The organism is Actinoallomurus iriomotensis, from assembly GCF_030269445.1.
Classification (GTDB): Bacteria; Actinomycetota; Actinomycetes; order Streptosporangiales; family Streptosporangiaceae; genus Actinoallomurus; species Actinoallomurus iriomotensis.
This window is the reverse complement of the sequence record NZ_BSTJ01000010.1, coordinates 173015-230685: the sequence shown is the minus strand read 5'-3', so window position 1 is coordinate 230685 and position 57671 is coordinate 173015. Positions and strand designations below refer to the sequence as shown.

Below are 57671 nucleotides of genomic sequence, written 5' to 3'. Positions count from 1 at the left end.
GCCTCGTCGATCACCGGGGCGAGCGCGGCGGCGACGGCCGCGTAGTTGCGCTCCGCCTCCTGGTGCACCCAGGCGATCGAGGAGCCGGGCAGGATGTCGTGGAACTGCTGTAGCAGCACGGTGCGCCACGCGTCGTCGAGCGTCTGGTACGGGTAGTCCGCGAGCCCGCGCCAGGCCGCGGTCGCGCTCCAGAGCTCCGCCTCGCGCAGGAGGTGTTCGCTGCGCCGGTTGCCCTGCTTGGTGTTCGCCTGGGAGGTGTAGGTGCCCCGGTGCAGTTCGAGGTACATCTCCCCCGACCAGGTGGCCGGCGCCGGGTGAGTGGTCCGCGCGAGCTCGAAGAAGCGCTCCGGCGTGCCGACCTCGACCCGCGGCGACCCCTCCAGCGAGCGCGTACGGGCGGCGGCCTCCATCATCTCCCGGGTCGGTCCCCCTCCCCCGTCGCCGAATCCGAACGGCGTGAGCGAGACGTTGGAGACGCCCTTCTCGGCGTACTGCCGCTGGGCGCGGGCCAGGTCGGCGCCGGAGAGGTCGGAGTTGTAGGTGTCGGCCGGCGGGAAGTGCGTGAAGATGCGGCTGCCGTCGATGCCCTCCCACCAGAAGGTGTGGTGCGGCATCCGGTTGCTCTCGTTCCACGAGATCTTCTGGGTGAGGAACGCGCGGGCGCCCGCCGCGCGCGCGATCTGCGGCAGCGCCGCCGTGTAGCCGAACGAGTCGGGCAGCCACACGTCGCCGGGCTCGTAGCCGAACTCGCGCAGGAAGAAGCCCTTCCCGTGCACGAACTGACGCGCGAGCGCCTCACCGCCGGGCATGTTCGTGTCGGACTCGACCCACATTCCTCCGACCGGCACGAAGCGCCCGTCGGCGACGCGACGGCGGATGCGTTCGAACAGCTCCGGGTAGTGCTCCTTCATCCACGCGTACTGCTGCGCGCTGGAGCAGGCGAACACGAAGTCCGGGTACTCGTCCATGAGTGCCAGCACGTTCGAGAAGGTGCGGGCGCACTTGCGGATCGTCTCGCGCGTCGGCCACAGCCAGGCCGAGTCGATGTGCGCGTGCCCCACCGCGATCACCTGGTGCGCGCTCGCGTAGGCGGGCGAGGCGAGCACGCCCGCCAGGGCCTCCCGGCCCGCCGCGGCGGTCTCGGCCACCCGGTCGGGGTCCACGACGTCGCACATCCGCTCGAGCGCGCGCAGGATCTCGGCGCGGCGCGGCAGGGACGCCTCCAGCTGCTCCATGAGCCCAACGAGGGTCCAGCAGTCCTGCAGCAGGCCGTACACGGTCAGGTCGCGTTCGACGAGGTCGACGCGGCGGAGCGTGTAGATGGGCTCGGCGCCGGCGGTCGCCTTGTCGCCGAGCGGGGTGGGCAGGTAGAAGTAGTGCCCGCCCACGTCGGGATTCGAGGCGGCCTCGATGTAGAGGTCGACCGGGCCGGGCCCGACGGGCACGGCGTTGTTCAGCGGCTCGAGGCCCTTCACGATCGTGCCGTCGGGCCGGTAGATCAGGCCCTCGGCCTGAAAGCCGGGCTGCCGCGCCGAGAAGCCCAGGTCGACGACCAGCTCCAGGGCGACGTCCGCGCCGCCCCACCCCTCGGGGATCTCACCGGTCACGTGGAACCACGTCGTGCCCCACGGCCGGCTCCAGGCCATGCCGGGCTTGAACGCGGTGAAGTCCTGTGCCACCGCCTCCGCGAAGGGCACCGGCTCGTCGGGCACCTCCCACGCCGTCACGTCGAGCGCGACGTGCCGGCGCTCCACGGCCGGCGCGACACGCTCGCGCACGAAGCGCTCGACGCGCATCTCGATCTGGGGGGTGGTGTCGTGCATGAAGGCTCCTGACCGTGGCAGGGGGAAGGAACGAAAAGGGAACGGCCGTGGATGAAGGCGCGCGCTAGCCGACCAGCGACTCACCGCGCCAGGCTGCGCAGCGCTCCGCCCAGCGTTCGAGCTCCTCGCGCATCCGGCGGAACCGGTCGGGGTGGGTGCGCGACAGCTCGTGCCGCTCGCCCGGGTCGTCGACGAGGTCGTACAGGCCCTCGGGCACGGCGACGTCCACCTGCATGCTCTCGCAGGCGTCCAGTACGACCTTCCAGCGTCCGAGCCGGGCGGCGAGCTGCCCCTCGTACTCCCAGAACAGCCAGCGGTCGGGACCGGCCTCGCCGCTCCTCAGCAGCGGCAGCAGCGACCTGCCGTCGATCGTCTCGTCGGCGGGCGCGACACCGTCCACGGCCTCGAGCACGGTGGGCACGACGTCGGACATGCAGCCGACCACCTCACCGGGCGCGCCGGCGGGGATCGCCGCGGGCCACGAGATGACGGCGGGCACCCGGATGCCGCCCTCGAACAGCGAGCCCTTGTGACCGCGCAGGCCGCCGGCCGAGCCGCCGTCGTAGGAGATCTCCTCACCGTCGAGCCAGTTGCGCTCCTCGATCGACGGGCCGTTGTCGGAGGACATGAACACGATCGTGTTCTCGCGCAGGCCGAGCCGGTCGAGGGTGTCGAGGATGGTCGCGACGCCGTCGTCCATCGCCTTCACCATCGCAGCCATCATGCGCCGCCCGGCCGGCAGGTGCGCGAACTGCGCCATGTACTCCTCGGGCGCGTGCATCGGGTAGTGCGGCGCGTTGAACGGCACATAGCAGAAGAACGGCCGTTCGGCGTTCCGCTCGATGAACTCGGCGGCCCGGCGCGCGATGACCGTGGTGAGGTACTCGCCGTTCAGCCAGACCTCGTCCTCGTCCTCCCACAGGTCGTGGATCGGGTTGTGATCGCCCCAGTAGTAGATGTGGGAGTAGTAGTCAACGCAGCCGGCGCGGAACCCGAAGTGCTCGTCGAAGCCGCGGTGCAGCGGGCCGTACGCCGGGTCGGCGCCCAGATGCCACTTGCCGAAGATCCCGGTGGCGTAGCCGCGCTCCCCCAGGGCGCTCGCGAGCGTCGGCTGGGGCGGGAGCCCGGGGGTGCGCCTCGTCCCGCCGAGGATCGCCTCCACACCCGCGTGCGCGGGGTGCCGGCCGGTGAGGAGCGACGCCCGGGAGGGCGAGCAGACGGGCGAGTTGGAGTACCACTGCGGCAGGCGGACGCCGGAGGCCGCGAGCCCGTCCAGCGCCGGGGTGTCGAAGTCGTCGGCGCCGAAGCAGCCGAGGTCGCCCCAGCCCAGGTCGTCGGCGTAGATGACGACGACGTTCGGGCGATCGGTGGTCTGGCTCATTCTTTGACGCTCCCAGCGGCCATTCCGGCGACGAGCCGTTTCTGGACAATGGAGAAGAGGACGATGGTGGGAATGGTGGCCACCGTCGCGGCGGCCATGATCACGCCCCAGTCGCTGGTGTACTCCCCGAAGAAGGACGACAGCCCCACCTGCACGGTCTTCAGGTCCTCGCTCGTGTTCAGCACGCTCGCGAAGAAGTACTCCTCCCACGTCGCGATGAAGGTCGTGACGATCACCGTGACGATGCCGGGCAGCGCGATCGGGAAGACGACCCGGAAGATGACGCCGACGTTCGAGCAGCCGTCGATGCGCGCCGCCTCGTCGAGCGCGAGAGGGATGGTGTCGAAGTAGCCCATCAACAGGTAGATCGCGAGCGGCAGGGTCATCGCGGTGTACACGATGATCAGGCCGACGTACGAGTTGAGCAGGCCCAGCTCCCCGAACGAGAGGTAGATCGGCGTGATCAGCACGACGAAGGGCAGCAGCTGCGTCGCGAGGACGACCATCAGGACGGTCCGGCGCAGCCGGAAGACGAACCGCGACAGCGCGTAGGCCGCGAGGCTGGCCAGCACCACGGTGCAGCACGTGCTGACGGCCGACACCAGCAGGCTGTTCCCGATGTACCGCGCGAAGTCGGAGTTGCCGAACAGCCGGCCGTACGCGCCGAATCCCAGCCCGTCGAAGTAGCGGCTCCAGGGCAGCCGGGCGGCGAGCGCCGTCGTCGGCCGCAGCGAGGTGAAGACCATCCAGAGGACCGGGAAGACGATCACGAGCAGGATCGCGAACGTCGGCACGATCACGAGCAGGTCGCGCGCCCGCCGGCGGTTCGGGTCGCGTCTCGCCACGACCTTCTTCGGCGCGTCGCGGACGGCCGGCTTCGACGTCACGTCGGCGGTCATGCGGAGCGTCCTTCCCGGTCACCCGTCACACGCAGGTAGATCAGCGCGAACACCGCCATCGTCGCCGTCATGACGATGCCGATCGCGGCGCCCTGCCCGAGGTCGTTGGCCACGAACGCGGCCGAGTACAGCTGGGTGGCGAGCACCTGCGTGTAAGTGCCCGGCCCGCCCCCGGTCGAGAGCCAGACGTAGACGAAGTTGTTGAACGTCTGGATCACCGTCATGAGCACGACGACGACGATGACGGGCCGCAGGTTGGGCAGCGTGATGTGGAGGAAGGACTGCCAGCGCCCCGCGGAGTCGATCGCGGCCGCCTCGTACTGCTCCTTCGGGATGGACTGCAGGCCCGCCATCATCACGATCACGACGAAGGGCAGCTCGCGCCACACGATGATGGCGATCACCGACCACCACGCGGTGCTCGTCTGGGCCAGGAAGGGCACGCCCTTCGACACGATGTGCGTGCTGACGAGGAACTGGTTGAGGACGCCGGTGTTGGCGTCGAAGATCGACTTCCAGCACGCGACCGCGACGACCGGCGGGAGCATCCACGGCACGAGGACGAGGGTGCGGCCGACGCCCCGCAGGCGCCAGCGCGCGAGCACCTGGCTCTGCAGGAGGAGCGCGAGCCCCAGGCCGAGCACGAGCCGGATGGCCACCGTCAGCGCGGTCAGCCAGAAGGCGGTGTTGAGGGTGGCGCTGCCGATCTGCGGGTCGCTGAAGATCGCCTTGAAGTTGTCGAACCCCACCCACGTGGCGTCACCGGGCGTGTCGTACGGGCTCAGTTTCTGGAACGCCAGCACCACGTTGTACACGCTGGGGAAGACGAACAGGACTCCGATGACGATGAGAGCCGGTGTCGTCAGCGCGTACGGCTGGCGTCGTGCGGAGCGGGAGGCCATCGGCGCCGCTCAGCCCTTCAGGCCCTTGGTCAGCCCGGAGATTATCGCCGCGGCCGCGTCCGAGCTGGATGACTGGCCCGAGTAGACGGCGGAGAACCGCTGGTTGACGAGTTGCTCGATCGAGGCGACCGTCATGTCGGACCCGATGTAGCGCGCGAACGAGCGGGCGTGCGGCAGCTGCTTGACGAAGCCCTGCTGCGACTCCGGCACCGTCAGCTGGGTGAGGGTGCTCTTGGAGGCCGGGTACTGGGAGTAGGTCTTGAACGTCGTGGCGCTCATCAGGTACTTGATCACCTGCCACGCCTCGTCCGGGTGCTTGCTGTTGCGGTTGATGCCGAGCGCGCGACCGCCGAGGTGCGTCGCGCCGTCGGTCAGGCCGGAGGGCATCGGCGCGGTCGTCAGCGTCGTGCCGGCCGCCTTCGCCTGCTTGAGCAGGGGCGCGAAGGTCGCCGGCGGCTCGTAGCTCATCGCGCAGGATCCGGTCGCGAGGCCGTTGACGATGGAGGGGTCGCTGTAGTCCTGCACCGCCTGGTTCGCCTTCGGCGAGGCCCCGGAGGAGAACAGGTCGGCGAAGTACTGGATCGCGTTCGCGAGCTGGGGCTGGGCGATGCCGGGCTGCCACGCGCCCGAGGGGTTCTTCTGCACGAGCGTGCCGCCGTGCGCCCAGATGTAGTAGTTGATCGCGTTCCACTGTGAGCTGGTCGCCGAGCCGGAGGCCGCGAAGCAGAAGCCGCTGGTCTTGCCGGAGCTGGAGGAGCTGATCTGCTTCGCGTCGGCCGCGAGTTGCTCCCAGGTGGTGGGCGGGCTCTTGACGCCCGCGGCGGAGAGCGCCTTGGGGTTGTAGACGAGCGCCATGGTGTCGGCCGTCCAGGGCATGGCCCAGGTCTTGCCGTCGAAGGTGACCATGTCCTTCGCGAGGAGGTTGTCCGTCCCCCCGGGCACCGGGTCCTTCTTCATGAGGTCGTCCAGCGACAGCAGGATCTTCGGCTTGGCGAGGAACGCGACGTCGGCGTAGCCGATCTGGTCGATGTCCGGCCCGGATCCGGAATTGGCCTCACGCGCGAACTGCTGCACGTTGTTGGGGCTCAGGGTCTGCATCTCGACGTGGATCTTCGGGTGACTCTTGTTCCACGCGTCGATCGCGGTGGTGAGGCCGGCGACCTCTCCCTTGGGGTCGAACTGCCGGAAGACCAGGTTCACCGAGCCGGATCCGGAACCGGAGCCCGAGCATGCCGCGAGTGGAAGAACGAGACTCGTCACCGCGGCGGCCACGACCGACTTCGTGAACTTCATGCTGCATCTCCTTAAGAGGCACCGCCCCGCAGCGGGGTCCCAGGACGCTAACACAATCAATTTGATTTACAACAGACTCTTTCGTGACCTACGATCTGGGCCTCGGCGTTGATCTACGATCTGTTCCGTCAAGCGCGGAAGCGCGTGAGACGGCCCCAATCGCCGAAGCCGGGAGGGATCACGATGGAGCGGCGGGGATCGAATCTTCCGCGCGTCGGCGACTACAACCAGCTGCTCGTTCTCGACCTGGTACGGCGCAGCTCGAACATCAGCCGGGTGGAGCTGTCGGAGCACACCGGCCTGTCGGTGCAGACCGTCTCCAACATCTGCCGCCGCCTCGTCAGCGCGGGGCTGATCGAGGCCGCCGGCCGGGTGGAGGCCGACACGGGCGCCCGCCGGACGATGTTCAGAGTGGTCCCGCAGGGTCAGTACTCCCTGGGGCTGCACATCGATCCGGCCCGGATGACGCTGGTGCTCCTCAACCTCGCCGGCCAGGTCGAGGACCGGGCCTCGATCGTGACCCCGACCACCGACGGCCCGGAAGACGTGCTCAAGGCGATCGTCGACGCCGTCGCCGACCTCGTGGGCCGCCGGGCGATCCCCCCGCTCCGGGTGTCCGGCCTCGGCGTCTCCGCCCCCGGGCCCATCAGGGCCGAGTCCGGCTCTCTCGTCGGGCCGCCGAACCTGCGCGGCTGGGGCGTCGTACGCCTCCGCGACGAGCTGGAGAGCCGCGTCGGCCTGCCGGTCGTGCTGGAGAAGGACACCATCGCCGCCGCGACGGGCGAGCTCTGGGCGGGCGGCGGCACGCTGTCGAACTTCGCCTTCATCTACCTCGGCACCGGAATCGGCGCCGGGGTCGTCCTCGACGGCGAGGTGATGCGCGGCGCGTCCGACAACCTCGGCGAGATCGGGCACCTCAGCGGCGACCCCGACGGGCCCCGGTGCCCGTGCGGCGGGCGCGGGTGCATCGCGATCACCTCCGCCCCCGTGCACCTCGTCTCCGCGGCCGCCGGGGCCGGCACGATCCCGTCCGTGGACCTCGACGATCCCCTGGCCGTCGAGACCGCGTTAAGGCATCTGTGCGCCCTCGCCGACAAAGGCGACGAGTCCGCGCTCGTCATCGTTGAGAAGTCGGCGCGCGCCATCGCACGCGTCGCCGGCAACCTCGCCAACGTCCTGGACCTCGACGCCGTCGTGCTGGGCGGACCGAGCTGGTCCGCGCTGTCGCGCATCTACCTGCGGGTCGTGCCGCCGATCACCGCCTCGCTGCTCACCGTGAGCGACGTGCACACGGTGGAGGTACGCGGCACGACTCTCGGCGAGGACGGGGGCGCCATCGGCGCGGCGTCACTCGTCATGTCGTCGATGGCCTCGGCGCGGTCGGACCACCTGCTCGTCCCCCACTGACCGGGCTCGGGCGTCGGCCCTGAGATGATGCAGGTCACGCACGTCAGGTCACGCACGCAAGCACGCAAGCACGCAAGGAGGTGGTTCGCGGATGTCCGGATGCTGTCCCCCGTCACGCTCCGAGGGTTCGGAGGTCCCGTACGACCCGCCGGGCCGCGGACACGCCTCCGGCGACCTGATCGTGCTGCCGGGCGGCACGTTCCTGATGGGCACCGAGGACAAGGACGGATTCCCCGACGACGACGAGGGGCCCGTCCGCGAGGTCGCCGTCGCCTCCTTCGCCATCGATCCGCACTGCGTGACGAACGCGCGGTTCGCGGAGTTCGTGGACGCGACGGGCTACCGGACGGACGCCGAGAAGTTCGGCTGGACCTACGTCTTCGCCAAGTTCCTGCCCGGTGAGCTGCGCAAGAGGTCTCCACGACCGCCGCAGACGCCGTGGTGGTGCGGGGTCTCCGGGGCGTACTGGCGGGTGCCGGAAGGGCCCGGCAGCACGGTCGAGGACCGCTGGGACCACCCGGTCGTGCACGTGTCGTGGCGTGACGCGAACGCCTACTGCGCCTGGGCCGGCCGGCGGCTGCCGACGGAGGCCGAGTGGGAGTACGCCGCGCGTGGCGGCCTGGAGCAGGCCCGTTACCCGTGGGGCGACGAGCTCACGCCCGGCGGCGAGCACCGGTGCAACATCTGGCAGGGCCGGTTCCCGGTGCGCGACACGGCGGAGGACGGTTACGCCGGCACCGCTCCGGTGGACGCCTTCCCGCCCAACGGCTTCGGGCTCTTCAACGTTTCGGGCAACGTGTGGGAATGGTGCGCCGGGCGGTTCCGCGGGACCGACGCCGAGCGTCCGATGCGCGGCGGTTCGTACCTGTGCCACGATTCCTACTGCAACCGCTACCGGGTGGCCGCGCGCACGGGCAACAGCCCCGACAGCTCCAGCGGCAACCTGGGCTTCCGCTGCGCCGCCGACGTCTGAGCCGGGCTGCTGGTACGGTTGACGGACGATTTCGGGAAATAGGGAGAGCCGCACATGGCAGGTGACGACGACATCTCCGGGTGATACCCGGACCTGACCGGCCGCAGGCAGGCGCGCGATGCCGCCGTGGCCGCTCTGTCGTCGTCCCTTGACCCCTGCGGGACGCCTTGACGCGCCCGCGTTATTTCCCGAGGACCCTTCCATGTCCGACGCGTACATCGTCTGCTCCAACCTGTCCTTCTCCTGGCCGGACGACACACCGGTCTTCCAGGACCTGTCCTTCACGGTCGGCGCCGGCCGTACCGGCCTGGTCGCGCCGAACGGCGCCGGCAAGAGCACGCTGCTCAAGCTCATCGCGGGTGAGCTTCGGCCCGGCGGCGGGACCGTCTCCGTCGACGGAGTGCTCGGCCACCTTCCGCAGAGCCTCCCGCTCACCGGCGACCTGACGGTGGCCGAGGTGCTGGGAATCGCCCCGATCATCCGGGCGATCGACGCCGTCGAGGCCGGCGACGCCAGCGAGGAGAACTTCACCGCGATCGGCGACGACTGGGACATCGAGGAGCGCACCACGGCCCAGCTGGACCGGCTCGGCCTCGGCGACGTCGCCCTCACCCGGCGTCTCGACACCCTCAGCGGTGGTCAGGTCGTCTCCCTGGGCCTGGCCGGACAGCTGCTGAAGCGCCCCGACGTCCTGCTGCTGGACGAGCCGACCAACAACCTCGACCTCGACGCGCGCCACCGGCTCTACGGCGTGCTCGACGACTTCGGCGGCTGCCTGCTGCTGGTCAGCCACGATCGGGCCCTGCTCGACCGCATGGACCGCATCGCCGAGCTCGACCAGGGCGAGATCCGCTCCTACGGCGGGAACTTCACCGCCTACGAGGAGGCCGTACGCACCGGGCAGGAGGCCGCCGAGAGGGCCGTCCGGCACGCCGAGCAGCAGGTCAAGCGGGAGAAGCGGGAGATGCAGCAGGCCCGTGAGCGGGCCGAGCGGCGGGCCGGCAACGCCGCGCGCAACCTCGACAACGCGGGGCTGCCGAAGCTCTTCGCCGGGAACATGAAACGGCGCGCCCAGGAGTCCGCGGGCCGGGCGAGCCAGGCGCACTCCGCGCGGGTCGGCGACGCCAAGGCACGGCTCGAGGAGGCCGGCCGGGCCCTGCGCGACGAGCAGAAGATCGCCCTTGAGCTGCCCGGCACCAACGTCCCGGCCGGACGCACGGTCTTCCGCGGCGAACACATCCAGGTCCGCCACGGCGACCGGGCCGTGTTCGCCGGGGACGGCGCCGGCCTGACCGTCCAGGGGCCCGAACGGATCGCGCTGACCGGGCCCAACGGCTCCGGCAAGTCCACGCTGCTCCGCGTGGTGAACGGCGACGTCGAGCCGGAGGGCGCCGCGATCCGGCGCTTCGACGGCCGGATCGCGTACCTGTCCCAGCGGCTGGACCTGCTCGACCTCGACCGCACCGTGGCGCAGAACCTGGCCGCCTTCGCGCCCGCGATGCCCGAGGCGCAGCGGATGAACCTGCTCGCCCGCTTCCTGTTCCGCGGGTCCCGCATCCACCTTCCGGTCGGCGTGCTGTCGGGCGGCGAGCGGCTGCGGGCCACCCTTGCCTGCGTCCTGTACGCCGAACCGGCGCCGCAGCTCCTGCTCCTGGACGAACCGACCAACAACCTCGACCTGGTGAGCGTCGGCCAGCTGGAGAGCGCGCTCAACGCCTACGAGGGCGCGTTCGTGGTGGTCAGCCACGACGAGCGGTTCCTCGCCGAGATCCGGGTCGGCCGCTGGCTCCGGCTCTCCGAGGGCCGGCTCGTGGAGACCGGCGCGCCCGACGGCACGTCGGCGGCGACGCGTGCCTGAGCCGGCGCTGCTCGCCCACGATCTGGTCCGCACGTTCGGTACGCGACGGGTGCTCGACGGCGTCTCCCTCACCGCCGCCCCCGGGCAGCGGATCGGGCTGATCGGCGAGAACGGCGCGGGAAAGTCGACCCTGCTGCGGCTGCTCGCCGGGACCGACGAACCCGACGCGGGCACCGTCGTACGGCCTCCGGACCTCGGCTTCCTGCGGCAGGAGATGCCGTTCGAGCGCGCGTCGACGATCGCCGACGTGCTCGACGACGCCCTGCGCGGAGCCCGCGCGGACCTCGCCGAGCTGGACCGGCTCACCCGGACGCTCGCGGAGACGCCGCAGGACTCCCCCGGTCACGCCGGGCTTCTCGTCGAGTACGGCGAACGGCTGGAGCACGCCCAGGAACATGAGGCGTGGGACGCCGACCGGCGCGCCGAGATCGTGCTCGGCGCGCTCGGCCTGGGCGGGCTGAGCCACGACCGCACGCTCGGGTCCCTGTCCGGCGGGCAGCGCGGCCGGCTCGCGCTGGCCGCGCTCCTGGTACGACGGCCCGCGGCGCTGCTGCTCGACGAGCCGACCAACCATCTCGACGACGCCGCGGCGGCTTTCCTGGAGGAGCAGCTGCGGGGCCTGCCCGGCGTCGTCGTGGTGGCGAGCCACGACCGGGCGTTCCTCGACGCCGTCTGCACCGACCTGATCGACCTCGATCCCGCGGTGTCCGGCCCGATCCGCTACGGCGGCGGCTACACCGCCTACCAGGCGGAGAAGCGCGCCGAGCGGGAGCGCTGGCACAGACGTTTCGCCGAGGAACAGGAGGAGCTCGCCGGCCTGCGCCGCGCGGTCACCGTGACCGCGCACCGGGTCGCGCCGGACCGCGAGAAGCGCGACCACGAGAAGATGGGATACGGGCACTCCGGCGGGCGGGTGCAGAAACAGATCTCGCGGCGGGTGCGCGACGCCGCCCGCCGGCTCGACCAGCTGGAACGCGACCAGGTCGGGGAGCCGCCGGAGCCGCTGCGGTTCCGTGCCGCGACGCTCGCCTCCGCGTCGGCCGACGGCACGCTCCTGTCGCTGCGCGGCGTCCGCGTTCCCGGCCGGCTCACTCTGGACCGCCTCGACCTCGCGGCCGGCGAACGGCTCCTGGTCACCGGAACGAACGGAGCGGGCAAGTCGACGCTGCTCCTGCTGCTGGCCGGCCGGCTGGAGACCCTCGGCGAGGTGCGGCGGCGCCGCGAGCTGAGGGTCGGCCTGCTGACCCAGGACACCGTGTTCGACCGGCCGGACCGTACCGCGCGTGAGACCTACGAACAGGCGCTCGGCGCCGAACGCGCCGACGCCGTGCCGCTGCGGTCCCTCGGACTGCTCGGCGTCGCGGACCTCGACCGGCGGGTCGGCGAGCTGTCCGTCGGGCAGCGTCGCCGGCTCGCCCTGGCGTTGCTCGTGGCGGACCCGCCGGAGCTGCTGCTGCTCGACGAGCCCACCAATCACCTGTCGCCGCGGCTGGCCGACGAGCTGGAGGAGGCGCTGGGCACGACCTCCGGCGCCGTCGTGGTCGCCAGCCACGACCGGTGGCTGCGCTCCCGCTGGACCGGCCGCGAACTGCGGCTGTGACGCCGATAGCGTGACGGGAGCCCGCCGCGACGTCATGTCCGACGCGTTGCCGGCTTGTTAAGTCCCGATGAACGGCACTGAGCGGTGGATGGGAGATGCAGAGCCACCTCATTCTGTGTGGCCGGCGTCACAAGGCGCCGACCGGAGAATCGAGGTGCGAAGTGCATGAGACGCGGGAGTGGCCGGACGTGGGCCACCGTGCCGTCCGGAAGGTGATGGCGCGGTTCATGCCGTTGATCGGACTCTGCTACATCGCGGTGTACGTCGATCGCCTGAACATCGGCGTGGCGGCACTGACCATGAACGATGACCTGGGGATCTCGGCGTCGGCCTTCGGGTTCACGGCCGGCGTCTACTTCTGGAGCTACACGGTCTGCGAGCCCCCGAGCAACTACATCCTGACCAAGGTCGGTGCCCGGCGGTGGCTCGGCCGGATCATGGTGACGTGGGGTCTGGTGACCATCGCCACCGCAACCGTGCAGGGGACGACCAGCCTGGCCTGCGCGCGGGTCCTACTGGGTATCGCGGAGGCCGGGTTCTCCCCGGGCATGCTCTATTTCGTGTCGCGATGGATCCCGCAGCGTGAGCGCGGACGAGCGATGGCGTGGATCATCGCCTTCATCTGCCTGTCGTCGCTCGCCACGCCCGTCACGACGCAGATTCTCGGCCTGGACGGCCTGCTCGGTCTGGCGGGCTGGCGCTGGGTGTTCGTGTTCACGGGAATCCCGGCCATCGTCCTGGGCTGTGCCTGCGTCAAGATCCTCAGGGACGGCCCGAAGGACGCCGAGTTTCTCACCGCCGCCGAACGGGACTGGCTGGTCGCCGAACTGCGATCGGAGGATCGCGGGACGACGGACGCGCATGGCGAGCACGGATTCGCCCGCTCGCTGGTGCATCCTCGCGTGCTGGTCCTGGTGATGGTGTTCGTCTGCTTCACGTTCTGCCTGAACGGCTTCCAGCTTTGGATCCCGCAGATCCTGGCGCAGTTCGGGCTGTCCAGAAGCCAGGTGGGCTGGGTCGCCACGCTGCCCGCGCTGCTCGCGATCGGGCCCGTGCTGTGGTGGATGCGGCGTTCGGACCGACGGCAGGAGCGGACGGTGCACTTCGCCGTGGCCGCCGCCGTCGCGGCGGCCGGCTTCGGCCTCGCGGCCGTTTCCTTCTCCGTCCCCGCCCTCGCGATCGCGGGGTTCTGCGTCGCCGGTATGGGTCTGTACGGCGCGATGGGCGTCTTCATCACCATGCCGTCGTCATTCCTCACCGGGGTCGCGCTGGCGGCAGGGTTCGGAGTCATCAACGGCGCCGGCAATCTGGGCGGCTACTTCGGGCCGCAGGTGACCGGCTGGATCAAAGACGCGACCGGCGGGTTCACCGCCGCGATCGGCGTGTACGCCGTCGTCCTCGCGCTCGCCGCCGCCATCGTCCTGGCACTCGGGGCGACGGCCCGCCGCACGTCCTCACCCCGCCTCCTGACCGGAGCCGAATCGACTGCCGGTTCCTGACTGGCCTGCCACCTCGATGACGGCGCCGCGGCGCCCGCGGGCGCCTGCGCCCGGACCACCCGTCTTCATCCGAAGCCCGCTCGACGAAGACCCGCTCGACTAAGGACAAAGGTTCATGACATTCCAGCTGACGGTCGGAGAGGCGACCATCACCCAGGTCACCGAGTTGGCGCGCTGGCCGTTCCCACCGTGGGAGCTGTTCCCCGACGCCACCGGTGAGCAGGCCGCCCGAGCCGCCGCCGAGTTCGGGCCGGGATACGTCGAGGAGCGCACGGGCGCCCTCGTGCTGGCCATCCACAGCTATCTCGTGCGGATCGGCGGCACTACGCTCGTCGTGGACGCGGGCAACGGCAACCACAAAGATCGCCCCAATCTGCTGCCGCACCACCGTTTCGACACCGACTTCCTGAACCGCTTCGCGGGAACGGGCACCGCCGTCGAGGACGTGGACGTAGTCGTCAGCACCCACCTGCATCCCGACCACTGCGGCTGGAACACCCGCCTCGAAGGCGACCGCTGGCGGCCGACGTTCCCGGGGGCGAGGTACGTGTTCGGCCGTGCCGAGCTCGACTCCCTCCAGGCGCTGGCCGCGACGGAGCACCCCGAGGGGGTCGCGGCGGATCTCGTGCGCATGTACGACGACAGCGTGCGGCCCGTGTTGCAGAACGGCCGGTGGGAGATCGCCGACGATGGTCATCTGCTGGCCGAGCATGGCGACACCAAGGTCGTGCTGCGTGCGGCCCCCGGTCACACCGGCGGGCACCTCGTCGCCGAGATCCGCTCGCGGGAGGGCGGCGCCGTCATCTCCGGCGACGTCGTCCATCATCCGATCCAACTGCTCTATCCGGAGCTGAGCCAGGCCGGGGACGCCGATCCGGCGCTGGCGCGGCGGACGCGTGACGCCGTGCTGGAGCGCTGCGCACGGGACGGACTGCTCCTGCTGCCCGCGCACTTTCCCGCCGACCATCCGTTCACGCTGATCCGCGACGGCGGCCGTCTCCGGCTTCTGCCCGTCACCGGGCACCACGCGTGAGTACGCGACGGCACGGGCCACCGCCGCTTTCCCGATCAACGGGCCCGCGCGCTGGGCGGCGAGGGGACGTCGCGACACGATCGGCGCTGACACCGGGCCACACGCCCGCGATCGAGGAGGAGAAGTGAGCCGCACCTTCGGCACCATCCGTCAGCTGGGCTACGTGGTCCCGGACATCGCGTCCGCCATCACCCATTGGGTGGAGCGGCTGGAAGTCGGACCGTTCTTCTACATCGAACGCCAGCCCGTCAACGACTTCACCTATCGCGGCGAACCGAGCGAACCCGAGTTCAGCGTCGCGCTGGCCCAGGCGGGCCCCGTGCAGGTGGAGCTGATCCAGCAGCGCAACGACGCCCCGTCGGCGTTCCGCGAGTTCACTAACGCGGGCGGCGAGGGACTGCAGCACATCGCCTACTGGACGACCACGTTCGGCGACCTCGTCGACCGGGCAGCGGCACTGGGATACCAGGAGCTGCAACGCGGCCGCTCCGGCAGCGGGGGGCCCGACGAGCGCTTCGCCTACTTCACCGCGGGCGGGCACGCCGGCACGGTGGTCGAGATCTCCGAGGTGGCCGGGCGCAAGGCGGCACTGTTCGAGGCCGTCGCCGTCGCGGCCGCCGGCTGGGACGGGAGCGACCCGGTGCGCGACATGACCACGCTGGTGACCCGGTGAGCGGGCGGACCGCCATCGTCTCCGGTGGCGCCTCGGGTATCGGCGCAGCGACGGCCGAGCTCTTCGGCGCCCAGGGATGGGATGTCGTGGTCGCCGACCTGCGGGTCGCGGACGGCGAGACCAGAGATGCCTCCGGGGCCGTCCGGCTGTCGGTGCGGACCGATGTCACCGACGACGCGGCCCTGGAGCGGCTGGCGCAGCGGACCCGCGACCGCTTCGGCCGCGTGGACGCGGTCGTCACCTGCGCCGGCACCGCCGACAACGCGGCCGTCCGCGACGTCACCCCCGCCCGCTTCACCCGTACCCTGACGCTCAACCTGGTCGCGACGTTCGCGCTGTGCCGGCTTTTCGTCGACGACCTCGCCGCCACCCGCGGGTCGATCGTGACCGTGGCGTCGGTCTCCGGCCTGCGGGGCAGCCCGGACCGGGCGGCGTACTCGGCGTCCAAGGGCGGAGTCATCGCCCTGACCCGCCAGCTCGCCGTCGAACTCGCCACCGAGGCGGTGCGCGTCAACTGCGTGGCCCCGGGCTCCACCCTGACCCCACTGGTCGAGACCGCGCAGGGAGGTGAGCGGACCCGCCGAGCGATCCTGGAGGCCATCCCGCTCCGGCGCTATGCCGAACCGCGCGAGATCGCCCAGGTGATCACCTTCCTCGCCGGGGAAGGAGCGGGGTTCGTCACCGGACAGGTCTGGGGCGTCGACGGCGGACAACTGGCCGGCGCCGGCTGGAACCGCCCGGAGGCCGCCCGATGAAGCCACTGATCATCGGCGTCAACGTCAACGAGGGCACCGGCCGGGACCCGAACCCGCACGTGCCGTTCACCCCGAAGGAGATCGCTGAGGTCGCCCGGGACTGTGAGCGCGCCGGTGCCTCGCTCATGCACTACCACGGCCGGACCGCGGATGGACGGGCCGATCATTCGGCCCCGACATACGCCGACATCGCCCGCGAGACGCACCGGGCCAGTTCGCTGCTGCTCGCGCCGTCGATGGCCAACGTCCCGGGCTACGACGTCGAGCAACGGCTGTCCAACATCGCCCCCAACCAGGGCGACCCCGAGACCGCGGCGGACCTGCTTCCGGTGGACATGGGCTGCGCCAACATGGACCTGTTCGACGCGGACGCGGGCGACTACGCCTCCGAGGACCGCGTCTTCGTCAACGACATCCGCACCCAGCGGGCGTTCCTTGAGCGGGCGCCGCGGCTGGGCCTGCGCCCGTACCTGGCGTCATTCAACCTCAGCTGGACCCGCGCGATCGTCGCGCACGAGCGCACCGGGCGGCTCGCCCGGCCGCTCATCGTGGCGTTCGTGCTGGGTGGTGAGGAGTTCGTCGCCGCGCATCCCACCACTGCGTCGGGGGTGCGCGCCCATCTGGAGGTGTTGCCCGCCGGCCTGCGGATCGAATGGCTGGTCTCCAGCCATCGCGGCGACGTTCTGGAGGTCGCCGACGACATCATCGCCGCGGGCGGACACCTGGTGGTCGGGATCGGCGACCACCCTTACACCGACCTGGGGCATCCGGCCACCGCCGACCTCGTCGCGCGCGTCGCCGAACTCGGTCGCCGACATGGCCGCCGCCCTGCCACCACCGACGAGGCCCGACGCATTCTGGGGGTGCCCACGCATGCGTCTCGTTGACGCCGGCGCGACCCCGCCGGCGCCGGTCCATCGGTCCGCCGGACGCACGGTCTGGGTGATGGATTCCATCGCCTTCGGATCGGCGACGCTGCGCGGCGACGTCATCGTCACCGGCTCCCACGGCGGGGTCAGCGCGGGAGAGTACGCCGCGTCCTACGACGTCGCGGTGGTCGCCTGCAACGACGCCGGCACCGGGAAGAACGCCGCCGGCGTCGCCGGGTTGCGGGCCCTGGACGGGACAGGCATCGCCGCCGTGGGCGTGGCGCACGACTCCGCGCGGATCGGCGACGGCCACGACACCTGGGAGAACGGCGTCGTCAGCTTCGTCAACGAGCACGCCCGTGCCCTCGGCATTCGTACCGGTGCCTCCCTCAAGGACCAGATCGTGGCGCTCGTCGACCAAGGAGGGATCTGACCGTGTACCGAGCGACTGTGTGGTCACAGGCCGGGATGCGCATCGTCGTGATGGACAGCATGTCCCAGGTCGAGGACGACGACGCGGGCGCGATCGTCGTCGCCGCGTCCAACGGAGGTCAGGAGTCCGGACGCTTCGGGGCGGCGGCTCGCTGTGGGTTCGTCCTGCTCAACGACGCCGGCGTCGGCAAGGACGACGCGGGCATCGCCGGGCTCGCCATCCTCAACGAGGCCGGCATCCCCGCGGCGGCCGTCGGCCACCACACCGCCGAGATCTCCAACGGCCTCGACATGTGGGAGCACGGCGTCATCTCGTACGTCAACACGGCCGCGCAGGCGGCCGGTGTGGCGCCCGGGGCCCTCGCCCGGCCGACCCTGATCGCTTTCGCGCACGCCCGCATCGTGGAGACGAGCACATGAGCAGGTACGTACTGAACGATCGTGACACCTTCGTCCGGCAGGCGGTGGAGGGGCTGGAGGCGGCCCACCCGGGCCTCGTCCGAATGCATGACGACCCGCTGTTCGTGACCCGACGGGTTCCCGCACGAGGCAAGGTCGCGCTGGTGTCGGGCGGTGGTTCGGGACACGAACCGCTCCACACCGGCCTGGTCGGCACCGGAATGCTCGACGCCGCCGTACCCGGCGCGGTCTTCACCAGCCCTACCGCCCTGCAGGTGCGCGAGGCGGCACAGGCGGTCGACACCGGCGCGGGCGTCGTCATGATCGTCAAGAACTACACCGGCGACGTCCTCAACTTCCGGATCGCGGCGGAGCTGCTCGAGGACCGGCACCGAGTGGAGGTGGTGATCGTCGACGACGACCTCGCGACGACGTCCGAGGACGAGAGCGCACCGGGGCGGCGCGGAACCGCCGCCGTCCTGGCGGTCGAGAAGATCTGTGGAGCGGTCGCCGAGACAGGGGCCCCGGCCGACCGGGTCCGCGACCTCGGCCGCGAAGTGGTGGCCCGGTCGGCGACGCTGGGACTCGCCCTCGAGGCCTGCACCAATCCGATGACCGGGACCCGCTCGTTCGACCTCGGTCCGGACCAGATCGAGTTCGGCGTGGGCATCCACGGCGAACGGGGCATCGGCACCCGCGCCTCCGGAACCGCCGCCGAGCTCGTCGAATCCCTCGTCCGCCCGCTGGTCGAGCACCTCGGCCTACGGCGCGGCGACGAGGTCCTCGCCATCGTGAACGGGCTCGGAGCCACCCATTCGCTGGAGCTGGGGGTCGTGCTGCGTGAGGTGCGCCGGTCGCTGGCCGGCAGCGGCATCGCGCCGGCCCGCAGCCTCTCCGGCTCGTTCGTGACCTCGCTGGACATGCGCGGATTCTCGGTGACCCTCACCGCACTGACCGAGGACCTGATCGAGCTGTGGGACGCGCCGGTCCGGACACCGGCGCTCACCTGGTAGGAAGGGATTTGATGACATGACCACCGATGACACGCGGCTGACCGGTGCGGACGCACGCGCCTGGCTGCTGGCGTACGCGGACCGGGTGCGGCGAGACGTCGACGAGCTGACCGATCTGGACCGCAGAGCCGGCGACGGAGACTTCGGCTGGAACATCGCGACCGCGCTCGATCGGGCTCGCCCCACCCTGACCGACATTCCCGACACGGCGCTCCCTCCGGACGCCTTCAGGGCCGCGTCCGATGCTCACCTCGGGGCCGGCGGCACGAGCGGCCCACTGTTCGGCCTCTGGTTCGGGCGGCTCGCGCAAGGCCCCGGCGAGCCGTGGTCCGGACCCGCTCTGGCACACGCGTTCCAGAGCGCCGTGCAAGCCGTCTGCCGGCTCGGGAACACCGACGTCGGGCAGAAGACGATGGTGGACGCCATGGTCCCCGCCGTGAAGGCACTGGAGGCCGAGCCGCTCGCACCGGCATGGCGCGGTGCGGTCGCCCGCGCGGCCCGCGCCGCCGCCGACGGCGCCGAGGCGACCCGGGACATGCTCGCCCGCCGCGGACGCGCCAGCTACGTGGGCGAGCACGCGCGCGGGGTGGTCGACCCAGGGGCGCTGGCCGTCGCCTGGTTCTTCCAGGCCGCCGCGGACACGCGGGCGGCGGCATGACGTCCGCGAACGCCGGTCACACCGGCAAAGTCATCGTCACCGTCGCCCCCACCGGGGGGTTCCTCACACGCGCGGACCATCCGTACGTCCCGACCCAGCCGGAGGAGATCGCCGCCGACGTCGCACGCTGCGCCGCCGCCGGTGCCAGTGTCGCGGCGCTGCACGCGCGGCGTCCGGACGGCCAGGCCACGTGCGACGCGGCGATCTACCGCGACATCAACGCGCGGGTCCGCGCGGCGTGCGATGTGGTGATCAACAACTCGACCGGTGGAGGAATCAACGGCGACTTGCTGCGGGTACGCCCGGACGGGTCACGGACGATCGACTGGGACGCCCGCATGGAGGGCGTCGACGGCGGTGCCGACACCTGCACGCTGGACGCCGTCACCGCCTACGTCAGCGGGCCGGACGGGCGCGAGGTGCTCATGGACACCCCGATGGAGCGGGCCATCGAACTCGCGGCGGCGATGTTCGAACGAGGGATCAAGCCGGAGTGGGAGGCGTTCGGCCCATCCCACCTGGCCCGTGAGGTCACCCGGCTCACCGCCCTGGGCTTCGACGCCGAACCGTACTGCGTGAACCTGGTGCTCGGCCTGGACACGACGTTCCAGAACGCGGTCCCCTACACCCCGGCCGACCTCCAGCACATGGTCGACGCCCTCCCGGACGGCTCGATGTTCACCGTGACGGTCAACGGGCCTCAGCAGTTCCGGGGGCTCGCGCACGCACTGGCTCTCGGCGGGCACATCCGGGTCGGCATCGAGGACAATCCCTGCCTCGTTCCCGGGGAGCCGGCCGAGAACGTCCGCCTCGTCGAGCGCGCCGTCACCCTGGTCCAGAGCCTCGGCCTGGAACCCGCCACCCCCGACGAGGCCCGCCGGATCCTCGGCCTCCCCGCACGAGAGGACGCCGCCCATGCCATCTGAACAGGACCCGGATCGCGTGCCGCTTCGCTCGCAGGAGTGGTTCGGCGGCTCCGACATCAACGCCGCCATGCACCGCTCGTGGATGAAGAACCAAGGAGTCCCGGACCGGATGTTCGACGGCCGTCCGGTCATCGGGATCTGTAACACCTACTCCGACCTCACCCCCTGCAACGCCCACTTCCGGGAACTCACCGAACAGGTCAAGCGCGGTGTGCTCGAAGCGGGTGGGTTCCCGGTGGAGTTTCCGGTGATGTCGCTGGGCGAGACCATCGTGCGGCCGACCACCATGCTCTACCGCAACCTGGTCTCGATGGAGGTCGAGGAGTCCATCCGCGCCAACCCCGTCGACGGGGTCGTGCTGCTGTGCGGCTGCGACAAGACCACGCCGGCGCTGCTGATGGGCGCCGCCAGCTGCGACCTGCCCACCATTGTCGTGTCCGGCGGGCCGATGCTGAATGGCAGGTGGCAGGGCCGGACGGTGGGCAGCGGCACCTCACTGTTCGAGATGAGCGAGGAGGTGCGGGCCGGCCGCGTCACCGAGTGTGAGTTTCGCGCCGCCGAGGGCGCCATGGCGCGCTCTGCCGGCCACTGCAACACCATGGGTACGGCATCGACGATGGCCTGCATGGTCGAGACCCTCGGCCTCGCCCTTCCCGGCAACGCCGCGATCCCCGCCGTCGACGCCCGGCGGCGCCTGCTCGCCAATGAGTCGGGGTTCCGGGCGGTCGCGATGGTCCGCGAGGACGTACGGATGTCGCGGATCGTCACCCGCGCGTCCTTCGAGAACGCCATCAAGGTCAACGCGGCGATCGGCGGATCGACGAACGCGGTGGTGCACCTGCTGGCGCTGGCCGGACGGCTGGAGATCGATCTGGAGCTGGACGACTTCGACCGCGCGGCCAAGGGCGTGCCGCTCCTGGTCGACCTGATGCCCGCCGGACGGTTCCTGATGGAGGACTTTCACGCCGCCGGCGGTCTGCCCGTCGTGGTGAAGGAACTGGGCGACATCCTGCACACCGACGCGCTGACGGTGAACGGCCGGACGCTCGGCGAGAACTCCACCGACGCCGTCGCCTGGGACTGCGAGGTCATCCGGATGGTGGGCGAACCCCTGCTGCCCGACGCCCGCATCACCGTGCTGCGCGGGAATCTGGCGCCGTCGGGAGCCGTCATCAAGCCGGCGGCCGCCTCGCCGCACCTGCTGCGCCACACCGGTCCGGCACTGGTGTTCGAGGGCATGGACGATTTCCGTGCGCGCATCGACGACCCGGACCTGCCGGTGGATGAGAACACCGTCCTGGTGCTGCGCCACGCGGGCCCGCGTGGGTTCCCCGGGATGCCCGAAGTCGGCAACCTGCCACTGCCGAAGAAGCTCCTGCAGGCGGGTGTGACCGACATGGTCCGCGTCTCCGATGCCCGCATGAGCGGGACGGCGTTCGGGACGGTCGTGCTGCATGTCGCGCCTGAGGCCGCCGCAGGCGGTGCCCTGGCCGCCGTACGCGACGGCGACCTGGTGGCCCTCGACGTCACGGCCGGCAGCCTGCGACTCCTCGTCGACGCGGAAGAGATCGATCGTAGGATCGCCGCGGCGGCGCCGCCGCTCCCGCCGGAGACCGGCTACGCGAGTCTCTACGTCCAACACGTCCTGCAGGCCGACCGGGGCGCCGACTTCGACTTCCTGGTCGGCCGGCGCGGAGCGGCGGTGCACGGTGACAACCACTGATTCGCCGCGCTCCTCGGTGGCCGTCGTGACCGGGGCGGGAAACGGGCTCGGCAGAGCCATCACCCGCGCGCTGCTCGACGACGGCCACATGGTCGTCCTGGCGGGCCGTACGCGGGCATCCCTGCAGGACACGGCCGCGGACCATCCGCGCGCCGAGGTGGTCGTGGCCGATGTCACGTCCGCCTCGTCGGTCCGCGCGCTGTTCGCCTCGGCGTGGGCGCTGCACGGCCGCGTCGACGTCCTGGTCAACAACGCGGGGGTCTTCGGGCCCGAAGGCGCGATCGACGAGGTGGAGGACGGCCACTGGCACGACGTCCTCGCGGCCAACGTCACCGGTTCGTTCCTGTGCGCGCGGGAGGCGGTCCGCATCATGAGACGGCAGCGGCCGCGCGGTGGCCGGATCATCAACAGCGGATCGCTGTCGGCGCACGTCCCGCGGCCGCACAGCGTCGCGTACACCGTCAGCAAGCACGCGATCACCGGGCTCACCGCCGCGATGAACCTCGACCTGCGCGACCACGGCATCGCCTGCACCCAACTGGACGTCGGCAACGCGGCGACGGCGATGACCGCCGGCATCGGCGTGGAGGCGCTCCAGCCGGACGGCACGCGCCGGGCCGAACCGACGATCGATCCGGTGGATGTCGCGCGCTTGGTCGCCCATGTCGTGTCGCTGCCGCTGGAGGTGAACGTGCCGTCCCTCACCGTGATGGCGCGGACGATGCCCTATGCGGGCCGCGGCTGACGTGTCGTCAGCGCCGCTGCAGGATCGGCCGGACGATCGAGCGCGCCCGCTCCAGGTCGCGCGAGATCGTCATGGCCGTCGTCCGCACGGCGGCGTCCATGCGGGCCGTGTCGATCCTCCCGACGACCCCGGACATCGACACCGCCGCCAGCACCTCGTCGTCCGGTCCGGTGATCGGGGCGGCGATCCCGACGATGCCGTTCAACGCCTCCTGTCTGTCGAAGGCCACGCCACGCCGCCGGACTCGCTGTAGCTCGGCCCGCAGCGCGCTGTTCTCCACGATCGTGTGCGGTGTGAAGCGCTGCAGGACGCCGGGAATCACCACCTGTTCCGCAGGCATGAACGCCAGGATCGCCTTCCCGGACGCACTGGCATGTGCCGGCCAACGTCCTCCCGAGTGCTGCGGCAGCCGCGGCCCCTCGTCACTGCGGAAGACCTCCAGGTGAACGACGTCGAAGCCGTCCAGCAGGGCGAGCCCGACGTTCTGCCGGGTCGCCTCGTGCAGCGTGAGCAGGTGCCTCCTCGACGCCTCGCGCAGGTCCCGCTGCTGCGGCGACGTCTCGCCGATCTCGAACAGCAGGAGCCCCGGGCGGTAGTCCGGCCCGACCCTCTCCAGCAGACCGACGCGAACGAGCTCGCCCACCATCCGATACACCGTCGTCTTGGGCAGGCCCGTTCGCTGCGTCAGCGCCGCGGCGCTCAGCACGCCACGGCAGTGCGCGAACTGCTTGAGAATCTCGGCGACGCGGCCGACCGCGGTGATCTCCCCGGTGTTCCGATGAGCGGGACTCATGCCGGAATTGTGCTGACGGAGTAGAAGAAAGTCCAGGTCATCCTCGGTATCCGCGCGGCCGTCGCGCGCGGCACGTCACCCGTCGCACCCACGAAGCACCATCCTTACCTCGGCACAAGGGAGCTTGCGCGCTCACCCTCGGCCACGGGGAGCACCGATTCCCATTGAACGGGAATCCTCGTGGGCGGCCGAGACCCGCGGCCGGCCGTCGATCCGGAAGGTTCGGCACCGAGCCCGTCCTGTCATGCCCCGTCGATCGTGATCGTTGTTGTGCGGGTTCGTTACGCCGAGGGCCGATGGTGTGGATACTGAAAAAATCATGAACTTCGACGCCACGTCCGAACCCTCCTCGCCGTCCAGCGCCGACTCCGTACGACGCCAGGTGGTCGAGGTCGCCGCTGAGATGATGCGGGGCACCGCCGCCCCGGCGCGCGGAGCCTCGGAGTCATCCGACCAGTCCGCGATGACCCTCTATCTCGCGCTGCTGACCGACCGCCTGCCGGTCTACGCGCGCACGATGACGGAGCTGGAGTCTCGGGTCGGGGAGGCGAGCGTCGAGGCGAACCTCGTGCCCGTCGCCCAGGCGACGATCCGGTTCTACTGCGAGATCCTCGCGGCCAAGGTGAGCGTCTTCACCAAGCCCGACCAGCTCCTTCGGCTCCGGCGCGTGCTCACCTCGCGCGGCATGGGACCGCACGCTGCGGACTCGCGGGTCGCCGCCTACCTCGACGGCGAGCGCGAGCTGGGACGCGTCGCGGCCGACGTCGACTGCGAGGCCGCCGCCCAGCTCCTGATCGGCACGTGCGTCAACTACGCGTTCACCAAGATGCTCCTGGACGACGTCGCGCCGCAGCAGCACTTCATCGACCGGGCGATCCGCGGGCTCCGTCTCGCCCCGTGACACCGGCGGCCCCCCTCACGAGGTGCCGGTCAGCCGGACGGGCAGCCTCACCAGTCTGATTAGCAATCCGTAGCGATCACCTGGCGGTGACCATGTTGTCGACCTTGAGCATGCCGATCAGCGGCCAGTCGTCGGGGATCCGGCCGTTCTGAACGGCGGTCCAGTTGCGCCGGTCCTTGCTGACGCGCGGGTCCTTGACCAGGGCGGAGAGTTCGGCGTGGCGGGTGACGGCCCAGGCGTGGACACCGCCGGGCAGGACGACGCGGACGACCGGACCGGCCGCGCGGAGGCGTGCGGCCTCGCCGTGGTGGTCGGCGCCGGTGGGGTCGAGGGTGATCGCCGGTAACCGGTCGCGGGGGACGTCATCGGCTGCCTCCAGTGGGTGAACGGTGGCACGGGGCGGTGGTGCCCGATGCCCACCATGCCTCAGGCACATGGAGGAGCGCACGGGCGAGACCGCCGGGCATCGGCACCCCGCCGCCGTACCGCCGTCAGCCGCCCGCCATGGCGCCCACCACGAGGAACGGCTCGGCGCCGCGGACGACCGCGTCGGGCAGTGGCGCGTCCGGCGGGTCGTGGGACAGGTCGTTCTCGCAGGCGTAGAACCGGATGAACGCGCGGCGCCGCCCGGTGCCGTGGTCACGGATCGTCCCGCGCAGCATCGGATACCGCTCCTCCAGCGCGTCGAGCACCGAGCTCTGCGTGACCTCGCCGTCGACGTCCAGCTCGACCTCGGAGCCGGTGCGCGCGAGGACCCGCAGGTGGGCCGGGAGCACGACGCGGATCACGACAGCGTCTGGACTTCGACGGACAGGACGGCCGGCAGGTCGCGCACGATGGGTGACCAGGTGTCGCCGGAGTCCGGCGAGACGTACACCTGCCCGCCGGTCGTGCCGAAGTAGACGCCGCAGGAGTCGAGCCGGTCCACGGCCATCGCGTCGCGCAGGACGTTGACGTAGCAGTCGCGCTGCGGCAGGCCGTTGGTGAGCGGCTCCCACTCGTCGCCGCCCGTACGGCTGCGGTAGACGCGCAGCCGCCCCTCCGGCGGGTAGTGCTCGGAGTCGCTCTTGATCGGCACGACGTAGATCGTCTCCGGCTCGTGGGCGTGCACCGCGATCGGGAAGCCGAAGTCCGAGGGCAGGTCGCCGCTGACCTCACGCCAGGAGCCGCCCCCGTCGTCGCTGCGCATGACGTCCCAGTGCTTCTGCATGTACATGGTGTCGGGGCGCGCGGGGTGCAGCGCGATGCGGTGCACGCAGTGGCCGACCTCGGCGTCCTCGTCGGGGATGCCGCCGGACCGCAGGCCGCGGTTGGCCGGCTGCCAGGTCTGGCCCGCGTCGTCGGTGCGGAAGACGCCCGCGGCCGAGATCGCGGCGTACATCCGCGCCGGATCCTCCGGGTGCAGCACGATCGTGTGCAGGCACATGCCGCCGGCTCCGGGCTGCCAGGAGGAGCCGGAGCCGTGCCCGCGCAGGCCGGGCAGCTCCCGCCAGGTCGTGCCCCCGTCGGAGGACCGGAACAGGGCGGCGTCCTCGACCCCGGCGTAGATCGTGTCCGGGTCGGTGGCCGAGGGCTCCAGGTGCCAGACGCGGGCGAACTCCCAGGGGTGCGGCGTGCCGTCGTACCACTGGTGGGTGCCGGTCTCGCCCTCGTACCGGAACTCGTTGCCGACCGGCGTCCAGGTCGCGCCGCCGTCGTCGGACCGCTGGATCAGCTGGCCGAACCAGCCGGTGGACTGGGCGGCGAACAGCCGCGACGGGTCGGCGGGCGAGCCGGTGACGTGGTAGATCTCCCAGCCGCCGAAGTGGGGGCCGCTCACCTCCCACCGCTCCCGCCGGCCGTCCGACGTCAGGATGAACGCGCCCTTGCGCGTGCCGACCAGTACCCGTACTCCGCTCACCGGTATCCCTCCCTGGGTCCGTGCGGTGACCGCCGGTCGCGGCTCACCAGGGATTGTGACCGGTGCCACGGACGGAATTCATCGGTACGCTGCGATGTCCTGAATGTCCCGGCGGTCCGCGAGGAGACACATGCACGGTCCGGCAGGCGCCTCACGGGCTCCCCGGGACCCACGTGCCGGCGGCTGGGCCGCGCCCGGTTTCGAAGCCGTACGCGACGGTTTCGAAGCCGGGCAACGAGACGATCCGGGAGCCGCTCAGCTCGCCGTCTACCAGGACGGGCAGCCGGTCGTGGACCTGTGGGCCGGTGCCGACCCCATCGGCGGGAGGCCGGTGAGCGGTGACTCCCTGAGCGTCGTCCTGTCGGTGACCAAGGGCGTCGTCGCCACCTGCGCCCACCTGCTCGCCCAGCGCGGGCTGCTCGATCTGGACGCGCCCGTCGCCGCCTACTGGCCCGAGTTCGCCCGGAACGGCAAGGAGACCATCAGCGTCGGCGACCTGCTCGCGCACCGTTCCGGGCTCTCCGCCTTCCCGCCGGAGGCACGTGTCGGACTCGCCGAGCTCCTCGACTGGGACCACTGCACCGGTGTGCTCGCCGCCATGGCCCCGCTGTGGCGGCCGGGCACCGCCTGGCACTATCACGCCCTGACCTACGGCTACCTGGTCGGCGAGGTGATCCGCAGGATCATCGGGCACAGCGTCGGAGCCATGCTCGCCACGGACCTGTCCGCCCCTCTCGGACTGGACCTGTGGATCGGCCTGCCCGCGGCCGAAGAGCCCCGCGTGCTCGCGCAGTTCACCGACGAGCCGCGCCCCACCGCCCGGCAGATCGACGAGGCGCTGGCACGTTTCGGCATCGACCGCGGGGACCCGCTCGTCGGCGGCACGCTGGCGACCATGGCCTCGGTGGCCGAGGCCGCCGAGGCCTTCAACCGCCCCGCCGCCATGGCCGCCGAGATCCCGGCCGCCAACGGAGTCGGCAACGCCCGGTCCCTCGCCCGCCTGTTCGCCGCGCTCATCGGGCCCGTGGGCGGGACGCGGCTCCTGACCGCGGAGGCCCTGGAGCGCGCCACCGCGCCGCAGACCGATCACCTGCCGACCCCGAGCCCTCTCGACCGCATGCCCGCGGGAAGCCGGTCCCGGCATGCGCTCGGCTACGAGCTGCCCGCCCCGCACCTGCCCATGCTGGGAACCGGCTCCTTCGGGCACGCGGGCGCCGGCGGCCGCCTGGCCTTCGCCCAGCCCCGAACCGGCACCGCCGTCGCCTACACCTGCACCAACCTGGCATGGGACCCGGCGGCCGGACCCGACCCGCGATGGGTCCCCTGGACCACCGCCCTGCGCGACCGCCTCGGCCTCACCTCGACGTGATGTCGCGCCCGCCTCGGCGCCTCCCGGCTCACCAGGGACGGTGACCCGAACCGAGGCGCGCATCGGGCCGCGAAGGTACGTTTCAAAAGTCCTCGTACCATCACCGGCCGGGCCCGCCGGCCGCATTAGGCTTCCCCGAATGGACCTGTTCAGCGACGCCCTGCTCGACCTGGCACGTCCCCACCTCGGCTGGGCCGCCGAACAGCTGGGCGCCTTCCACTCCGTCGTGCCCGCGGGCGCCGTCGGCTACGACGCCGACGCCCGTACCGCCCGGATGGGCGACCTGGAACTGCGCGCCGATCTGCTCGGCACCTACGCCGAGGACGCCACCTTCCAGTGGGGCTGGGCCAAGTCGGGCCTCGCCGGAATGCCGGCGATCAGCGGGCCCCTGGAGCTGCGGAGGATCGGCGAGCGGCACGGCGTCCCGGAGCTGACCACGGAGATGGTCGATCTGCGCGGCGTCGCGGACTCCCGGCTGGCCGCCCAGCGGCTCGGCCTCATCGCCATGGCGCTGCTGGGCGCGCGAGGGGCGATCGACTTCTGCCACGGCGGCAGATCCCTGACGTTCCTGGTCACCGACGATCCGGCCCTGCCGGCGAGCCGGCCCGATCCCGCGACGGTCGGGGAGGCGCTGCGGACCGGCGCCCAGATGCTGCCCGGGACGAACGCCGCCGAGGTGGTGAGCGGGTACGCGGCGCACCACGGCCTCACCATGCGGGACGTCCCGGAAGGCCTGGAGCTGGACCTGCCGGGCGACCACCGTGTACTCGTCCACCTCGACGGCGAACGGCTGGGCGAGGTCGTCGTCACCGGACCGGACGGTCCGGTCGCCGCCGCACCTCTGCCGCCCGCGCCGGCCGCCGACGGCGCGGTCGCGGCGTTCTTCCCGCCGAGCCTGCTCACCGAACTCGCCCGTGGCGCGGCCGAGGGGCTCGACCGGGGAGCCGTCGCCTTCGGCGACCACCTGGAGAAACTGGGCTGGCCCGACCGGACCCCGTCGTCGTGGGAGGCCGGGGTCGTCCACTTCGGCGACGTCTTCTCCGCCGAGGCGTATGAGATCGGCGTCTACCACCACGACACGCGCACCTGGCACTGGGGCGACGGGGACGGGGTGGCGCGCCTGCGCGCGATCGCCCGCGAGCACGGCGCGGACCACCTCGCCGCCGACCAGGTGGTCCTCCCCGACGCCCCCGGTTTCGAGGGCTACATCGTCGTCCTCCTGGTGCGCGCGGCGACCCAGCTCGGACGCGCCCGGGGCCTCGCGTCCGTTCCGACTGAGGACGACGGCAAGCGCTATTGGGCCGTCACCGACAGCCGCGTCCCCGAACCGGCGAGCTCGCTGCCGCTGATCTGCGAGGTCATCCTCTCCATGGCCGACTGCCTCCAGCAGCTGACGCCCCAGCGGGACCGGTACGCGACGATGCGCGCCATGGTCCTCGGATACTTCGACGCCTACGGCATCACCCCGCTGTACGTGGGCGAACCCGAGCTGCTCATCGGCACCCGTGGCCCGCGCGAGGTACGGGTCGAGTTCAGCCACGACGGCACGATCAACCGGGCCTACTCGGGCCTTCAGGGCACTCTGGGCTGAGCGTCTCCGCTGAAGTCATGACTCCGTTTTATAGCTCTTTGCGCCTGCATGACCTTCGAAGGGAGCGATGCGATGCTGGGCTTTGCCGTTGTGCCCGAGGTATGGGTCAAGGCAGGGCGTGGTATCGATGAGGCCTCCTCGCGGCTGGCCGATGGAGTGTCCGTGTTCGCCGGGGTCATTGGTGGCCAGCCCTTCGGTAGCGACGATTTGGGCCGGGGGCTGTTTGAGGGGAACACCGGTTCGGGTGCGGCGGGGTTCGCGCAGCGGCGGGATCGGTTGTTGAAGGACTTGCCCGCCATTGTGAATCTGCTGCAGGGGATGGCGGCGGGGCTGGTCGGTGCGGGTGATCGGTACGCCGCGGCCGACCAGGCGATCGCGCAGGTGCTGAGCGGCCGGCAGGCCCCGACGGCGCCGTCGAGGCTTCCTGGGGGTGGGCCGGGGGGTGTGCGGGAGTATCGATTGCCCCCGATACCGGATGGGCTTCCGTCGAGCGCGCCGCCACCGAATCTCGTGATGCAGGCGTTGTGGCTCTTTGAGCGGGCGGGATTGACGGTTGCCTGGCCTGACGGTGATTCGGCGGCGGTGGAGCGGGTCGGAGGTGCCGCGACCAAGCTGGGTTCGGCCATCGATACGGTGCGCGGGCATGTCGCCGACCATGCTCGACGGGTGACCGGCAGCGGGTCCGGCGAGGCGACCGAGGCCTTCGGGGCGATCGCGCGGACGGTGTACGCGCAGGACGGGCTGTTGGCGGACCTGAAACAGCGGTGTGATGATCTGGCCGGCTACTGTCGAACGGCCGCCGATGCGATCCTTACCGCCCAGTGGCATTTCGTGGCCTCAGCGGTGTTCGCGGTGGGCTTGATGTACGCGGTCAGCATGCTCGGCCCGTTCGTTGAAGCCGGAATGGCCTGGGCGCTGTCGATGATCCGGCTGGAAGGCGAAGCGCTGCAGATCATCCTCAATCTGCTGTTCGAAGCCGTGGTGGGTGGGGTCTTTTCCGCCGGGTCAGATGTGATCGAGCAACTCTTCCGCGGCGGGCACTTCGACTGGAGCGAGTTGGGCGGCGCGCTCGGCCAAGGCCTGATGCTGGGCGGGCTGATGGGCGGCGCGAAAGCGGGACTGCCGGCGGTGTTGCGCCGCGGACCAGCCACCATCGGCCTGGCCAAGATGATGGAATCAGCAGGCGCCGCCGGCATACTGTCCCGTTTCGCGGTCGGCTGGGGCGTCGGTACCGGAGCGATCGCGGCCACCAACAAGATCACCGGACACGGCTGGGACCTGGAACACGCCTGGCAGACCGGCCTGGCGATGGCCTCCATCGGCGCCGGCGCCGAAGGCATCACCCACCTGCGCAAACTCATCCGCCCCACCGATCAGTCGCATTCGCCCGCTGTCGGCATCCCGCCTTTTGACGACCCATTCGTCCGGTCCGGCGGAATCGTCGACGGCGAGGTGATGACAGTACGCGATGAGATCTTTCCAAAGCCGGAACACCTGCTCGAAAGAGTGCTCGTTGAGCCCGCTCACGCCGAGCTCGGATCGGCCGACCATCCACAGTCCGCACAAAGGGCCGCCGAGATCCACGCCACCGCCGCGCATGAACCTATCGACACGATCTCGACGTCAATAGAATCCACGGCACACACCGAGGTCACGGTCGGCCCGACCGATCACCCATCCCCCACCGCTCTCGCCGGACGCGCCGAAGCCCGTGTCGCGAACATCGAAACGATCGACGGCCCGGGCAACAACCACGTCCACGAAATCATCAATGGCGCCGCCGATTACAGAGCCGTGCCGAGCCTCGCCGACCCGGTCACCGACCGTATCGGCTCGACCGGCCAGGGTGCTCACCTCCCCCGGTCATCCGCCGACGTGTCAGGCGACAGCATGCTGGCCGACGCCACCACACAGCCGACGGGCCACCATGATTCCAGGCTGGCCATCGGCAGTGAGCCCAGCAGCGTGGATAACGGCGGAAAGAGCATTGCGGGCATTCTCAATGTCAAGGCTGCGGATACGCCGCCCAAGGTCGATGCCCCGGAGATCATTCCACCTACCGCGCATGGGCCCACAGATGGCGCCACGCTCACGCGGCAGGCCAAGGATACTCATGCCACGCCGCAGCCGACTCGTCGCAGGGAGCCTGACGGTATCGAGCCAGCCGGCAATGAGGACCGAGCCGCGCTTTCGGTAGGTGCCGAAAACGACACGTCACGCTTCGCCGATAGGCCGGCACGCGATGTCGATGAACTAATCAAACGCCTCAACGAATTCGGGCCGAAGCTTCCCGGCATCGAGGATTCGACGTCGTTTCTGAAGGAGCTGACAGGCAGGGTCCGCGAGGAGGCGTACCGTCGCGGGACGTCACCATCGGCAGAGTTGCAGCAGTTCGTCGTGCAACGGATCATGGCGCGTAGCTTCACCGCGAACCCTCACGACTGGAAGATCAAAGGCGGCCAGGGAATGCTCGCACGCTTCCCCGATGCCCGGGTCAGCGGTGATGTCGACTTTGCCCGAATCGATAAGGCCGCGCGGCCGGAGATGGAGGGCGACTTCGCCGACGCACTCACGCTGGATCTGCACGACTATCTGGCGTTCGAGCCGCTTGGGACCGCCGATCTGCTAGGCGGAGCCGGTGCACGGGTAGCCCACCGGGTGACGCTCGGTGGCCGCGAGTTGATGAACTTCGAGGCCGACCTGCTCCCTAATGAAGGAAGTCCCGAGTGGATCGCCCCGGAACTGATTCCGTTTCCACGGCACATCTTCTCGACCGGGGCGCCCGGGGAGAGTCCGCAACTGCGGGTGCTGTCGCTGGAGGATCAACTAGTCCAAAAAGTCGTGGCAATGTACACACAGGGGTTGCGGACCGCGGAGAGCCGGTGCATCCACTGCTTTCGCAGATCCGAGAGTATCTTCGCCTGCCAGGAAGGCGATCTACCGTGGCGCGTCAAGGACCTCGTTGACACGACGTTCCTCGCGACCAAGCGGTCATGGGACGCCGAAATCATGCATGCCGTTTTGCGCGCGGAGGTTGACTTCCGAATCACGCGCGGTGACCCGGTGACGATTCCGAGGCGTTTCCGGGTGCCGAATCCGAACTGGAGCGAGGGATTCGCGGATTACGCTGGAAAGACACCCGGGCTTGCGTTCAAGACCCTCCCGGAGGCGAAGCCACTTCTCAAAGCGTTCCTTGCCCCCCTCCTCAGCGAACACCCATTGGCGGGGCGTTGGGATCCGCTTCGACATGAGTGGATCGACCTGAAGCGCCTGAGTGACGAGGCCGAGCGGCAACGGGTCCTTGTCGTCGCTCACGCCAGCGGCCGTAACCAGGTCCGTGTCGGGGGACTCGCCGTCGCGACCGGGAAACTCACCACAGAGATGGCCGGTCTCCACAACACAGACGTCACTCTACTCACCGTGGGACCGGCCGAGCCGCATGGACACGCGCGCGTCACCTCGATCCCCACTCACGAAGCCGGGCGGTCAAGGCAAGCCCAGCTGCAGGATGTCGCACGATATGGCTGGCCCGAACAGATCGAGGGACTGCCGGTGCACGGTTACGACGGTTTCGATTGGGTCATCGGCCATGGGAAGGCCTCCGGGTCCGCAGCGATGCTGATCCGGCAGCGTTGGTATCCCTACGCAAACCTGATGTATGTCACACATGAGCCTGCGATGCGGTATGCCGAGATCCAAGGAGTCCTCGAACGCGGAGCAAAACGCGCGGCGGAAGAACGCGAATTGATGCAGAATGCCGACCTTGTGGTCGGAGTCGGCCCACTGAATACCGACGTTGCGCGAGAGATGACAGCAGGGAGTCAAAGCGCGCCGAATCACCATGAGTTGATCCCTGGCATCGACACTGCCAGAGAGGCCGTCGCATCATCCACCGGCGAGACCTTCAATGCGCTGTTTACGACAAATCGCGTAAGCGACCCTGTCAAAGGCTACGACGACCTCTTGGCCACCGTGAAGGAGTTGCGAGACCAAGGCGTACCGATTCGTCTACGTGTCCGGGGAGTACCGGGAGAGAACGTAGCCACCGAACAACAACATGCGGACGAAGTCGTCGGCGCTTCGGGCATTGTCGAAATCCTGCCACACACCACAGACACCGACGAGCTCAGCGCCGACCACGACTGGGCGCATGTCGCGGTGATGCCGTCTCGTATCGAGGGCTTTGGCATGGTCGGCAGCGAGGCGGCTGGACGGGGAGTGCCTGTGCTCGTGAACGCCGAGAGCGGTTTCGCGAAGTTCCTAGAGGACGCGAGCCGTGTGCCGCCCAAGCTCGGCCAGCCGAGCGTTACGCCGGATCATGGTATGGCCGAAGACACACCAACCCGCATCGAGGCATGGTCCAGGGTGGTAATGAGACTTGCCGCCGACTATCCAGCACGACGCATGACCGCAGCCAAGCTGCGCGAGACATTGCAGGGCTATTCGTGGCGAGATGCGGCAGAGGCGCTCAGTAAGGCGATGGAGGGAACGGAGGAGGAAGGCTACCGCTACACCGTGCAAGGGCCCCACGGCGAAATCCGCCTACACGACACGGGCCCATCCTGACTCCGCCGGCCAAGCCTTCCGATGTGCACGGCGCCGCCCCTACCCCGATCAGGCCACTTAGAGCGTCGCCCGGCACCAACGTCCCCGCACTAGCACACCTACCAGTCGAGGCCCGAGCGACCGGACCGGTCAGCCGTCCGCGACCAGCAGCCGGGTGCCCGGCGACAGCGCCGCCCGCTGCGCCCGCGTGATCGCGGCGTCGGTGACGAACGCGCCGATCTCGGAGTGCTCGCAGATCGGGACGGGCGCGGTCTGGCGCAGCTTGGCGGAGTCGGCAAGGAGCACGACGTGATCGGCGATGCCGATGAACGCACGCTTGACCTCGGCGTCGAGAGGCGTGGCGCAGTACGCACCCCGCTCGCCGAGCCCGCTCGCGGCCAGGAAGAAGGTGTGCACGCGTAGTCGGCCGATCGCGGCGACGGTGTCCGGCCCGGTGAACGCCTGCGTCGGCGGATGGTGGAGGCCGCCGAGGCCGATCAGGGTCGTGCCGGGGCGCTCCCCCAGCACCGTCATCGCGGGCAGCGAGTGGGTCACGACCGTCACGTCGCGATCGCCGGGCAGCAGCCGGGCCAGCTCCAGCGTCGTGGTGCCCGCGTCGAGGCCGACGGTCGCGCCGGGCTGGACGAAACGCAGCGCCAGCTCGGCGATGGCCCGCTTCTGCTCCGAGCGCGCCTGCGACCGCGCGCCGAACGGCGAGCGCGGGGTCACGCCGCCCGGGGCCACCGCGCCGCCGTAGACGAGCTCCACCAGGCCGAACTCGGCGAGTCTTTGCAGGTCACGCCGGACCGTACGCTCCGAGACGGCCAGGTCGGCGCCGAGGTCGGGCGCCGACACGTAGCCCGTCTCCCGGAGCCGGCGCAGGATCTCCTCGCGCCGCTCGGGCGCGGAGTTGTACCGCAGCTCGCCGCCGCGCTCTCCGGTGACCACGTGCTCGACCGTACCCGGCCTCTTGCCAGAATGTCCTAACTCGGACGACAATTGTCCGAAGTTTGACATCTCGGGGAGGGCGGGTGCGGGAGACCAGCCGGCGGGCGGAGATCGCCGCCGACGACCGGTTCACGGTGATCGTCGATGACGACCCCACCGGCACCCAGTCCGTGAGCGACGTCGACGTGATCCTTCGCCCCGGCCGGGCCGCGTTCGACGCCGCCGCCGCGCACCGTTCGGTGTTCGTGCTGTCCAACAGCCGGGCGCTGCCCGAAGGCGAGGCCGCCGCCCTGGTCGCCGGCATCGCCCGTACGGCCGAGGCCGCGGCGCGCGCCGCCGGTCGCTCCCTGCGGCTGGTCCTGCGCGGGGACTCGACCCTGCGCGGGCACGTGTTCGCCGAGGTCGACGCCGTGTCGCCGGGCACGCCGGTGCTGTTCGTGCCGGCGTTCGTCGACGGCGGCCGGTTCACCGAGGACGGCGTGCACCGGCTGCGCACGCCCTCGGGGCCGGTCCCGGTCGCCGAGACCGAGTTCGCCCGCGATCCGGTCTTCGGCTACACGAGTCCCGACATGGCCGGCTGGGTCCGCGAGGTCGGCGGCGGCCGACGGCACACCGTGACCGTCCCCCTCTCCCGGCTGCGCTCGCGGGGGCCCGACGCCGTCGCGGACGCCCTGGCGTCGGCCGGGCCGGACGCCGTCGTGATCCCCGACTGCGTCACCGAGTCCGACGTCCTCGCCATCGCGGCGGGGCTGGTATGCGCGGAACGCCGGGGCGCGCGGGTACAGGTCCGCTGCGCCGCGTCGCTCGCCGCCGCGCTGGCGGGCCTCACCACCCGGCCGCTCGACCGCGTCGCCGTGCCGCCGCCCGGGCGGGTGCTGGTCGTCTGCGGATCGTTCACCGAGGCCAGCACGCGGCAGCTCCGCGCCCTGGACGGGCTGTGGGAACGCCGCGTCGAACTGCCCGTCGCCCCGCGCGCGGGCGACGACCGCGCCCTCGCCGGCGCGGTCCGCGAACGGCTGACCGAGGACGGCCGCGCGCTGCTGGCGACGGACCGCACCCCCGGCCACGACCGCGTCCCGGCGGCACCCGCGCTCTTGATGGAGACGCTGGTCGCGACCGTGCGCCACCTGGCGACGGAGGTGGACCTGGTCGTCGCGAAGGGCGGGATCACCTCGGCGCGGCTGGCCACCGACGCCCTGGAGGCGACGAGCGCCCGCGTACGCGGTCAGATCCTGCCCGGCGTCCCGGTGTGGGACCTGCGCACACCACGGGGCCACCCGGCGTACGTGGTGGTACCCGGCAACGTCGGCACCGACGGCACGCTCCGCCACATCCTCGCCCAGGTCGGCCCATGACCACGCTAACCGCCGCAGGAGCGGCGGCCGGTGCCTTCGGCGCGGTGCCGGCCGGCGAGGCGGCGTGACGCTCATGAGCACGCTCGCGGGTCTCGACATCGGCACGACGCACACCAAGGTCGCCCTCTACCGCGCCGACGGCACGTCCCTCGTCTCTCGTCGGGACCGGACGCCCGGTGACGCGGACGCCCTGCGCACGACCGCGCTGCGGCTGCTCGCCGAGTGTGTGGCCGAGGCCGGGACGGCGCCCGCCGCCGTCGGCGTCGGGAGCATGGCCGAGACCGGCGTACCGCTGGATGAGGGCGGCGATCCGGCCGGGCCGCTGCTGGACTGGCGCGATCGGAGCGCCGCGGACGAGGCCGGCGTGCTGGCCTCCGAGGTGGGGTCCGAGGCGTTCTTCGCCGTCACCGGCCTGCGTCCGGGGGCGAAGCTGCCGCTGGCCCGCTGGATGCGGTTGCGCCGTCACGCCCCCGACGTGCTCCGGCGCATGGCGTGCTGGGTGAGCGCCGCCGACCTCGTCGCCGCCTCGCTCACCGGCGTGGTCGCCACCAGCCCCACACTGGCCTCCCGTACCGGTGCCTACGACATCCACCAGGGCGCCTACCGGCCCGACCTGCTCGACCTGGCGGGTCTGTCCCCCGACCGGCTGCCCCCGGTCGTCACCGGCGTGGCCGGGCGGGTCGGCACGGCCGCCGCCGGGCGTACCGGGCTGCTCGCCGGTACGCCGGTGGTGGTGGCCGGTCACGACCACATGGCCGCCGCATGGGCGGCCGGGGTCCGCGCGCCGGGGCGGGTGGCCGACTCCATGGGCACCGCGGAGGCGATCGTGACGCCGGTCGCGGCGGTACCCGCGCGGGTCGTCGACGGCGCGACCGTCGGCCCGTTCGTCGACGGCGCGTCGTACTGCCTGATCAGCGGCCTGCCCGCCAGCGGCGGGCTGGTCGAGTGGCTGCTGGGACGGATCGCGCCGGCCGGCCATCCCGACCCGCACCGGTGGTTCACCGAGCTCGTCGGCCCGCCCGAGGCCCCGCCGACCGGCATCACCGTGCTGCCGTACCTGCGGGGCCGTGCCGCCCCGGAACCGGATCCGCGCCGCACGCTGTCCATGCACGGCCTGCGGCCCGAACACACGCTCGCCGACCTGGGCCGCGCCGTGCTGGAAGGGCTGTCGATGCAGGCCCGGTGGATGCTCGACACGGCGGGCGGCGGCGTACGGCCCGGCTCGGTCACGGTGTTCGGCGGGCCGGCCGCCAACCCGACCTGGATGTGGATCAAGGCACGGCTGACCCCGGCGCCGCTCGCGGTCGTGCCCGGCGCGCACGGCGCGGCGCTCGGCGCGGCCCAGCTCGCCGGCCGCGCGATCGGCCTTCCGGACGGTTTCGTCCCTGCTCCACCCCGGGCTCCCGTCCCCGCACCCGAGTGGGAGGAGGCGTACCGGTCGAGGTTCCTGCCGCTGGCCACGGCGCCCTCTCCCTCCGACGAACAGGAAGCACCATGACCTCTCCCACCCTCGACCCCACCCTCGACCGCCTCGCGCGGCCGTCCGGAACCTTCGCCATGGTCGCCATGGACCAGCGTGACAGCCTCCGTACCATGCTCGCCGAGGACGGACACCCGTCCGACGACGCCGCCCTGACGGCGTTCAAGCTGGAGGTGGCGGCCGTGCTCGGGCCGCTGGCCTCGGCGTTCCTGATCGACCGGCACTACGCCTTCGCCGACCTCGTACGGGAGCGGTCGCTGCCGCCGGGCTGCGGGCTCATCCTGGCCGCCGACGCGCTGACCCAGCCGCCGGGCGGCGCCGTCGAGGACACCGAACTGGACCTGGCGGTCGACCCTGGACGGGCACGGCGCGACGGCGTCGTGGCGCTGAAGCTGCTCGTCATCTGGAAGCGCGACGGCCAGGAGGCGCGACGGGAGGAGATGGCCCACCGGTTCGTCGCCCTCTGCCGTGACGCGGGGCTGCTGTCGGTGCTCGAACCCGTCGCCGTCCCGGCATCGGGGCAGACCGGCTTCGACCTGGACGCGGCGATCCTCGACGCGGCCGCCGCGCTCGGCCCCTCAGGACCGAGCCTGTACAAGGCGCAGGTGCCGCGCCGGGGACGCGGCTCGATGGGCGAGCTGGTGAGCGCCTGCGAGAGGCTGGACGGCCGGCTCGCCCGGCCCTGGGTCGTGCTGTCCAACGGCGTCGAGGCGGCGGACTTCCCGGCGGCCGTCGAGGCGGCCTGCCGCGCGGGCGCCTCCGGCATGCTCGCCGGCCGCGCCCTGTGGCGTGACGCGATCGCCACGCCCGACCCGGCCGAGGCGCTGCGGACCCGATCCGCCGACCGGCTGCGGCGCCTGGGCGAGACCGTCGACCGGTACGGCCGCCCGTGGACCGAGGCCGGCTGATGCACGCTGAGAGGAAGCCCATGACCCGTGTGTGCCTGCTGCACACCGTGACGAGCCTGCCCGCGGTCTTCGCCGGTCTGCTTCCGGTCGAGGTCGGCGCGGTCGACGCGGTCAACATGGTGGACGAGACGCTGCTGCGGGACACGGTCGAGCACGGCCTGCTGCCGCGCACCCGCCGCCGCGTCGCCGACTACGCGCGGTTCGCGGAGGAGTCCGGCGCGGCGGCCATGCTGGTGACGTGCTCCTCGATCGGCGAGGCGGCGGAGGAGGCGAACGCGGAGGCCGGCATCCCGGTGTACCGGGTGGACGCGCCGATGGCCGCCGAGGCGGTACGCGCGGGCGGGCGCATCGGGATCCTGGCCACGCTCGCCGCGACCCTGCGACCGACCGGCGACCTGCTGCGTCGCCGGGCGACCGGCCCTCGCGAGTTCCGGGAGTCGGTGTGCCCGGGCGCGTTCGAGGCGCTGAAGGCGGGCGATACGGAACGCCACGACACGATCGTCGCCGCCGAGGCCCGCCGCCTGGCCGCGGAGGTCGACGTCCTCGTCCTGGCCCAGGCCAGCATGGCCCGCGTGGTCGACGCCCTCCCGGCCGGAGAGGTGCCCGTCCCGGTCCTCACGTCACCCCGCTCGGGAGTCCGCCAGCTCCGCCCGTACGCCACCACCTGACGAGCGTCGCGCGTAGACGAACACCCCTCCCTCGGAAAGGAACCGCTCGAACGGCCGCACCTCGGCCCGGGGGCCGGCGCCCAGCACTGGCGATCGACACTGTGCCGGGCTGGCTAGAGTGGCTGCGATGAGCGGTCGTCCTGGTCCCCAGCCGGCGCTGCTGGGTGCGGGTGACGGCGGCGGCGAATGGCTGCCCGTCACTACGGGCGAGTCCGAGGCCGCCGTCTTTCGCAGCGCGGACGCTGCCCGATATGCCAAATGCGTACCTGCCGCGGATGCGGCCGGCCTGGAGGCTGAGCGCGACCGGACCGCATGGCTGCACGACCAGTGCGTGCCGGGGCCTCGCGTGCTCGAGTGGCACTCCGGTGACGCGGGCGCCTGCCTGGTGACCAGCGCGGTTTCCGGCGTACCCGCGGATCAGGTTCCCGCGGCGGACCTGCGAGCCTCGTGGGAACGCATCGCGGACGCGGTGCGCGGACTGCACGAGGTGCCCATCGAGCAGTGCCCGTTCCGCCAGGGTCTGGACGGAACGGTGGCCATGGCGCGTGATGTCGTCGCCCGTGACGCCGTGAACCCGCGATTCCTGCCCGTCGAGCAGCGGCACACGCCGCCCGCGGAACTGCTGGCCCGGCTCCTCCAGCAGGTCGCGTGGCGACGCGACCAAGAGGTCGCGGACATGGTCGTCTGCCACGGGGACCTGTGCCTGCCCAACATCATCCTCGACCCGGAGACTCTGGAGGTGGCGGGCTTCATCGACCTGGGCCGCCTTGGCCTGGCCGACCGCCACGCCGACTTGGCGCTGCTGCTGGCCAATGCCCGCGAGACATGGCAGGACGAGGAGCAGGCCCTGGCCGCCGACGCGGCCTTCGAGGAGAGATACGGCATCGCCCTCGATCACGACCGCCTGACCTTTTACCTCCACCTCGATCCGCTCACCTGGGGCTAGTGATCCGGCGCAGCGCCTGCGGCCGGCCGCCGTTGTCGGATTTACGCGGTACGGTCCGCGCATCTCAACGAGGAGGATCCGTGGCGACCGAGTGGAGTCTGACGATCGACTGTGCACGACCGGCGAAGCTGGCGGAGTTCTGGGCACTGGCCTTGGGATACGTACAGGCGCCGCCGCGAGCCGGATTCGGAAGCTGGGACGAATGGTTCACGCATTACGGCGTTCCCGAAGAAGAAAGGGATCAGGCCGCTTATCTGTCCGACCCGGACGGCGTGCGTCCGAACCTGTCATTTCTGCAGGTGCCGGAGGGCAAGACGGTGAAGAACCGACTGCATTTGGACGTCCAGGTCGGCGGAGGCCGCGAAACACCGTGGGAGGTGCGATGGCCCCGCGTGATCGAGGCGGTCGAACGTTTGATCGCGGCCGGTGCCACGGTGATACGCGAAGACGAACTGCGGGGCAAGCCCGATCACGTGGTGATGGCCGACCCTGAGGGAAACGAGTTCTGCGTGCTCTGAGGCTCGTGCCGGCCCAGGACTTCGGCGCCGGAGCGGGTGACGAGCCGGTGCTTGCGAGACCGGCCGGGTCAGCTTTCCGGGAGAGGGCCGATCAGCTCGATGCCGTACTCGGCGCCCAGCGCGCGGAACGTCTCCGGGGTCGCCGTGTCCTCCTCAAGGGCGCGGTGTACGTCGCGGAAGAAGCCTTCGGACCCACCGGGGATCATCATGGTCAGTTTGCGTCCACCGTCCGGGCCCGCGCGCAGGCCGTGGGGCAGGCCGCCGGGGACGTAGACCACGGCTCCGGTGTCGGCGGGCACCCACTCGCCGGCGACGTAGAAGTCGTAGTGCCCGTCGAGGATGTACCAGAGTTCGGCGACGTCGTGCCGGTGCAGGGGCGTCGCGAAGCCGGGCTCGTCCACGCCCTCCAGCAGGCCCAGGCCGCCGTCGGTCGACTCGGCGGACGCCTTCACCCGCATGACCGAGCCCTCGGGCGCCGCCGCCGGCTCTCCTTCGCCCGCGGCCAGGACGTACGGGCGGAGCATCCGGCGCATCGCTTCGTCCTCGGCCATCGTCACGCGAGCCCGGTCGTCATGGACGCACGGCACCGGGCCGGATCAAGGAATGCACGCCGATATCCCCACATAAGACGATCTTGGCATGATCCAGCGGCTAGCCGATCTTTACCGCGCGCACCGCACTGCGGATCACCATCCCGGTAGTCTCCGGGCATGTCGGATGAGCCAGGGTTCACGTGTTCGTGCTGCGGCCGACGCCACGGGGAGCCGCCGCTCTCCTTCTCCGCTCCGGCCCCGGCCTTCTGGACGCCCGACCTGGTGGACGATCCGGACAGCGAGCTCTCCTCCGACCAGTGCGTGATCAAGCGGCAGGCGTTCTTCGTGCGCGGGCTGATCGAGCTCCCGGTCGTCGACACCGGAGAGGTCTTCACCTGGGGTGTATGGGTCTCGCTCAGCGAGAAGAACTTCACCCGCGCCACACGACTCTGGGACGTCCCCGGCCGGGAAGCCGAGCCGCCCTACTTCGGCTGGCTGTCGACGGAGTTGCCGATCTACTCACCGACCACCGTCGAACTCAAGACCCACCTCCACACCCGCCCGGTCGGTGAACGCCCGGCCGTCGAGCTGGAGCCCACCGCCCACCCGCTCGCCGTCGAGCAGCGTCAGGGCATCACCCGCGCGAGAGTCCAGCGGATCGCCGAGACGCTCCTCCACCCTGGGCCGCGATAGCCGAGTCGCCCAGGCGAGCGCCCCAAGACAGGGCGGATGTCCGGATCCGGTCGTTGACAGCCGTACGTCCGGTTTTTAGGTTCTCGGTCAGAAATCGATTTCTGAAATCGATTTCTCAGCTGGCCGGCGTCCCGACGGCCCGGCCCACCGTCGCCGCCAAGGCGAGGAAAGTGAGGCGGAGATGGCCTCTCCCCGACGAGCCGAAGGCCGCCGCCGGGCCGAGCCCACGCATCTGATGCGGCGCGTGCTCGCGGGCCTGGTTCCGGTCCTGCTCGCGCTGGCCGTCTCTTCGCTCGTCACGGCGCACCCGGCCTCCGCCGCGGCGCCCACGCCCGCCGGCAAGGGGCCGGTCGGCTGGGACACCTACCGGCACCTCGACCAGCTGCCCTACCTCACCACCGGCGTCACCACGCACGAGTTCTCCAGCTACGACCGCGCGGGCGGCAACGACGACGGGTTCAACGGCACCTACTCCTGCCTGCGCACCACCGGCAGCGGATGCGTCATCGCCGAGGACTCCGGGCCCGGCGAGATCAGCTCGATCTGGTTCACCCGCGACAACGGCGACGTGTCCGCCACCGGCCGGATCACGATCGTGCTCGACGGGAGGACGGTCCTCGACGACTCGCTCCAGAACGTGGTGAACGGCGGCCACGGCGCCCCGTTCGTCAGCCCGCTCGTCGCCAACGCGGACCAGAGCTCCGGCGGCGTGTACATCAAGGTGCCGATGCCGTACCGCTCCTCCATGACGGTCACCACGCAGAGCAACCCGCTCTTCTACCACGTCACCTACCGACACTTCCCCGACGCGAACGGCGTCGCCACCTTCGACCCGGCCGACCACGCCGACGACGTCGTCGCGATGCTCGGGGCGGCCGGCACCAAGGACCCCAAGCCGCCCGTCTCCGGGGCGACCACGCGTACGGCCGGCCTCTCCCCCGCCGCGGGCGCCACGGCGAGCGTCGACCAGCCCGCCGGCCCGGCCGTCATCACCGGACTGCGCGTCAGGCTGCCCGACCGGTCCGACGACACGCTCGACAAGGTACGGCTGCGGATCTCCTTCGACGGCCGGCCCACGGTGGACGCGCCGATCGGCGAGTTCTTCGGCGTGGGGCTCGGCGAGCAGAAGGTGAGCTCGCTGCTGTTCGCCGTGGACCCGGCGAGCGGCTGGTACTCGGCGTGGTGGCCGATGCCGTACCGCCGGTCGGCGACGGTCGCGCTCGTGAACGGGACCGCGCACGCGCTGAGCGGGATCAGCGTGGAGCTGACCTCGGCCCCCGACGCCCAGTGGACGGACGCCCTCGCGCCGAACGGGCCGGCCGCGTACTTCACCGCCTCGGCGCACCGCGCCGTCGCCACGCCCGGCGCGGACTGGCTGTTCGCCGACACCGGCGGGCGCGGCAAGTTCGTCGGCGTCTCCGAGACGATGCGCGGCCTCATCCCGGACACCAGCGCCAACACCCGCGCGTACCTCGAAGGCGACGAGCGCGTGTACGCCGACGGCTCCGGTACGCCCGACCTGCACGGCACCGGGACGGAGGACTTCTACGAGTCCGGCTGGTACTTCAACCGGGGCACGTTCACCGCGCCGTTCAACGGCGAGCCCGGCCACGAGCGGCACGCCGGCGGCTGCGACCACGAGTGCGACGGGGCGTACCGGCTCATGCTCGCCGACGCGGTCCCGTACGCGCACGCGCTGAGGTTCGGGATCGAGCACGGGCCGCAGGACGACGCGGACGCGGAGTACTCCTCCACCGCCTTCCTCTACACCCAGACCACCGTGGCGAACCACCGCACCGACACCGTACGGACCGGCGACGCGGCGAGCCGTACGGCCCACGCCTACACCGAGTCCGGAACGGCGAGCCAGTACGCCCTGGACTCCTCCTACGAGGGCGACGACGACGGTGTGCCGGTCACCGCGCAGGTGCGGAGCACCACCGGCCAGGTCGCGTTCAAGGTCACCACGGACGCCGCCAACCAGGGCGTGCTGCTCCGCCGCGCCTCCGACCAGCAGGCGGCGTACCAGAAGGCCGACGTGCTGGTCGACGGCACCGCGGTCGGCACCTGGGTCCAGCCGCAGGGCGACGGCACTCACCGGCTGCGCGACGACGCGTTCCCCCTGCCCGCCTCGGCGACGGCGGGCCGGACGTCGGTGACCGTCACGCTGCGGCCGGTGGCGGGCGCACCCGCCTGGACGGCGGCGCGGTACACCGCCGACAGCCTCGTCACCCCGTACGCCGACGCGTCGCCGCCGGGCGCGCCGACCGGCCTGGCGCGGACGGGCGGGCGGCAGCACGCCGTGCACCTCGCCTGGACCGAGCCCGCCGACGACGCCGGCGTCACGACCTACCGCGTCTACGCCTCGGCCTCGGCGGACGTGCCGATCGGCTCGTCCACGCTGGTGGGGACCTCGCGCCTGCCGGTGTTCACGTACGGGTCGCGGCCCGCCCGCCAGACGCTCCACTACCGGGTCGTGGCGGTCGACGGCGCCGGCAACGCCGGGTCCGGCTCGGCGGTGCTCGACGCGACCACGGCGAACCCGGTCCGTACGGACCTGGACGGCGACGGCCGGGACGACGCCCTGACGTTCACCCGGGGCGACGCCGCCGACGTCTACGCCTCGCTGTCGGACGGCACGAAGTTCGTCCAGGACGGCTGGAAATGGGACGACTACTTCGCGGCGGGCACCGAGGTGCCGGAGACCGGCGACTTCAACGGAGACGGCAAGGACGACATCGTCACGTTCACCCGCGGGACGAACGGCCAGGTCTGGGTGGCGCTGTCGAACGGCTCCGGCTTCGGGCCGGCCACGGTCTGGCACAGCCACTTCGCGATCAACGACGAGATCCCCGCCGTCGGGGACGTCAACGGCGACGGCAGGGACGACATCATCACCTTCACCCGCGGCGACACCGCCGACGTCTACGTCTCCCTCTCCGACGGCACGAAGTTCGTCCAGGACGCCTGGAAATGGCACGACCACTTCGCCGTGGGCGACGAGATCCCGGCGGTCGGCGACGTCGACGGCGACGGGCGCGCGGACATCATCACGTTCACGCGGGGCACGAACGCCGACGTCTACGTCTCCCTGTCCGACGGCACCAGGTTCGTCCAGGACGGCTGGAAGTGGCACGACCACTTCGCGCTGGGCGACGAGCTCCCGGCCGTCGGGGACGTCAACGGCGATGGCAGGGACGACATCATCACCTTCACCCGCGGCGACACCGCCGACGTCTACGTCTCCCTGTCCGACGGCACGAAGTTCGTCCAGGACGCCTGGAAATGGCACGACCACTTCGCCGCCGGGACGGAGGTGCCCGGCATCGGCGACTTCGACGGCGACGGGCGCGCCGACGCGGTGACGTTCACGCGCGGCACGGCCGCCGACGTCTACGTCTCGCTCTCCGACGGCACCCGGTTCGTCCAGGACGGCTGGAAGTGGCACGACCACTTCGCCGCCGACGACGAGTGGCCGCAGCCCAGCAGGCTGCTGCCGTGAGGAAAGGACATCCCGTGCGAAGGATCCTTCTCGTCGCCCTCGCGACGCTCGCCGCCGCCCTGACCTGCGTGCCCGCGAAGGCGTCGCCGGTCGCCGGCGCCTGGGTGACGGCCAGCGCGTTCAGCAAGATCTACGACCCGAGCACGCCGACTCAGCAGTGGTACATCAACGACCACACGTTCGTACGGGACGACGCGGGCACCTGGCACATGTTCGGCATCACCCACGCCGAGCCCGCCGACCCGGTCAACGAGATCGAGTTCGCGCACGCGACCGCACCCTCGCTCGGCGGCCCGTGGACCAAGCAGGCGCCCGCGCTGACCGTCGACCGCTCCTACTTCGGCGAGACGCACCTGTGGGCGCCGCACGTCATCCACGTCGGCGGCACGTACTACATGTTCTACAACGGCGGCGGCACCGACCTGACCGCCACCGCGATCAGCCTGGCGACCTCGACCGACCTGATCCACTGGACCCGGCTGGCGAGCGGTCCGCTGTTCCGCGACGGGTACGAGGCACGGGACCCGATGGTGACCCGCGTCGGCGACCAGTGGGTCATGTACTACGACGCGACCAGCGCGCCGTCGGGCGGCGACCACGTCGTCGCGTACCGCACGAGCACGGACCTGATCCACTGGAGCGGGCGGAACATCGCCTACACCGACCCGACCACCGGCGACTGCTGCGGCAACACCGAGTCGCCGTTCGTCGTGCACCGCGGCGACTGGTGGTACCTGTTCATCGGCCCGCGACTGGACTACTCCGGCACCGACGTGTACCGCAGCCGCGACCCGTTCCACTTCGCCCTGGCCGACGCGGTGGGCCACATCGCCTCGCACGCCGCCGAGCCGGTATTGGACCAGAACGGCGCGTGGTGGATCAGCGCCGCGGGCTGGGGCAGGGGCGGCGTCTACCTCGCCCCGCTGACCTGGCACGACGGCCCGGTCAGCGGCCCTCACCTGTACGCGATGCCCGCGGACCGGTCCGCCGTCTCGCGCTGGGACGGCTCGTCCTGGACCGTGGTCGGCGGCCCGGCGGGGCACCTGTACGGCGGCGGGTACGGGCTGTTCGCCACGGACCCCGGCACCGGTGACCTCTACCGCTACAACGGCACGCCGGGGAACTGGAGCCGGGTCGGCGGCCCCGGCGCATCGTTCGCGGTGAACGCCGACGGCCTGTACGCGCTGGCCCCCGACCACTCCATGGTCCTGCGGTGGACCGGCAGCGGCACCGCGTGGACGAGGATCGGCGGCCCGGCGGCCCAGATCTACGCCGGCGGCAACGACCTGTTCGCCACGAACCCGGACACCGGCGACATCTACCGCTACAACGGGACCCCGGAGAACTGGACCCGGATCGGCGGCCCCGGCGCATCGTTCGCGGTGAACGCCAACGGCCTGTACGGGCTGACCCCCGACCGCTCGAAGGTGGTGGAGTGGACCGGCAACGGCACGACGTGGACCCAGATCGGCGGCCCGGCGAGCCGCATCCACGCCGGCGGTGAGGACCTCTTCGCCACCGCCCCGAACACCGGCGACGTCTACCACTACCTGGGCGTGGAGAACACCTGGGCCCGCGCCGGCGGTCCGGGCGACGCGTTCACGGTGAACGACACTTCGCTGTACGGCGCCTCCGGGGCGGGCCTGTTCGCCTGGTCCGGCGACGGCACCGGCTGGACCCGCGTCGGCGACCCCGTCTCCGAGGTCGTCGGCGGCCCCTGACGCCAGAAGTGGAAGACGGCGAGGGCGCACTCATGTTCTTCTAACAGGAGGTGGCCGATCCGTCACTAAGATCGCGCGGATGACCACGGACTGGACGAACGAAGCGGTGATCCGGCAGTGGAACACCCTCCCTCGCGAGGCGCTCGACGCGATGGAGCCGGAAGGGGACTTCGCCAAGCGTCATCTGCTCAATCCGGTGCTGTGGCGCATGCTGGGGGATGTACGCGGGCGCCGGATACTGGACGCCGGATGCGGGCACGGCTACCTCAGTCGCCTGCTGGCCGCCCGCCACGCCCACGTGGTCGGCGTCGAACCCACCGACGCGCTCCTCGCTTACGCGTGGGAGAAGGAACGCGAACATCGGCAGGGCATCGAGTACGTCCAGGCGGATCTGACCGGCCTGCCGGATCTCGGCGAGCCCTTCGACGCCGTCGTCTGCAGCATGGTGCTGCCGGCGATACCCGACTGGAAGACGGCGATGCGTGCCTGCGTGCGCGCGGCACGGCCCGGCGGGCTGTTCGTCTTCTCCGTCAACCATCCGGCCTTCGAGCACCTGTGGGCGACGTGGCGTGAACACGGCGAATATCGCGTGCGGCGGTATCTGGAGGACTACGAGATGGCCCAGAAGTACGCCCCCGACTTCCATCGGCCGATCTCGGCCTACCTCAACGAACTCGCCGCCCTGGGCTGCCGCCTGCGGGAACTCGCCGAGCCGGGACTCGACCCCGACATCGCGCGCGAAGCGAGGCGGACCACGCCGGGCATCGACGGCTACGTCCACCTCCCGAACTTCCTGATCGCCGCGGCCGAGTGCCCGTGAGAGCCGGCCGGACCGGACGTCGGTGGCTTCCCACCGCCGGGCAGGGAGTACGAGGGATCACTCCGCGGGCCGGTCCAGGTAGTCCTCGTAGACGGCGATCTTGTGGTTGATCACGTCGAGGCAGCGGTGAAGTCCGGCGAGCTGGGCGAAGATCTGCCCCTGATGCTCGCGCAGCAGGGCCAGCCGGTCGGTCTCGGTGCCGGCCTGGCGGGCCAGTTCGGTGTAACGGCGGATCGCGGGGATGGGCATTCCCGAGGAGCGCAGCACGATGCAGAGGTTGAGCCAGTCGACGTCGTGCTCGGCGTAGACCCGCCGGCCGCCCGGGCCGCGCCGTACGGGGTTGGCCAGGATGCCCTCGCGTTCGTAGAAGCGCAGAGTGTCCACGCTCAGGCCGGTACGCGCGGCGACCTGGCCGATGGTCAGGGTTGGGGAATCGCTCACGCCTCCAGGATGGGACTTGAGCTGGAGTCGGGTCCAGCATCTAGGGTGCGGCGGACGAGTCAAGCCACCTCCGGCCCCTTACAGGAGTCTCACCATGCGTTACCGCTATCTCGGCCGTACCGGTATGGAAGTCAGCGTGCACTGCCTGGGCACCATGATGTTCGGCGCGGTCGGCAATCCCGACCACGACGACTGCGTCCGTATCGTGCACGCCGCGCTGGATCGCGGGATCAACTTCGTCGACACCGCCGACATGTACTCGGCGGGCGAGTCGGAGGAGATCGTCGGAAAGGCCCTGAAGGGGCGGCGCGACGACGTGGTGCTGGCCACCAAGGTGCACTTCCCGATGGGCGAGGGCCGCAACCGCGGCGGCAACGGCCGGCGTTGGATCACCTCGGCGGTCGAGGACAGCCTGCGGCGGCTGGGCACCGACTGGATCGACCTCTACCAGGTCCACCGCCCGGACCACGCCACCGACGTGGAGGAGACCCTGTCCGTGCTGACCGACCTGGTGCGGCAGGGGAAGATCCGCGCGTTCGGCTGCTCCACGTTCCCCGCCGAGGAGATCGCCGACGCCTACCACGTCGCCGAGCGCCGCGGGCTGCACCGGTTCCGCACCGAGCAACCCCCGTACTCGATCCTGGCCCGCGGCGTCGAGGCGAACGTGCTGCCGGCCTGCCGTCGGTACGGGATGGGCGTGCTGACCTGGGGGCCGCTCGCCTCGGGCTTCCTCACCGGCCGCTACCGCAAGGGACAGGACGTCGATCTGAACACCGGGCGCGCCGCCCTCACCCCCGGCCGCTTCGACCCCTCGCTGCCGGTCAACGCGGCCAAGCTGGACGTCGTCGAGCAGCTCGTGGAGGTCGCGGCCGGCATCGGGAGCAGCCTGCCCGAACTGGCCGTGGCCTTCGCGGCCGCGCACCCGGCCGTCACCTCGGTCATCATCGGGCCACGCACCATGGAACAGCTGGAGGCACTGCTCAAGGGAGCGGCGCTCACCCTGGACGACGACACACTGGACCGCGTCGACGCGATCGTGCCGCCCGGCACCAACGTCTACCACCCGGACGGTGCGTGGACCCATCCGGCGCTGGCCGAGACCGCGCAGCGCAGACGACCCCTGCCGGACCGGCCGGCGGCATGACGGCGCCGGGGCGGGCGCGCGAGGGTTCCGGGTCGGGAAGCGTCAGTCCGCGACGGGGCGATGGTGGACGTACTCCACCACCGCCCCGTCGGGGTGCCGCACGGTGAAGCCGGCACCGACCGGCACCTGCCTGAGCGGCCCGACGATCTCGGCGCCCGCGCTCAGCAGCCGCTCGTGGTACGGCTCGACGTCGTCGACGAGGAGCGTCCCGGTCGTGGCGCGGTACGGGCGCAGGGACTCCTCGTCACCCTCGATGATCAGGAACGCGCCGACCGCAGCCAGGACGAGGTTCTTCTCCGGATAGGGCATCCGCATGTCGAGCGTCGTACCCTGCGACGCCTCGTAGAAGCCGATGGCCTCGTCCAGCTCACCCGGCCCGACGAAGACCCGGATGAGGACACGGGGCTCCGTCCGGTGGGACGAGTCGGGGTCGCGACGCCAGATCTGTTGTGTCATGGCAGTCAGCCTGTCGCGCGTTCCGCGAACGTGGCAGTACACGAATTGTCCTGTTGGCCAGACTCATAGGCTGGCCGCATGTCCCCCGATCCGCTCCGCCGCGAACTCGGCGGTTTCCTCCGGGCGGTGCGTGAGCACACCGCACCCGCCGACGTGGGCCTGAGCGCGGGCGCGCGGCGCCGTACGCCGGGACTGCGCCGCGAGGAGGTGGCGGCGCTGTCCGGCGTGAGCATCGCCTGGTACACCTGGCTCGAACAGGGCCGGGTCGCGGTCTCCCGGCAGGTGCTCGACTCGGTGTGCCGGGTCCTGCGCATGGACCCCGGGTCCCGCCGCCACGCCCTCGAACTCGCCGGATACCACGAGGAGACGGCACCACCGGCGGACCGCGACCACCTGCGGCGGCTCATCGATCCCTGGCCCGGCACCCCGTCGCTGATCCTCGACGAACGCCTCGACATCGACGGGTGGAACCCCGCGTACCGCGACATGGTGCTCGACCTGTCGAAGGTCACACGGGAGCGGCGCAACCTCCTGCTCCTGCTCGTCGGTGAGCTCCGTGACGCGGTCCCGGACTGGGCACGTCTCGCCCGCGGCCTGTACGGCCAGTTCCGTACGGGCGCCGACCGGCGGCCGGACGATCCCCGTGTGCGCGACATCCGCGGGCTGCTGGCCGCCGAACGCCCCGACCTCGCGCACTGGTGGGAATGCCGGTCGGTGGCGGACTTCACGCCGACCACCGTGGAGGTGCGCGGCGTCCCGATGACCCTCTCCCTGTTGCGACCGGTCGGCGCCGCGGACGCCTCGGTCCTCGTGCACACCTCCACGGGCGGCGAGGCACGCCACGAATGAGCCTCCCGCGCCGGCCGGGCTCATGACGGCGCCGGGGCATCCCCCTCGGGAGAGCCGGAACCGCCTGGGCGGAGGTACCTGGCCTGGGGCGTCCGCCAGCGCGGGTCGGTCAGCCGCGCGCCCTCGGGGCGGAAGCCGGCGCGCTCGTAGAGCGCGCGTGCCCGGTCGTTGTCCTCGAACACCCACAGCCTGACGTCCACGCCGGGCATCGCGTCGATCGCACGGCCGAGCAGACCGCGTCCGACGCCGGCACCCGACGCGGCCGGATGGACATAGAGCGCGGCCAGGTAGCCCTCGCCGGGATGATCGGCGTCGTCGCCGTAGCGGACGAACCCGACCGGCCGCCCGCCGGCGCCGACGGCGAGCACGGTCGTGAGGCCGGGGTCGTCCAGGCGCGCGGCCAGGTCGGCCGCGACGGTGTCCGCGTCGAGGGTGTCGATCACCTCGTCCGGCACGACCCCTCGGTACCCGGAGCGCCAGGCGGCCACGAAGATGTCGGCCATCGCGGGCAGGTCGCCGGCGACCGCCTCCCGGTAGGCGGTCACTTGACGACCATCCGACGTGGCCGCACGACGGCCGGCTCCGGCAGCCGCAGCGGTGTCGCACCCGGGGTCAGGGATCCCAGGATCGATCCGGTGCGCGCGCCGGTCGCGGACGCGATGGTGCCCTCGAGACCATGGACGGAGAGGTAGCCGAGCAGGCCGAACAGGTAGGCCTCCTTCGCCTGTGCCGGCAGGCCGAAGTCCTCGACCGGCCGGACGCGCGCCGGTGCCGCCAGTTCGGTGATGCGCCGCATCAGGGTCGGGTTGCGCACCCCGCCGCCCGCGACGACGAGTTCGGTCAGGTCGTGCGTCCGGCACGCGTCGGCCACGAGCCGTGCGGTCAGTTCCGTGAGCGTCGCGAGCAGGTCGTCGGTGCCGATCTCCAGCTCGCCGACGGCGTCGCGGACATAGTCGGCGTGGAAGAGTTCCTTGCCGGTGGACTTGGGCGGGGCGGCCCGGTAGTACGGCTCGGCGAGCAGCCGGTCGAGCAGCGCCGCGTGCACCGTGCCTCGTGCCGCCCGCGCCCCGGAGGCGTCCATGCGCTCCGCGCCCGCGGTGGCGTCGCTGACGGCGCTGTCCATCAGGGCGTTCGCGGGGCCGAGATCGTACGCGATCACGTTTCCGTCCCGGTCTCGCACGGTGATGTTGGCGATGCCGCCGAGATTGAGGGAACCGCGCCGGGCCTCGTCCCCGAGGACGAGCAGTGCGTCCAGGGTGGAGGCGAGCGGCGCACCGTGGCCGCCGCGGGTGAGGTCGCGCGTGCGCAGGTCGGAGACGGTGGTCACCCCGGTCGCCTCGGCGATCCAGGCCGCGGCCCCCAGCTGCAGCGTGCCGAGCGCGTGTGCGCCCTCGACCCAGTGGAAGACGGTCTGCCCGTGGGAGACGATGAGGTCAGCGGAACCACCGGTGAGGTGGTCGTTGGCCGCCGCGGCGACCGAGCCGAACAACCGGCCCAGCTCGGTGTCGAGCCGGCACACCTCTTCCATGGTGGTGAGGTGCGGCGGCAGGGCGGCCGCTATCCGGGCCCGGAGTTCGTCCGGGACGTCCTCGCTGTACAGCCCGCGAGGATGGCAGACGATCTCGTCATCGGCCAGCGAGAAGTCGGCGGCGGCGGCATCGATCGCGTCATAGGACGTACCACTGATCATGCCGATGACGGTCAGGTCCATGTCGGTCTCCTCAGGTGGGCCTCGGCCGCGGCGAGTACCCGCAGCCACATCTGTTCGGTCGCCCGGAACGGGCCCGTCGCATGCAGCCGGTTGGTGATCATCGCGACGGCGGCTCGGCGCTCGGGCAGTACCGCGACCGCGACTCCGGGGAAACCGGTATGCCCGACGGCGCGGCCCGAGGGGAGGCCCCAGACACGCAGCCCCAGGGCCTGACCGGGGTCGGCGCCGGCGGTGAGGAAGGCGGCGGCCGTGTCGCGCCGTACCGGCCCGTCACCGTCGAGGCAGCGCAGCAGGCCCGTCGCGAAACGCAGGAGGTCGGCGGCGGTCGTGAACAGCCCGGCGTGTCCGGCGACCCCGTCGAACGCGTGGAAGGCGTTGCCGTCGTTGACCTCGCCGACCAGGACGTGGTCGCGCCAGCCGTCGAAGTCGGCGACGACACCGTCGACCGGGTACGGGACACCGGACGCGATCATGCCCTGTTCGACGCTGTCGCCGTTCGAGCTCGCGGCGACCGGTCCGCCCGGCACCGGCGTGGCGTAGCGCGTCTCGGCGAGCGCGAACGGCCGTAGCGCCAGTTCGTCCACTGCCGCCGCGAGGCCGCCGCCGGCGACGCGTGCGACCAGCTCGCCGAGCAGGATGAACCCGAGGTCCGAATAATGGCGTCCCTCGCCCGGCCGGTAGCGGAGCGGCATCCGGGCGGCGAGGGAGACGGCGTCGCCGGAGCGGGCGCCGTTCAGGTAGAGGGGCCACCATTCCCGCAGGCCTGCCCGGTGTTCGAGCAGGTCGCGCACGGTGCTGTCCCGGTCGAGTTCCGGCAGGTGGCGGGCGGCCGGCGCGTCCAGCGCGACCTCGCCGGCGTCCACCAGCGCCATCAGCGCGGCCGTCGTACCGACGATCTTGCTCACCGACCCGGCGTCCGTCCGTGTCGCCCAGCCCATCTCGACCGGGGGCCCGGCCGCGCCGTGCCGTGCGAAGCCCTCTGCGGCATAGCGGATCCGCTCGCCCTCGGCGACGGCGACGAGCGCTCCGGGCGGCGCGGCGCCGCCGTCGGGGGACGCGCCCAGCAGGTCGGTGACGGCGGTGACCAGGGGGTCCACGGTGAGTCGGGTTATTTCGGACACGGGATCAGGTTAATCGTTCACCTGTTGAATGTCATTCAGGTCAACCATTACCCTCTGCGTAACTCGTCGCTCGGAGGACCTCGTATGACACCCCCCACCCCTCGCGGCGGCGTCCGGTTCCGTACCGGCGCCGTCGCCCTCACCGCCACCGTCACCGTGGCAGCGGGACTGGCCGCGTGCTCGCCCAGCGGTTCACAGAACTCCTCGTCCGGCGGCTCGACGTTCGTCGTCGCCCGGACGGGTGACATCGACAAGCTCGATCCGCACCTGGCGACCGCGTTCCAGACACAGCAGACGCTGGGACTCGTCTACTCGACGCTGGTCAAGACCAGCCCCACCGGCCAGATCCAGCCCGATCTGGCGACCAAGTGGACCACCTCCTCCGACGGGAAGACGCTCGACTTCACCCTCCGCTCGGGCGTGACCTGGCAGGACGGTTCGCCGTTCACCTCCAAGGACGTCAAGGCGTCGATCGAGCGGATCCTCGACCAGAAGACCGGTGCGGTCTCCCGCTCGAACCTGGTCGCCATCAAGAAGGTGGACGCTCCCGACGACACCTCAGTGGTGTTGCACCTGTCCCAGCCGTCGGCCTCGCTGCTCTACTCGCTGACGACGGTGAACTCCTCGATCGAGTCCGCCAAGGACATCTCCGCCGGGACGGTCGGCAAGAAGCCCAACGGGACCGGAGCGTTCGCCTGGAACGCCTGGAACCCCGGCCAGCAGGTGGTCCTCACCGGCAACGCGAAGTACTTCGGCGGCGCGCCGAAGATCAAGAAACTCGAGTTCCGTGTCATCCCGGACGAGTCGTCCATCTTGTCCGGCATGAAGGCCTCCGCCTTCCAGCTCGGCCTGATCTCCGACCCCGGGGTCGCCCGCCAGGCCGGCAAGGCCGACGCGTACTCGCTCGTCAAGCAGCCGGCCCTGGCCTACCACGTGCTGATGCTCAACGGCCGGAAGGGACCGCTGAAGAACCAGCAGGTCCGGCAGGCCATCAGCTGCGCCGTCGACCGCAACCAGGTCATGCAGACGGCGGCGTACGGCGACGGCACCGTCACGGGCCCCATCACCAGCCCCGCCTTCGCGTACTCGCCGACGGACGGACTGCCCTGCACCCCGGGTGACACCGCCAAGGCCAAGTCGATGCTGGCCGCCGCCGGGTACGCACAGGGCTTCAGCCTCACCACCATCGTCGAGACCGGCGAGTACGCGACCGCCGGCGCCGAGGCCCAGAACCTCCAGTCACAGCTCGCCAAGATCGGCGTGAAGCTCACGCTCAAGCAGCTCTCCACCGGGCCGTACGTGTCGGCGTGGCTCGACGCCGACTACGACGCCGCCGTCGCGCTGAACGGCGGCTCGTACGACCCGTTCCTGATGTACGGGCGCTACTTCACCTCCGGCGGAAGCCTCGCGAAGCCGGCGGGCCTGAACTCCTCGACGCTGGCCGACCTGCTCACCCAGGGCAACGCCACCAGTGACGACGGCAAGCGGCAGGGAACCTTCCGCAACCTCCAGAAGGAGCTGCTGACCGAGTCGCCGTGGGTCTGGACCTTCCGCTCGGACGACTACTACCTGGTCGGCTCGAACGTCCACGGGTTCACGCCACGGCCGGACGAGCTGCTCAGCTCGCTGACCGCCACGTCCTGAGAGGGGCGAGCCGATGCTGAACTGGCGATGGCTGGGGGCACGGGCCCTCGGCGCGCTGATCACCTTGCTGGGGGTGACAGTGGTCGTCTTCGTCGTGCTGCGCACCATCCCCGGAGACGCGATCACCGCCTCGCTCGGCATCGAGTCGGGCACGCTGACCCCGGCGCAGCGTGCCTCACTCGAGCACTTCTACGGGATCGACCGGCCCTGGTTCGCCCAGCTCTGGGCGTGGATCTCGGGTGTCGCGCACGGCGACCTCGGGCTGTCGCTGACCAACGGCAAGTCTGTCACCAGCCTGGTGGCGTCATCGCTGCCGGTGACGGTCGAACTCGCCGTGCTGTCGGCGTTGATCGGCACCGCCTTCGGCGTGGTGCTGGGTGTGCTCGCCGGCAGCCGGCCGGGGCGGGCCTCCGACTCGCTCACCCAGGGCGCGTCACTGGTCGGCCTGGCGATCCCCGAGTTCGTGCTCGGCACCGCCGTGGTGACGATCCTCGCGGAGGCCTTCCACTACTTCCCCGACACCGGCACCTTCGTGCCGCTGACCCGCTCGGTGTCGGGGAACATGAGCCAGATCCTGTACCCGTCGCTCGTGCTCGCGGTCGCGTTCGCGGCCAACGTGATGCGCACGACCCGATCGGAGTACGTCGAGATGGCGGACGCCGACTACGTGCGGACCGCGCGCGGCAAGGGCCTGTCGCCCGGTCGGGTCCGCAGGTCCCACATCCTGCGTAACGCCACCATCCCCATCGTCACGCTGACCGGTATCCAGTTCGGCTACCTGCTCGGCGGCACCGTGATCATCGAGCAGATCTTCGCGCTGCCCGGTATGGGGCGCCTGCTGTTCACCGCCATCTCCAACCGGGACTACCCGGTGGTGCAGGGCACGGTACTGGTCATCGCGGTGCTGTTCGTGCTGGTGAACCTGCTCGTCGACCTGCTCTATCGAATGATCGACCCAAGGACGCGTGCCTCATGAGCGAGCGAAAGGAGACCTCGTGAGTGTGCTGCCTACGGTGGCCGAGCCGATGGGCTCCGTGCCCGCCGCGCCCGGCCGGTCGTCGCTGCTCGCCCGGATCTGGCGGGACCGCAACGGGCGGATCGGCCTCACCGTCATCGTGCTGCTCGCCGTCATCGCGGTGCTCGGCGCGCTCGGGGTGCTGCCGCACGACCCGATCGCGCAGCACCCGGCCGCCCGGCTGCAGGGCCCGTCGAGCCGATACTGGTTCGGCACCGACCAGTTCGGCCGGGACATCGCCGCCCGCGCCGCCGTCGGGATCTGGACGTCGCTGCGTGTCGCGGTCGTCTCGGTGGCGGCAGCGGCCGTGATCGGCTCGGTCCTCGGGATCAGCGCCGGTTTCTTCGGCGGCTGGGTGGACCAGATCGTCAGCCGCTTCATCGACATTCTCTTCGCGTTCCCCGCGATCCTGCTGGCACTCGCGGTCGTCAGCGCCCTCGGCAACGGCTGGCAGAACACCGCGATCGCGATCGCCGTCGTCTACACCCCGATCTTCACCCGCGTCTCGCGCGGGCCGACGCTCACGGTCGGCGGCGCGGAGTACATCAAGGCGCAGCGGGTTCTCGGCACGCCACTGCCGCGGATCCTGCTCCGCCACGTGCTCCCCAACGTGAGCGCGCCGATCGTGGTGCAGGTGACACTGGCGCTGTCCTGGGCGATCCTCACCGAGTCCGCGCTGTCGTTCCTCGGCCTGGGTACCCGGCCCCCGACTCCCAGCCTCGGCCTGATGGTCTCCGACGCGCGCAACACCGTCGCCACCGCCTGGTGGACGCTGACCTTCCCCGCACTCGCGATCGTCATCGCGGTGATAACGCTCAACCTCCTCGGCGACGGCCTGCGCAGTGCGCTCGATCCGCGAAGGGACTCCCGCCCATGAGGGAGCGGAGCGAGCGAATCAAAAACACGCGCGCCGGGATCGCTTCTCCGACGAAGGAGGGCTCATGAGCGAACCGATACTCGCGGTACGGGGCCTGCACACCGCGATCCGCACTCCGTCCGGGCCGCTGGAGATCCTGCGCGGGGTCGACCTCGAGGTCGACCGCGGCGAGACCCTGGCGGTGGTGGGCGAGTCCGGTTCGGGCAAGTCGTTCACCGCGCTGAGCATCGCCGGCCTGTTGCCGGCCGGCGCCGAGGTCACCAGCGGCCAGGTCCTGCTGGAGGGCCGGGATCTGGTGGCGCTGCGCGAGCCCGAGCGCCGCACCGTCCGCGGCGCGGAGGTCGGCATGGTCTACCAGGAT

General features: G+C 71.1%; 52 protein-coding genes (2 of these 52 running past the window's edge). 36 read left to right on the top strand and 16 right to left on the bottom strand.

The annotated features are described in order from the left end of the window. The 5 genes from QSK37_RS36075 to QSK37_RS36055 form a co-directional block, all read right to left on the bottom strand. Positions 1 to 1823, bottom strand: partial view of an alpha-mannosidase gene (locus QSK37_RS36075; RefSeq protein WP_285629910.1) — the 5' portion only. The gene continues 1192 nt to the left of window position 1, outside the view; the window shows 1823 of its 3015 coding nt (coding positions 1–1823); its start codon is at positions 1821 to 1823; the stop codon falls past the left edge of the window. A 64-nt stretch (positions 1824 to 1887) separates the two neighbouring features. Next, positions 1888 to 3204, bottom strand: a complete 1317-nt coding sequence (locus QSK37_RS36070; protein ID WP_285629908.1) for a sulfatase-like hydrolase/transferase — start codon at positions 3202 to 3204, stop codon at positions 1888 to 1890. Next, positions 3201 to 4103, bottom strand: a complete 903-nt coding sequence (locus QSK37_RS36065) for a carbohydrate ABC transporter permease (RefSeq protein ID WP_285629906.1) — start codon at positions 4101 to 4103, stop codon at positions 3201 to 3203. The genes QSK37_RS36070 and QSK37_RS36065 overlap by 4 nt, the downstream gene beginning before the upstream one ends. Then, complete coding sequence (locus QSK37_RS36060; RefSeq protein ID WP_285629904.1) at positions 4100 to 5005, bottom strand: carbohydrate ABC transporter permease; 906 nt, start codon at positions 5003 to 5005, stop codon at positions 4100 to 4102. Before QSK37_RS36060 ends, QSK37_RS36065 begins: the two co-directional genes overlap by 4 nt. Positions 5006 to 5014: 9 nt before the next feature. After that, the gene (locus QSK37_RS36055) at positions 5015 to 6298 is read right to left on the bottom strand and encodes an ABC transporter substrate-binding protein (RefSeq protein ID WP_285629902.1); all 1284 of its coding nucleotides are present in this window, start codon (positions 6296 to 6298) and stop codon (positions 5015 to 5017) included. Positions 6299 to 6481: 183 nt separating this feature from the next. On the opposite strand from QSK37_RS36055, the gene QSK37_RS36050 reads away from it, so the two are divergent. The 16 genes from QSK37_RS36050 to QSK37_RS35975 all read left to right on the top strand — a co-directional run bounded on the left by QSK37_RS36050 (position 6482) and on the right by QSK37_RS35975 (position 22861). After that, positions 6482 to 7705 (top strand): ROK family transcriptional regulator, encoded by a 1224-nt coding sequence (locus tag QSK37_RS36050; protein ID WP_285629900.1) that lies wholly within the window; start codon positions 6482 to 6484, stop codon positions 7703 to 7705. 91 nt (positions 7706 to 7796) lie between these two features. After that, positions 7797 to 8678 (top strand): formylglycine-generating enzyme family protein, encoded by an 882-nt coding sequence (locus QSK37_RS36045; RefSeq protein WP_285629898.1) that lies wholly within the window; start codon positions 7797 to 7799, stop codon positions 8676 to 8678. 202 nt (positions 8679 to 8880) lie between these two features. After that, positions 8881 to 10536 carry an ABC-F family ATP-binding cassette domain-containing protein gene (locus QSK37_RS36040; RefSeq protein WP_285629897.1) on the top strand — a complete coding sequence of 552 codons (1656 nt, stop codon included), beginning with the start codon at positions 8881 to 8883 and terminating at the stop codon, positions 10534 to 10536. Continuing rightward, positions 10529 to 12136, top strand: coding sequence for an ABC-F family ATP-binding cassette domain-containing protein (locus QSK37_RS36035; protein ID WP_285629892.1), 1608 nt, complete (start codon positions 10529 to 10531; stop codon positions 12134 to 12136). Before QSK37_RS36040 ends, QSK37_RS36035 begins: the two co-directional genes overlap by 8 nt. Before the next feature lie 161 nt (positions 12137 to 12297). Continuing rightward, positions 12298 to 13635, top strand: a complete 1338-nt coding sequence (locus QSK37_RS36030; RefSeq protein ID WP_285629891.1) for an MFS transporter — start codon at positions 12298 to 12300, stop codon at positions 13633 to 13635. A gap of 115 nt (positions 13636 to 13750) precedes the next feature. Then, entirely contained in the window at positions 13751 to 14668 is a 918-nt protein-coding gene (locus QSK37_RS36025) for an MBL fold metallo-hydrolase (protein WP_285629889.1), read from the top strand. A 124-nt stretch (positions 14669 to 14792) separates the two neighbouring features. After that, a complete protein-coding gene (locus QSK37_RS36020) occupies positions 14793 to 15341 on the top strand; it encodes a VOC family protein (protein WP_285629887.1) in 549 nt (182 codons plus the stop codon). Next, the gene (locus QSK37_RS36015) at positions 15338 to 16096 is read left to right on the top strand and encodes an SDR family NAD(P)-dependent oxidoreductase (protein WP_285629885.1); all 759 of its coding nucleotides are present in this window, start codon (positions 15338 to 15340) and stop codon (positions 16094 to 16096) included. The genes QSK37_RS36020 and QSK37_RS36015 overlap by 4 nt, the downstream gene beginning before the upstream one ends. Next, positions 16093 to 16983 carry a 3-keto-5-aminohexanoate cleavage protein gene (locus QSK37_RS36010; protein ID WP_285629883.1) on the top strand — a complete coding sequence of 297 codons (891 nt, stop codon included), beginning with the start codon at positions 16093 to 16095 and terminating at the stop codon, positions 16981 to 16983. Before QSK37_RS36015 ends, QSK37_RS36010 begins: the two co-directional genes overlap by 4 nt. Positions 16984 to 17041: 58 nt before the next feature. Then, complete coding sequence (locus tag QSK37_RS36005) at positions 17042 to 17398, top strand: hypothetical protein (protein WP_285629881.1); 357 nt, start codon at positions 17042 to 17044, stop codon at positions 17396 to 17398. Between the two features lie 2 nt (positions 17399 to 17400). Further along, complete coding sequence (locus QSK37_RS36000) at positions 17401 to 17817, top strand: hypothetical protein (RefSeq protein WP_285629879.1); 417 nt, start codon at positions 17401 to 17403, stop codon at positions 17815 to 17817. Further along, positions 17814 to 18809, top strand: coding sequence for a dihydroxyacetone kinase subunit DhaK (locus QSK37_RS35995; RefSeq protein ID WP_285629877.1), 996 nt, complete (start codon positions 17814 to 17816; stop codon positions 18807 to 18809). The genes QSK37_RS36000 and QSK37_RS35995 overlap by 4 nt, the downstream gene beginning before the upstream one ends. Positions 18810 to 18825: 16 nt before the next feature. Continuing rightward, positions 18826 to 19467: a DAK2 domain-containing protein gene (locus QSK37_RS35990; RefSeq protein ID WP_285629875.1), complete on the top strand. Its 642-nt coding sequence runs from the start codon at positions 18826 to 18828 to the stop codon at positions 19465 to 19467. Then, positions 19464 to 20393: a beta-keto acid cleavage family enzyme gene (locus tag QSK37_RS35985; RefSeq protein ID WP_285629873.1), complete on the top strand. Its 930-nt coding sequence runs from the start codon at positions 19464 to 19466 to the stop codon at positions 20391 to 20393. The genes QSK37_RS35990 and QSK37_RS35985 overlap by 4 nt, the downstream gene beginning before the upstream one ends. Beyond that, a complete protein-coding gene (locus QSK37_RS35980; protein ID WP_285629871.1) occupies positions 20383 to 22116 on the top strand; it encodes an IlvD/Edd family dehydratase in 1734 nt (577 codons plus the stop codon). The genes QSK37_RS35985 and QSK37_RS35980 overlap by 11 nt, the downstream gene beginning before the upstream one ends. Beyond that, positions 22103 to 22861 carry an SDR family oxidoreductase gene (locus tag QSK37_RS35975; RefSeq protein ID WP_285629869.1) on the top strand — a complete coding sequence of 253 codons (759 nt, stop codon included), beginning with the start codon at positions 22103 to 22105 and terminating at the stop codon, positions 22859 to 22861. The genes QSK37_RS35980 and QSK37_RS35975 overlap by 14 nt, the downstream gene beginning before the upstream one ends. A gap of 7 nt (positions 22862 to 22868) precedes the next feature. On the opposite strand, the gene QSK37_RS35970 is transcribed toward QSK37_RS35975, so the two are convergent. Next, positions 22869 to 23654: an IclR family transcriptional regulator gene (locus QSK37_RS35970; protein ID WP_285629867.1), complete on the bottom strand. Its 786-nt coding sequence runs from the start codon at positions 23652 to 23654 to the stop codon at positions 22869 to 22871. A gap of 319 nt (positions 23655 to 23973) precedes the next feature. On the opposite strand from QSK37_RS35970, the gene QSK37_RS35965 reads away from it, so the two are divergent. After that, positions 23974 to 24555 carry a TetR/AcrR family transcriptional regulator C-terminal domain-containing protein gene (locus QSK37_RS35965; RefSeq protein WP_285629865.1) on the top strand — a complete coding sequence of 194 codons (582 nt, stop codon included), beginning with the start codon at positions 23974 to 23976 and terminating at the stop codon, positions 24553 to 24555. A 76-nt stretch (positions 24556 to 24631) separates the two neighbouring features. Here QSK37_RS35965 and QSK37_RS35960 read toward each other — a convergent pair whose 3' ends face one another. From QSK37_RS35960 to QSK37_RS35950, 3 genes are read right to left on the bottom strand one after another with little or no spacing between them, the layout of a single operon-like run. Next, positions 24632 to 24991, bottom strand: coding sequence for a hypothetical protein (locus QSK37_RS35960; protein ID WP_285629863.1), 360 nt, complete (start codon positions 24989 to 24991; stop codon positions 24632 to 24634). 55 nt (positions 24992 to 25046) lie between these two features. Continuing rightward, complete coding sequence (locus tag QSK37_RS35955) at positions 25047 to 25343, bottom strand: MoaD/ThiS family protein (RefSeq protein WP_285629861.1); 297 nt, start codon at positions 25341 to 25343, stop codon at positions 25047 to 25049. Next, the gene (locus tag QSK37_RS35950) at positions 25340 to 26455 is read right to left on the bottom strand and encodes a WD40/YVTN/BNR-like repeat-containing protein (protein WP_285629859.1); all 1116 of its coding nucleotides are present in this window, start codon (positions 26453 to 26455) and stop codon (positions 25340 to 25342) included. Before QSK37_RS35950 ends, QSK37_RS35955 begins: the two co-directional genes overlap by 4 nt. Positions 26456 to 26585: 130 nt before the next feature. Here QSK37_RS35950 and QSK37_RS35945 point away from each other — a divergent pair, with 130 nt between their 5' ends. From QSK37_RS35945 to QSK37_RS35935, 3 genes are all read left to right on the top strand, one after another. Continuing rightward, positions 26586 to 27824, top strand: a complete 1239-nt coding sequence (locus QSK37_RS35945; protein ID WP_285629857.1) for a serine hydrolase domain-containing protein — start codon at positions 26586 to 26588, stop codon at positions 27822 to 27824. A 139-nt stretch (positions 27825 to 27963) separates the two neighbouring features. After that, positions 27964 to 29415, top strand: a complete 1452-nt coding sequence (locus QSK37_RS35940; RefSeq protein ID WP_285629856.1) for a DUF6882 domain-containing protein — start codon at positions 27964 to 27966, stop codon at positions 29413 to 29415. A gap of 48 nt (positions 29416 to 29463) precedes the next feature. After that, positions 29464 to 33981, top strand: coding sequence for a nucleotidyl transferase AbiEii/AbiGii toxin family protein (locus QSK37_RS35935; RefSeq protein ID WP_285629853.1), 4518 nt, complete (start codon positions 29464 to 29466; stop codon positions 33979 to 33981). A 129-nt stretch (positions 33982 to 34110) separates the two neighbouring features. Here QSK37_RS35935 and QSK37_RS35930 read toward each other — a convergent pair whose 3' ends face one another. Next, the gene (locus tag QSK37_RS35930) at positions 34111 to 34908 is read right to left on the bottom strand and encodes a DeoR/GlpR family DNA-binding transcription regulator (protein ID WP_285629851.1); all 798 of its coding nucleotides are present in this window, start codon (positions 34906 to 34908) and stop codon (positions 34111 to 34113) included. 83 nt (positions 34909 to 34991) lie between these two features. Here QSK37_RS35930 and QSK37_RS35925 point away from each other — a divergent pair, with 83 nt between their 5' ends. The 6 genes from QSK37_RS35925 (at position 34992) to QSK37_RS35900 (ending at position 40783) form a co-directional block, all read left to right on the top strand. Continuing rightward, the gene (locus QSK37_RS35925) at positions 34992 to 36263 is read left to right on the top strand and encodes a four-carbon acid sugar kinase family protein (RefSeq protein ID WP_285629849.1); all 1272 of its coding nucleotides are present in this window, start codon (positions 34992 to 34994) and stop codon (positions 36261 to 36263) included. Between the two features lie 73 nt (positions 36264 to 36336). Further along, entirely contained in the window at positions 36337 to 37761 is a 1425-nt protein-coding gene (locus QSK37_RS35920; protein WP_285629847.1) for an FGGY-family carbohydrate kinase, read from the top strand. Beyond that, positions 37758 to 38651, top strand: a complete 894-nt coding sequence (locus QSK37_RS35915) for a hypothetical protein (protein ID WP_285629845.1) — start codon at positions 37758 to 37760, stop codon at positions 38649 to 38651. The genes QSK37_RS35920 and QSK37_RS35915 overlap by 4 nt, the downstream gene beginning before the upstream one ends. 20 nt (positions 38652 to 38671) lie before the next feature. Next, on the top strand, positions 38672 to 39319 hold the full coding sequence (locus tag QSK37_RS35910) for an aspartate/glutamate racemase family protein (RefSeq protein WP_285629843.1): 648 nt from the start codon (positions 38672 to 38674) through the stop codon (positions 39317 to 39319). A 127-nt stretch (positions 39320 to 39446) separates the two neighbouring features. After that, a complete protein-coding gene (locus tag QSK37_RS35905) occupies positions 39447 to 40265 on the top strand; it encodes an APH(3'') family aminoglycoside O-phosphotransferase (RefSeq protein WP_285629841.1) in 819 nt (272 codons plus the stop codon). Positions 40266 to 40345: 80 nt separating this feature from the next. After that, positions 40346 to 40783: a VOC family protein gene (locus QSK37_RS35900; RefSeq protein WP_285629840.1), complete on the top strand. Its 438-nt coding sequence runs from the start codon at positions 40346 to 40348 to the stop codon at positions 40781 to 40783. Positions 40784 to 40851: 68 nt separating this feature from the next. On the opposite strand, the gene QSK37_RS35895 is transcribed toward QSK37_RS35900, so the two are convergent. Then, the gene (locus tag QSK37_RS35895) at positions 40852 to 41334 is read right to left on the bottom strand and encodes a cupin domain-containing protein (protein ID WP_285629838.1); all 483 of its coding nucleotides are present in this window, start codon (positions 41332 to 41334) and stop codon (positions 40852 to 40854) included. A gap of 159 nt (positions 41335 to 41493) precedes the next feature. Between QSK37_RS35895 and QSK37_RS35890 the strand changes: the two genes are divergently transcribed. From QSK37_RS35890 to QSK37_RS35875, 4 genes are all read left to right on the top strand, one after another. Next, complete coding sequence (locus QSK37_RS35890) at positions 41494 to 42009, top strand: DUF2199 domain-containing protein (RefSeq protein WP_285629836.1); 516 nt, start codon at positions 41494 to 41496, stop codon at positions 42007 to 42009. Positions 42010 to 42190: 181 nt separating this feature from the next. Next, positions 42191 to 45511, top strand: a complete 3321-nt coding sequence (locus QSK37_RS35885; protein WP_285629834.1) for a DUF2961 domain-containing protein — start codon at positions 42191 to 42193, stop codon at positions 45509 to 45511. 14 nt (positions 45512 to 45525) lie between these two features. Beyond that, entirely contained in the window at positions 45526 to 47232 is a 1707-nt protein-coding gene (locus QSK37_RS35880) for a tectonin domain-containing protein (RefSeq protein ID WP_285629832.1), read from the top strand. A 79-nt stretch (positions 47233 to 47311) separates the two neighbouring features. After that, complete coding sequence (locus QSK37_RS35875) at positions 47312 to 48052, top strand: class I SAM-dependent methyltransferase (RefSeq protein ID WP_285629830.1); 741 nt, start codon at positions 47312 to 47314, stop codon at positions 48050 to 48052. Positions 48053 to 48109: 57 nt separating this feature from the next. Here the strand turns inward: QSK37_RS35875 and QSK37_RS35870 are convergent, their stop codons facing one another. Next, positions 48110 to 48493: a MerR family transcriptional regulator gene (locus tag QSK37_RS35870; RefSeq protein ID WP_285629828.1), complete on the bottom strand. Its 384-nt coding sequence runs from the start codon at positions 48491 to 48493 to the stop codon at positions 48110 to 48112. Between the two features lie 94 nt (positions 48494 to 48587). Here QSK37_RS35870 and QSK37_RS35865 point away from each other — a divergent pair, with 94 nt between their 5' ends. Then, positions 48588 to 49637, top strand: coding sequence for an aldo/keto reductase (locus QSK37_RS35865; RefSeq protein WP_285629826.1), 1050 nt, complete (start codon positions 48588 to 48590; stop codon positions 49635 to 49637). 42 nt (positions 49638 to 49679) lie between these two features. Here QSK37_RS35865 and QSK37_RS35860 read toward each other — a convergent pair whose 3' ends face one another. Next, a complete protein-coding gene (locus tag QSK37_RS35860; protein WP_285629823.1) occupies positions 49680 to 50093 on the bottom strand; it encodes a VOC family protein in 414 nt (137 codons plus the stop codon). A gap of 78 nt (positions 50094 to 50171) precedes the next feature. On the opposite strand from QSK37_RS35860, the gene QSK37_RS35855 reads away from it, so the two are divergent. Beyond that, positions 50172 to 50942 (top strand): helix-turn-helix domain-containing protein, encoded by a 771-nt coding sequence (locus QSK37_RS35855; RefSeq protein ID WP_285629821.1) that lies wholly within the window; start codon positions 50172 to 50174, stop codon positions 50940 to 50942. A gap of 20 nt (positions 50943 to 50962) precedes the next feature. Here QSK37_RS35855 and QSK37_RS35850 read toward each other — a convergent pair whose 3' ends face one another. From QSK37_RS35850 to QSK37_RS35840, 3 genes are read right to left on the bottom strand one after another with little or no spacing between them, the layout of a single operon-like run. Next, positions 50963 to 51487: a GNAT family N-acetyltransferase gene (locus tag QSK37_RS35850; RefSeq protein WP_285629819.1), complete on the bottom strand. Its 525-nt coding sequence runs from the start codon at positions 51485 to 51487 to the stop codon at positions 50963 to 50965. Next, complete coding sequence (locus QSK37_RS35845; RefSeq protein ID WP_349498018.1) at positions 51484 to 52653, bottom strand: anhydro-N-acetylmuramic acid kinase; 1170 nt, start codon at positions 52651 to 52653, stop codon at positions 51484 to 51486. The genes QSK37_RS35850 and QSK37_RS35845 overlap by 4 nt, the downstream gene beginning before the upstream one ends. Continuing rightward, positions 52644 to 53774, bottom strand: a complete 1131-nt coding sequence (locus tag QSK37_RS35840; protein ID WP_285629817.1) for a serine hydrolase domain-containing protein — start codon at positions 53772 to 53774, stop codon at positions 52644 to 52646. Before QSK37_RS35840 ends, QSK37_RS35845 begins: the two co-directional genes overlap by 10 nt. An 84-nt stretch (positions 53775 to 53858) precedes the next feature. On the opposite strand from QSK37_RS35840, the gene QSK37_RS35835 reads away from it, so the two are divergent. From QSK37_RS35835 to QSK37_RS35820, 4 genes are all read left to right on the top strand, one after another. After that, the gene (locus QSK37_RS35835; RefSeq protein WP_285629815.1) at positions 53859 to 55418 is read left to right on the top strand and encodes an ABC transporter substrate-binding protein; all 1560 of its coding nucleotides are present in this window, start codon (positions 53859 to 53861) and stop codon (positions 55416 to 55418) included. Positions 55419 to 55431: 13 nt separating this feature from the next. Continuing rightward, complete coding sequence (locus QSK37_RS35830; RefSeq protein ID WP_285583817.1) at positions 55432 to 56394, top strand: ABC transporter permease; 963 nt, start codon at positions 55432 to 55434, stop codon at positions 56392 to 56394. Between the two features lie 19 nt (positions 56395 to 56413). Beyond that, a complete protein-coding gene (locus tag QSK37_RS35825) occupies positions 56414 to 57310 on the top strand; it encodes an ABC transporter permease (RefSeq protein ID WP_285629813.1) in 897 nt (298 codons plus the stop codon). A gap of 64 nt (positions 57311 to 57374) precedes the next feature. Then, positions 57375 to 57671, top strand: the 5' end (the start) of a protein-coding gene (locus QSK37_RS35820; RefSeq protein WP_285629811.1) for an ABC transporter ATP-binding protein. It continues 708 nt past the right edge of the window; 297 of the gene's 1005 nt are visible here — the first part of the coding sequence; it begins with the start codon at positions 57375 to 57377; its stop codon lies off the right edge, out of view.

Excerpts from the sequence above, each read along its gene's own strand:
- QSK37_RS36070 (WP_285629908.1), bottom strand. The coding sequence starts at position 3,204 with ATGAGCCAGACCACCGATCGCCCGAACGTCGTCGTCATCTACGCCGAC.
- QSK37_RS36065 (WP_285629906.1), bottom strand. The coding sequence starts at position 4,103 with ATGACCGCCGACGTGACGTCGAAGCCGGCCGTCCGCGACGCGCCGAAG.
- QSK37_RS36060 (WP_285629904.1), bottom strand. The coding sequence starts at position 5,005 with ATGGCCTCCCGCTCCGCACGACGCCAGCCGTACGCGCTGACGACACCG.
- QSK37_RS36055 (WP_285629902.1), bottom strand. The coding sequence starts at position 6,298 with ATGAAGTTCACGAAGTCGGTCGTGGCCGCCGCGGTGACGAGTCTCGTT.
- QSK37_RS36050 (WP_285629900.1), top strand. The coding sequence starts at position 6,482 with ATGGAGCGGCGGGGATCGAATCTTCCGCGCGTCGGCGACTACAACCAG.
- QSK37_RS36045 (WP_285629898.1), top strand. The coding sequence starts at position 7,797 with ATGTCCGGATGCTGTCCCCCGTCACGCTCCGAGGGTTCGGAGGTCCCG.
- QSK37_RS36040 (WP_285629897.1), top strand. The coding sequence starts at position 8,881 with ATGTCCGACGCGTACATCGTCTGCTCCAACCTGTCCTTCTCCTGGCCG.
- QSK37_RS36025 (WP_285629889.1), top strand. The coding sequence starts at position 13,751 with ATGACATTCCAGCTGACGGTCGGAGAGGCGACCATCACCCAGGTCACC.
- QSK37_RS36010 (WP_285629883.1), top strand. The coding sequence starts at position 16,093 with ATGAAGCCACTGATCATCGGCGTCAACGTCAACGAGGGCACCGGCCGG.
- QSK37_RS36005 (WP_285629881.1), top strand. The coding sequence starts at position 17,042 with ATGGATTCCATCGCCTTCGGATCGGCGACGCTGCGCGGCGACGTCATC.
- QSK37_RS35995 (WP_285629877.1), top strand. The coding sequence starts at position 17,814 with ATGAGCAGGTACGTACTGAACGATCGTGACACCTTCGTCCGGCAGGCG.
- QSK37_RS35990 (WP_285629875.1), top strand. The coding sequence starts at position 18,826 with ATGACCACCGATGACACGCGGCTGACCGGTGCGGACGCACGCGCCTGG.
- QSK37_RS35985 (WP_285629873.1), top strand. The coding sequence starts at position 19,464 with ATGACGTCCGCGAACGCCGGTCACACCGGCAAAGTCATCGTCACCGTC.
- QSK37_RS35980 (WP_285629871.1), top strand. The coding sequence starts at position 20,383 with ATGCCATCTGAACAGGACCCGGATCGCGTGCCGCTTCGCTCGCAGGAG.
- QSK37_RS35970 (WP_285629867.1), bottom strand. The coding sequence starts at position 23,654 with ATGAGTCCCGCTCATCGGAACACCGGGGAGATCACCGCGGTCGGCCGC.
- QSK37_RS35965 (WP_285629865.1), top strand. The coding sequence starts at position 23,974 with ATGAACTTCGACGCCACGTCCGAACCCTCCTCGCCGTCCAGCGCCGAC.
- QSK37_RS35960 (WP_285629863.1), bottom strand. The coding sequence starts at position 24,991 with ATGTGCCTGAGGCATGGTGGGCATCGGGCACCACCGCCCCGTGCCACC.
- QSK37_RS35945 (WP_285629857.1), top strand. The coding sequence starts at position 26,586 with ATGCACGGTCCGGCAGGCGCCTCACGGGCTCCCCGGGACCCACGTGCC.
- QSK37_RS35940 (WP_285629856.1), top strand. The coding sequence starts at position 27,964 with ATGGACCTGTTCAGCGACGCCCTGCTCGACCTGGCACGTCCCCACCTC.
- QSK37_RS35935 (WP_285629853.1), top strand. The coding sequence starts at position 29,464 with ATGACCTTCGAAGGGAGCGATGCGATGCTGGGCTTTGCCGTTGTGCCC.
- QSK37_RS35920 (WP_285629847.1), top strand. The coding sequence starts at position 36,337 with ATGAGCACGCTCGCGGGTCTCGACATCGGCACGACGCACACCAAGGTC.
- QSK37_RS35915 (WP_285629845.1), top strand. The coding sequence starts at position 37,758 with ATGACCTCTCCCACCCTCGACCCCACCCTCGACCGCCTCGCGCGGCCG.
- QSK37_RS35910 (WP_285629843.1), top strand. The coding sequence starts at position 38,672 with ATGACCCGTGTGTGCCTGCTGCACACCGTGACGAGCCTGCCCGCGGTC.
- QSK37_RS35905 (WP_285629841.1), top strand. The coding sequence starts at position 39,447 with ATGAGCGGTCGTCCTGGTCCCCAGCCGGCGCTGCTGGGTGCGGGTGAC.
- QSK37_RS35895 (WP_285629838.1), bottom strand. The coding sequence starts at position 41,334 with ATGGCCGAGGACGAAGCGATGCGCCGGATGCTCCGCCCGTACGTCCTG.
- QSK37_RS35890 (WP_285629836.1), top strand. The coding sequence starts at position 41,494 with ATGTCGGATGAGCCAGGGTTCACGTGTTCGTGCTGCGGCCGACGCCAC.
- QSK37_RS35885 (WP_285629834.1), top strand. The coding sequence starts at position 42,191 with ATGGCCTCTCCCCGACGAGCCGAAGGCCGCCGCCGGGCCGAGCCCACG.
- QSK37_RS35875 (WP_285629830.1), top strand. The coding sequence starts at position 47,312 with ATGACCACGGACTGGACGAACGAAGCGGTGATCCGGCAGTGGAACACC.
- QSK37_RS35865 (WP_285629826.1), top strand. The coding sequence starts at position 48,588 with ATGCGTTACCGCTATCTCGGCCGTACCGGTATGGAAGTCAGCGTGCAC.
- QSK37_RS35860 (WP_285629823.1), bottom strand. The coding sequence starts at position 50,093 with ATGACACAACAGATCTGGCGTCGCGACCCCGACTCGTCCCACCGGACG.
- QSK37_RS35855 (WP_285629821.1), top strand. The coding sequence starts at position 50,172 with ATGTCCCCCGATCCGCTCCGCCGCGAACTCGGCGGTTTCCTCCGGGCG.
- QSK37_RS35845 (WP_349498018.1), bottom strand. The coding sequence starts at position 52,653 with ATGGACCTGACCGTCATCGGCATGATCAGTGGTACGTCCTATGACGCG.
- QSK37_RS35835 (WP_285629815.1), top strand. The coding sequence starts at position 53,859 with ATGACACCCCCCACCCCTCGCGGCGGCGTCCGGTTCCGTACCGGCGCC.
- QSK37_RS35830 (WP_285583817.1), top strand. The coding sequence starts at position 55,432 with ATGCTGAACTGGCGATGGCTGGGGGCACGGGCCCTCGGCGCGCTGATC.